The 56941-nt window shown below is 60.1% G+C and carries 51 protein-coding genes, 1 tRNA gene and 1 pseudogene (1 of these 53 running past the window's edge); 27 read left to right on the top strand and 26 right to left on the bottom strand.

Annotated elements, in window-relative coordinates; genetic code table 11:
• Positions 1–1190, bottom strand: a 1190-nt coding sequence (hemW, locus tag NW827_RS03300) for a radical SAM family heme chaperone HemW (protein WP_414403626.1), incomplete at its 3' end; no start/stop codon positions are given.
• Between the two features lie 51 nt (positions 1191–1241).
• Here hemW and hisH point away from each other — a divergent pair.
• Both hisH and NW827_RS03310 read left to right on the top strand, forming a co-directional pair.
• Entirely contained in the window at positions 1242–1892 is a 651-nt protein-coding gene (gene hisH, locus NW827_RS03305) for an imidazole glycerol phosphate synthase subunit HisH (protein ID WP_414361396.1), read from the top strand.
• A 6-nt stretch (positions 1893–1898) separates the two neighbouring features.
• Positions 1899–2360, top strand: coding sequence for an EVE domain-containing protein (locus NW827_RS03310; protein WP_414403625.1), 462 nt, complete (start codon positions 1899–1901; stop codon positions 2358–2360).
• 52 nt (positions 2361–2412) lie between these two features.
• On the opposite strand, the gene surE is transcribed toward NW827_RS03310, so the two are convergent.
• Positions 2413–3192, bottom strand: a complete 780-nt coding sequence (gene surE / locus NW827_RS03315; protein ID WP_414361392.1) for a 5'/3'-nucleotidase SurE — start codon at positions 3190–3192, stop codon at positions 2413–2415.
• Between the two features lie 307 nt (positions 3193–3499).
• Between surE and NW827_RS03320 the strand changes: the two genes are divergently transcribed.
• Both NW827_RS03320 and NW827_RS03325 read left to right on the top strand, forming a co-directional pair.
• Positions 3500–4165 carry a Crp/Fnr family transcriptional regulator gene (locus tag NW827_RS03320; RefSeq protein WP_414403623.1) on the top strand — a complete coding sequence of 222 codons (666 nt, stop codon included), beginning with the start codon at positions 3500–3502 and terminating at the stop codon, positions 4163–4165.
• A 3-nt stretch (positions 4166–4168) separates the two neighbouring features.
• Positions 4169–5038 carry an alpha/beta fold hydrolase gene (locus NW827_RS03325; protein ID WP_414403622.1) on the top strand — a complete coding sequence of 290 codons (870 nt, stop codon included), beginning with the start codon at positions 4169–4171 and terminating at the stop codon, positions 5036–5038.
• Here NW827_RS03325 and NW827_RS03330 read toward each other — a convergent pair.
• Positions 4978–5547 (bottom strand): Ycf51 family protein, encoded by a 570-nt coding sequence (locus NW827_RS03330; protein ID WP_414403621.1) that lies wholly within the window; start codon positions 5545–5547, stop codon positions 4978–4980. The two genes, NW827_RS03325 and NW827_RS03330, sit on opposite strands and share 61 nt — an antisense overlap.
• A gap of 303 nt (positions 5548–5850) precedes the next feature.
• On the opposite strand from NW827_RS03330, the gene NW827_RS03335 reads away from it, so the two are divergent.
• The 3 genes from NW827_RS03335 to NW827_RS03345 are packed head-to-tail and all read left to right on the top strand — an operon-like array spanning position 5851 to position 10140.
• Positions 5851–8346: a dynamin family protein gene (locus NW827_RS03335; RefSeq protein WP_414403620.1), complete on the top strand. Its 2496-nt coding sequence runs from the start codon at positions 5851–5853 to the stop codon at positions 8344–8346.
• The gene (locus NW827_RS03340; RefSeq protein ID WP_414403619.1) at positions 8339–8914 is read left to right on the top strand and encodes a hypothetical protein; all 576 of its coding nucleotides are present in this window, start codon (positions 8339–8341) and stop codon (positions 8912–8914) included. The genes NW827_RS03335 and NW827_RS03340 overlap by 8 nt, the downstream gene beginning before the upstream one ends.
• A gap of 23 nt (positions 8915–8937) precedes the next feature.
• A complete protein-coding gene (locus tag NW827_RS03345; protein WP_414361380.1) occupies positions 8938–10140 on the top strand; it encodes a hypothetical protein in 1203 nt (400 codons plus the stop codon).
• Between the two features lie 5 nt (positions 10141–10145).
• Here the strand turns inward: NW827_RS03345 and NW827_RS03350 are convergent, their stop codons facing one another.
• The 3 genes from NW827_RS03350 to NW827_RS03360 form a co-directional block, all read right to left on the bottom strand.
• Positions 10146–11273, bottom strand: coding sequence for an FtsW/RodA/SpoVE family cell cycle protein (locus NW827_RS03350; protein ID WP_414403618.1), 1128 nt, complete (start codon positions 11271–11273; stop codon positions 10146–10148).
• The gene (murD, locus tag NW827_RS03355) at positions 11218–12627 is read right to left on the bottom strand and encodes a UDP-N-acetylmuramoyl-L-alanine--D-glutamate ligase (RefSeq protein WP_414403617.1); all 1410 of its coding nucleotides are present in this window, start codon (positions 12625–12627) and stop codon (positions 11218–11220) included. The genes NW827_RS03350 and murD overlap by 56 nt, the downstream gene beginning before the upstream one ends.
• Before the next feature lie 73 nt (positions 12628–12700).
• Positions 12701–13396, bottom strand: a complete 696-nt coding sequence (locus NW827_RS03360) for a type 1 glutamine amidotransferase (RefSeq protein WP_414403616.1) — start codon at positions 13394–13396, stop codon at positions 12701–12703.
• Positions 13397–14013: 617 nt separating this feature from the next.
• On the opposite strand from NW827_RS03360, the gene NW827_RS03365 reads away from it, so the two are divergent.
• Entirely contained in the window at positions 14014–17976 is a 3963-nt protein-coding gene (locus tag NW827_RS03365) for a magnesium chelatase subunit H (RefSeq protein ID WP_414503332.1), read from the top strand.
• Between the two features lie 386 nt (positions 17977–18362).
• On the opposite strand, the gene gatC is transcribed toward NW827_RS03365, so the two are convergent.
• From gatC to NW827_RS03380, 3 genes are all read right to left on the bottom strand, one after another.
• Positions 18363–18656: an Asp-tRNA(Asn)/Glu-tRNA(Gln) amidotransferase subunit GatC gene (gatC, locus tag NW827_RS03370; protein ID WP_414361370.1), complete on the bottom strand. Its 294-nt coding sequence runs from the start codon at positions 18654–18656 to the stop codon at positions 18363–18365.
• Positions 18657–18719: 63 nt separating this feature from the next.
• Positions 18720–19241: a photosystem I assembly protein Ycf3 gene (locus NW827_RS03375; RefSeq protein ID WP_414403613.1), complete on the bottom strand. Its 522-nt coding sequence runs from the start codon at positions 19239–19241 to the stop codon at positions 18720–18722.
• 67 nt (positions 19242–19308) lie between these two features.
• Complete coding sequence (locus tag NW827_RS03380) at positions 19309–19608, bottom strand: chlororespiratory reduction protein 7 (RefSeq protein WP_414361366.1); 300 nt, start codon at positions 19606–19608, stop codon at positions 19309–19311.
• A gap of 102 nt (positions 19609–19710) precedes the next feature.
• Between NW827_RS03380 and trpS the strand changes: the two genes are divergently transcribed.
• Positions 19711–20706, top strand: a complete 996-nt coding sequence (gene trpS / locus NW827_RS03385) for a tryptophan--tRNA ligase (RefSeq protein ID WP_414403612.1) — start codon at positions 19711–19713, stop codon at positions 20704–20706.
• Positions 20707–20859: 153 nt separating this feature from the next.
• On the opposite strand, the gene NW827_RS03390 is transcribed toward trpS, so the two are convergent.
• A complete protein-coding gene (locus tag NW827_RS03390; protein WP_414361362.1) occupies positions 20860–21846 on the bottom strand; it encodes a DMT family transporter in 987 nt (328 codons plus the stop codon).
• 86 nt (positions 21847–21932) lie between these two features.
• Here NW827_RS03390 and truB point away from each other — a divergent pair, with 86 nt between their 5' ends.
• From truB to NW827_RS03425, 7 genes are all read left to right on the top strand, one after another.
• Positions 21933–22832 (top strand): tRNA pseudouridine(55) synthase TruB, encoded by a 900-nt coding sequence (gene truB, locus NW827_RS03395; protein WP_414403611.1) that lies wholly within the window; start codon positions 21933–21935, stop codon positions 22830–22832.
• A 139-nt stretch (positions 22833–22971) separates the two neighbouring features.
• On the top strand, positions 22972–23475 hold the full coding sequence (apcB, locus tag NW827_RS03400) for an allophycocyanin subunit beta (RefSeq protein WP_414361358.1): 504 nt from the start codon (positions 22972–22974) through the stop codon (positions 23473–23475).
• Between the two features lie 210 nt (positions 23476–23685).
• Positions 23686–24687: a zinc-dependent alcohol dehydrogenase family protein gene (locus tag NW827_RS03405; protein WP_414361356.1), complete on the top strand. Its 1002-nt coding sequence runs from the start codon at positions 23686–23688 to the stop codon at positions 24685–24687.
• Positions 24688–24720: 33 nt separating this feature from the next.
• The gene (locus NW827_RS03410; protein WP_414361355.1) at positions 24721–25290 is read left to right on the top strand and encodes a hypothetical protein; all 570 of its coding nucleotides are present in this window, start codon (positions 24721–24723) and stop codon (positions 25288–25290) included.
• A 48-nt stretch (positions 25291–25338) separates the two neighbouring features.
• Entirely contained in the window at positions 25339–26952 is a 1614-nt protein-coding gene (locus NW827_RS03415; RefSeq protein ID WP_414403609.1) for an AAA family ATPase, read from the top strand.
• Positions 26953–26965: 13 nt separating this feature from the next.
• The gene (locus tag NW827_RS03420; RefSeq protein WP_414503345.1) at positions 26966–27619 is read left to right on the top strand and encodes a Crp/Fnr family transcriptional regulator; all 654 of its coding nucleotides are present in this window, start codon (positions 26966–26968) and stop codon (positions 27617–27619) included.
• Positions 27620–27673: 54 nt separating this feature from the next.
• Positions 27674–27746: transfer RNA gene (locus tag NW827_RS03425), tRNA-Phe, on the top strand.
• Between the two features lie 92 nt (positions 27747–27838).
• On the opposite strand, the gene NW827_RS03430 is transcribed toward NW827_RS03425, so the two are convergent.
• Entirely contained in the window at positions 27839–28834 is a 996-nt protein-coding gene (locus NW827_RS03430; RefSeq protein WP_414361349.1) for an ABC transporter permease, read from the bottom strand.
• Positions 28835–28883: 49 nt separating this feature from the next.
• Complete coding sequence (locus NW827_RS03435; RefSeq protein ID WP_414403608.1) at positions 28884–29702, bottom strand: ABC transporter ATP-binding protein; 819 nt, start codon at positions 29700–29702, stop codon at positions 28884–28886.
• A gap of 222 nt (positions 29703–29924) precedes the next feature.
• Here NW827_RS03435 and argJ point away from each other — a divergent pair, with 222 nt between their 5' ends.
• Complete coding sequence (gene argJ / locus NW827_RS03440) at positions 29925–31142, top strand: bifunctional glutamate N-acetyltransferase/amino-acid acetyltransferase ArgJ (RefSeq protein WP_414361345.1); 1218 nt, start codon at positions 29925–29927, stop codon at positions 31140–31142.
• 19 nt (positions 31143–31161) lie between these two features.
• Here the strand turns inward: argJ and psbH are convergent, their stop codons facing one another.
• Entirely contained in the window at positions 31162–31365 is a 204-nt protein-coding gene (gene psbH, locus NW827_RS03445; RefSeq protein ID WP_414361343.1) for a photosystem II reaction center phosphoprotein PsbH, read from the bottom strand.
• 249 nt (positions 31366–31614) lie between these two features.
• On the opposite strand from psbH, the gene psbN reads away from it, so the two are divergent.
• Positions 31615–31746 (top strand): photosystem II reaction center protein PsbN, encoded by a 132-nt coding sequence (psbN, locus tag NW827_RS03450; RefSeq protein ID WP_414361341.1) that lies wholly within the window; start codon positions 31615–31617, stop codon positions 31744–31746.
• Positions 31747–31772: 26 nt separating this feature from the next.
• A complete protein-coding gene (gene dapF, locus NW827_RS03455) occupies positions 31773–32681 on the top strand; it encodes a diaminopimelate epimerase (RefSeq protein ID WP_414361339.1) in 909 nt (302 codons plus the stop codon).
• On the opposite strand, the gene NW827_RS03460 is transcribed toward dapF, so the two are convergent.
• Together NW827_RS03460 and NW827_RS03465 are read right to left on the bottom strand one after the other, a co-directional pair.
• A complete protein-coding gene (locus NW827_RS03460; RefSeq protein WP_414503333.1) occupies positions 32649–33293 on the bottom strand; it encodes a hypothetical protein in 645 nt (214 codons plus the stop codon). The two genes, dapF and NW827_RS03460, sit on opposite strands and share 33 nt — an antisense overlap.
• Before the next feature lie 80 nt (positions 33294–33373).
• Positions 33374–33889, bottom strand: coding sequence for a hypothetical protein (locus NW827_RS03465; protein ID WP_414361336.1), 516 nt, complete (start codon positions 33887–33889; stop codon positions 33374–33376).
• A gap of 243 nt (positions 33890–34132) precedes the next feature.
• On the opposite strand from NW827_RS03465, the gene pcrA reads away from it, so the two are divergent.
• Complete coding sequence (gene pcrA, locus NW827_RS03470) at positions 34133–36460, top strand: DNA helicase PcrA (RefSeq protein ID WP_414503334.1); 2328 nt, start codon at positions 34133–34135, stop codon at positions 36458–36460.
• A 95-nt stretch (positions 36461–36555) separates the two neighbouring features.
• Positions 36556–39795: an AAA family ATPase gene (locus tag NW827_RS03475; RefSeq protein ID WP_414503335.1), complete on the top strand. Its 3240-nt coding sequence runs from the start codon at positions 36556–36558 to the stop codon at positions 39793–39795.
• Between the two features lie 125 nt (positions 39796–39920).
• On the opposite strand, the gene NW827_RS03480 is transcribed toward NW827_RS03475, so the two are convergent.
• The 4 genes and pseudogenes from NW827_RS03480 to NW827_RS03495 all read right to left on the bottom strand — a co-directional run bounded on the left by NW827_RS03480 (position 39921) and on the right by NW827_RS03495 (position 43243).
• Positions 39921–40184 carry a DUF2973 domain-containing protein gene (locus NW827_RS03480; RefSeq protein ID WP_414503336.1) on the bottom strand — a complete coding sequence of 88 codons (264 nt, stop codon included), beginning with the start codon at positions 40182–40184 and terminating at the stop codon, positions 39921–39923.
• Positions 40184–40504 (bottom strand): DUF2605 domain-containing protein, encoded by a 321-nt coding sequence (locus NW827_RS03485; RefSeq protein ID WP_414361330.1) that lies wholly within the window; start codon positions 40502–40504, stop codon positions 40184–40186. The genes NW827_RS03480 and NW827_RS03485 overlap by 1 nt, the downstream gene beginning before the upstream one ends.
• A 48-nt stretch (positions 40505–40552) precedes the next feature.
• Positions 40553–42037 (bottom strand): annotated as a pseudogene (locus NW827_RS03490) (cobaltochelatase subunit CobN); the annotation flags it as partial.
• A 27-nt stretch (positions 42038–42064) separates the two neighbouring features.
• Positions 42065–43243, bottom strand: a complete 1179-nt coding sequence (locus NW827_RS03495) for a transaldolase (protein WP_414361328.1) — start codon at positions 43241–43243, stop codon at positions 42065–42067.
• Positions 43244–43459: 216 nt separating this feature from the next.
• On the opposite strand from NW827_RS03495, the gene clpS reads away from it, so the two are divergent.
• Both clpS and NW827_RS03505 read left to right on the top strand, forming a co-directional pair.
• Complete coding sequence (gene clpS, locus NW827_RS03500) at positions 43460–43741, top strand: ATP-dependent Clp protease adapter ClpS (RefSeq protein ID WP_414361326.1); 282 nt, start codon at positions 43460–43462, stop codon at positions 43739–43741.
• Positions 43742–43756: 15 nt separating this feature from the next.
• Positions 43757–44632, top strand: a complete 876-nt coding sequence (locus NW827_RS03505; RefSeq protein WP_414403606.1) for a lysostaphin resistance A-like protein — start codon at positions 43757–43759, stop codon at positions 44630–44632.
• On the opposite strand, the gene NW827_RS03510 is transcribed toward NW827_RS03505, so the two are convergent.
• Both NW827_RS03510 and NW827_RS03515 read right to left on the bottom strand, forming a co-directional pair.
• Positions 44535–46025: a sodium:solute symporter family protein gene (locus NW827_RS03510; RefSeq protein WP_414403605.1), complete on the bottom strand. Its 1491-nt coding sequence runs from the start codon at positions 46023–46025 to the stop codon at positions 44535–44537. The genes NW827_RS03505 and NW827_RS03510 overlap by 98 nt on opposite strands.
• Entirely contained in the window at positions 46018–46224 is a 207-nt protein-coding gene (locus NW827_RS03515; RefSeq protein WP_414503337.1) for a hypothetical protein, read from the bottom strand. The genes NW827_RS03510 and NW827_RS03515 overlap by 8 nt, the downstream gene beginning before the upstream one ends.
• Before the next feature lie 114 nt (positions 46225–46338).
• On the opposite strand from NW827_RS03515, the gene dprA reads away from it, so the two are divergent.
• Entirely contained in the window at positions 46339–47469 is a 1131-nt protein-coding gene (gene dprA, locus NW827_RS03520) for a DNA-processing protein DprA (protein WP_414503338.1), read from the top strand.
• On the opposite strand, the gene NW827_RS03525 is transcribed toward dprA, so the two are convergent.
• The 5 genes from NW827_RS03525 to NW827_RS03545 form a co-directional block, all read right to left on the bottom strand.
• Entirely contained in the window at positions 47408–47662 is a 255-nt protein-coding gene (locus NW827_RS03525; protein WP_414403603.1) for a hypothetical protein, read from the bottom strand. The genes dprA and NW827_RS03525 overlap by 62 nt on opposite strands.
• A 143-nt stretch (positions 47663–47805) precedes the next feature.
• Positions 47806–47982: an SOS response-associated peptidase family protein gene (locus tag NW827_RS03530; protein ID WP_414403602.1), complete on the bottom strand. Its 177-nt coding sequence runs from the start codon at positions 47980–47982 to the stop codon at positions 47806–47808.
• A 73-nt stretch (positions 47983–48055) separates the two neighbouring features.
• Positions 48056–51451 (bottom strand): maltose alpha-D-glucosyltransferase, encoded by a 3396-nt coding sequence (gene treS / locus NW827_RS03535; protein ID WP_414503339.1) that lies wholly within the window; start codon positions 51449–51451, stop codon positions 48056–48058.
• A 156-nt stretch (positions 51452–51607) separates the two neighbouring features.
• On the bottom strand, positions 51608–52870 hold the full coding sequence (locus tag NW827_RS03540; protein WP_414503340.1) for a DNA double-strand break repair nuclease NurA: 1263 nt from the start codon (positions 52868–52870) through the stop codon (positions 51608–51610).
• A complete protein-coding gene (locus tag NW827_RS03545) occupies positions 52854–53807 on the bottom strand; it encodes a 6-carboxytetrahydropterin synthase (protein ID WP_414403725.1) in 954 nt (317 codons plus the stop codon). The genes NW827_RS03540 and NW827_RS03545 overlap by 17 nt, the downstream gene beginning before the upstream one ends.
• Before the next feature lie 172 nt (positions 53808–53979).
• Between NW827_RS03545 and NW827_RS03550 the strand changes: the two genes are divergently transcribed.
• The 3 genes in view from NW827_RS03550 to NW827_RS03560 are tightly spaced (at most 52 nt apart) and all read left to right on the top strand, a layout consistent with a single transcriptional unit that may run on beyond the window.
• On the top strand, positions 53980–55275 hold the full coding sequence (locus NW827_RS03550) for a homoserine dehydrogenase (protein ID WP_414361312.1): 1296 nt from the start codon (positions 53980–53982) through the stop codon (positions 55273–55275).
• A gap of 52 nt (positions 55276–55327) precedes the next feature.
• Complete coding sequence (gene hemG, locus NW827_RS03555; RefSeq protein ID WP_414503341.1) at positions 55328–56785, top strand: protoporphyrinogen oxidase; 1458 nt, start codon at positions 55328–55330, stop codon at positions 56783–56785.
• A 4-nt stretch (positions 56786–56789) separates the two neighbouring features.
• Positions 56790–56941, top strand: partial view of a DUF3326 domain-containing protein gene (locus NW827_RS03560; protein ID WP_414361308.1) — the start only. 871 nt of this gene lie beyond the right edge of the window; 152 of the gene's 1023 nt are visible here — the first part of the coding sequence; its start codon is at positions 56790–56792; the stop codon falls past the right edge of the window.

Consider the following 56941-nt stretch of genomic DNA (forward strand, 5'->3'; position numbering starts at 1 on the left):
GGAAAAAGCTCTGCAATGACTTCGTTGGAAAACAGCCAGCCCTCGGGCGGGATCAGTCGCAGTCGCCCTCCTTCGCAACTGGCCCAACCTTTTTCAAAATAGGGATCTAGACGCCGCAAAGCCTGCTCCACCCTCGCAGGGCCAAAGCGCTGCCGTAAAGTTGCCAAATCCAGCCCTTCCTGCAAACGCAGCCCCAACATCACCGTATCCATCCAGATTTCTTCTGCAGAGGCTGGTGGCGGGAGAGGGTGAACTTGGGCTTTGACCTGTTCAAAATACTTATGGAGAGTTTTCGGCTGTTGAATACGCCGCCCCCCTTCGTAGCCGACCGATCCCATGCCAAAGCCAAAGTAAGGGCGATTTTCCCAGTACACCCGGTTGTGGCGACAGGCATACCCAGGGCGGGCAAAATTGGAGATCTCGTAGTGGATGTAGCCGGCTTGGGTGAGCAGCTCCCGCGCCATCAAGTACATTGCAACTGTGATTTCCTCAGGGGGCAAAGGGGCATCCCCCGGTCGGTACATCCGGCCAAAGCGGGTTCCCGGCTCAATGGTTAAATCATAGATGGAGACATGGGTAGGGTTGATCTCAAGAACAGCCTGCAGCGATTGCTGCCAGTGCGCCAACGTCTGGTAGGGCAGTCCAAAGATCAAGTCCAGGTTGAAATTCGCAAAGCCCACTGCCTGCAAGTCGGCCACAGCTTCGTAAACTTCTTCCACTCCATGCAGGCGACCGCAGGCGGCCAGCAGCTCCGCTTGAAAGGCCTGTACCCCCAGGCTAATGCGGTTAACCCCCAGATCCCGGTAGCCCGCCAACTGCTCCCGCGTCAGGGTGCCGGGGTTGGCCTCGAGCGAAATCTCGCAGTCAGGATGTAAGGGGATCCTCTCCCTGAGTTGAGCCAAGATCCGGCCCAATTGCTCCACCGTCAGCAGGGAAGGGGTGCCGCCGCCAAAGAAAATGCTGGTCAAGGGTTGGGGATCCCCAGCCAAATGGCGGTAGCGGTAGGCCCCCCCAATCTCTTGGCAGAGCACCTGCACATAGGTTTCTATTAGCTCGCGCGTGCCTAGGCCGGTGGCAAAATCGCAGTAGTGGCAGCGCTGCTGGCAGAAGGGGATGTGCAGATAGGCGGCCTCTGGCCAGCCAAGCTGAGTGGAGAGGGCAAAGTCTTCTGCAGAGGCTGCAACCACCATAGCTCCCTACCTTGCTAAAACCACTATACTGGTAGGCTTGTAAGGGATCCCATGAACGCTGTGCGCCTGGCAGTGATTGACTACGAGGCCGGCAACCTGCATTCGGCTTGCAAAGGGCTAGAGCGGGCTGGAGCCGAAGTGCAGCTGGTCACAGAGCCGGCTGGGCTGGCGGCTTTTGATGGCCTCGTTCTGCCGGGAGATGGGGCCTTTGACCCAGCCATGCAGCAGTTGCGGGCGCGGGGCTTTGTGGAGGCTATCCAAGAAGCAATCGAGCGGCAGCAGCCCTTTCTGGGCATCTGCCTTGGGCTGCAGGTTTTGTTTGAGGGGAGCGAAGAGGGGGTGGAGCCAGGGCTGGGCCTTGTACCCGGACAAGTGCGACGCTTTCAACCGGAGCCAGGCCTGCGCATCCCCCACATGGGCTGGAACCAGTTGCACCTCACCCAGCCCCTGTCTCCTCTTTGGGCAGGGATCCCTGACCAAAGCTGGGTTTACTTTGTCCACTCCTATCATGCCGTGCCCGAGGATCCCAGCTGGGTGGTCGCCACTACCCAACACGGCAGCCAAACCTGTGTGGCCGCCATTGCCCGCGGCGCCCTGTTTGCCACCCAATTTCACCCCGAAAAGTCCGGCCCTGTAGGCTTGAAGATATTGCAAAACTTTGTCGAGTTTGTTGCCCGTCGCTTGCCTACTGCCGGCGCCTAGCGTTCCATGAACTACTGGCTGATGAAATCGGAGCCCCGCGTCTACAGCATCTGGGATCTGCAGCGGGAGGGCCAAACCCTTTGGGACGGCGTGCGCAACTACCAAGCCCGCAACTACCTAAAAGCCATGCAGGTGGGGGATCGCGCCTTTTTCTACCACTCCAACGCTAGCCCCCCCGGTATTGTTGGTTTGATGGAGATCCGAGAAACCCAGGTGGTGGATCCCAGCCAGTTTGATCCCACCAGCCCCTACTACGATCCCAAGTCAACTCCTGCAGCGCCCCGCTGGCACACGGTGCGGGTGGAATTCGTCGCCGCCTTTGAGCGCTTGATCCCTTTGGCCGAGTTGCGGGCCACTTTTACCCCTGCAGAGTTGGAGGTGGTGCGGCGAGGTACGCGCCTATCGGTGATGCCCGTTTCCCAAGCTGTTGCAGAGCGGCTGCTGGCCTTGGCGACCTCTTCTCCCTAGCCCTACCAGGTTGGAGCAAGCCAGCCGGGACTCCCTATCCTTGCCAAAACCTTCAAAAGCCAAAGGCTGAGAGGCCCCAGCGCTGCAAGCTCTCGAAAGCGGCGTAGGCCGTTAAATCCGGCTGCAGGGGCGTAATCGACACATAGCCTTCGGCAACCGCCCGCACATCGGAGCAGGGATCCACCTCCTCTTCCACCACCTCTCCTGCCAGCCAGTAGTAGGCCTTGCCACGGGGATCTACTCGTTTCTCGTAGAGATCCGTGTACTTGCGCCAGGCCAGGCGGGCCAAGACCATGCCGCGTATTTCAGCCAGCTCTAGCGGGGGCACGTTGACGTTCAACAGCATCGGCTTCTCTAAAGGCTTCAGGCTCAGCTTCTCCAGCAGCATCAGCACCACCTGGGCCGCCGGCTGAAAATCCTGGTGGGTAAAGCTGGCCAGGCTCACGGCTAGGCTGGGGATCCCTTCCAACAACCCTTCCATGGCCGCTGAGACGGTGCCGGAGTAGAGTACATCGGTGCCCAAATTGGCTCCCTGATTGATGCCGGAAATCACCCAATCGGGAGGATGATCCAGTAGCCCGTCCAGACCCAGCTTGACACAGTCCGAAGGCGTGCCCGAACAGGCCCAGGCTTGCACCTCAGGGGGGAACCCCTCCCGCACCGGATCCAGCCTTAGAGGCTTGTGCAAGGTTAGGGCATGGCCAGTGGCCGAGCGCTCCCGATCCGGACAGACTACGGTCACCTGGTGCCGGCCCATCTGAGCCAGCGCTGCCACCAAACACCGCACCCCCGCCGCCTGAATGCCGTCATCGTTGCTCACGAGAATCTTCATCGGTGCCCCTCCTCACCGCCTCCAAGATCCTGCTATCTACTGCCAAGCCCCCAGCCGGCCAGGAGCCAGGAGAAGAAGAGTGCGGCTTCCGCATGTTACCATTGGACATAGGTCTATAGAGGACATCCGTAGAACCACGGTGTTGCTCTGTAAATCTTAAGTGTCATTATGAAACTAAGGTAAAGCTACTACTGAAGCTTCCTTCCTTCTGGTTTATCCTCCCGTTAGCGTTTCAACCCCTCTTTGTGGCTTGATGAAGCGGAAGAGGCGGTAAGGTTCACCCAGTCGCTCACAGGAAGTTTATCCCATGTCCCTGGTTTCCATCGCGTCAGCAGCAGAGGCTCCAGAATGGCCGGAGCTGTGTCAGTGGGCGGAGGAGCACTACCGCTGTCGCACTTTTCCCAAGGACGTGCGCATCCCCACCCGTCCGGGCTTGGTCTACATCACCCAAGAAGGCGTGGTGCGCCTGGTCAGCCAAACGCCAGAGCGGCGGGAGGTTTTTGTCGGGTTTATCACTGCCGGCATGCCCTTTGAGGTGAGCAATCCGGAGCGCTTTGAGTTGAAAGCCTGTACCCACGTCGAGCACACCACGGTGATGTGGTTTTACTGGCAGGATCTGGAGCAGTGGCCCCATTTGCACCAGAAAGTTCAAGAAAGCTTCCGCCAGCAACTACAACGCAAGTTGCTTTGGTTAGGCAACTTGGGCCAACGGCGGGCCATTGACCGCCTCAAGGGCTTCCTAACGCTGTTGATTGAAGAGTACGGGCAGCCCTGTGAACAGGGGATGTACCTTCCCTGGACGCTGACCCACGCCCAAATTGGGGATGCCATTGGGGCTACGCGCGTAACGGTCACTCGCCTGCTGGGATCCCTGCGCTCGAAAGGGTTTGTGCAGATCCTGGAGCCCAATCTAATTTGCATTCCTAACGAGGTGAAGCTGCAGCCTGTGCCGAAAAGGGCGGCCACTGCTTAAGCTATGGGTCTACAGCTCTACTACCGTGCGTGGGGAGAAGGGATCCCTTCCCTGCCCATCCTATTGCTCCACGGCCATCCGGGCAATGCTGACTGCATGGAAGTTTTTGCTGAGGCGGTGGCGGGGATGCACCCCTGTGTGGCGCCGGATCTGCGCGGCTACGGGCGTTCGCAGGTACGGGATCCCTTTGAGATGGCAGCTCACCTGGAGGACTTGCAGGAGCTGCTGGATCGCCTGGGCTGGCGGGAGTGTCTGGTGTTGGGTTGGTCTCTGGGCGGGATCCTGGCCCTGGAGTTGGCCTTGCGCCTGCCGCAGCGGGTCAAGGGCTTGGTTTTGGTAGCCAGCGCCGCCTGTCCTCGTAGCAACCATCCCCCCATCACCGTTGGGGATCAGCTCAACACCGGCATTGCTTCGCTGCTCAACTGGCTTTGGCCCGGCTGGAGTTGGAACATCAACACCTTTGGCCGCCGCTCTCTCTACCGCTACCTCATCCAGCAACACACCCCAACCGCCTATCGCTACTTGGCCCAGGCAGCTTTGCCCGCCTATCTGCACACCTCTCCCCAAGCCCGCCAAGCTTTACGCGCCGCCTTGCAACAGGGCTACAACCGCGAAGGGGAGCTGCAGCACCTGCGCCTACCCGTGTTGCTCCTAGCCGGCGAGCGGGATCGCCACATCACTGCCGCTAGCAGCCTGGCCACCGCCCGCCTTCTACCCCAGTGCACCTGCATTGTCTATCCCGGGGTCGCTCATCTTTTCCCCTGGGAGATCCCTGAACAGGTAGGACGGGATCTGCGTCGCTGGCTCAGGGCTCAAGACTGGCCAAAGGGAGGCTCTTCCGACCCACCCTCAGCGGGGGAAGCCGCAGCCTGAACCTGGGCCAGCTTTTGTAGCCGGGCAAAGGCCTCTTCCTCCAGCCGGATCTGCTGCTGCTGCTGTTGTTTCCCCAGCGGCTGTTGCAGCGTGCCCAAAAGTAAGGGCTCGGAGACGCCCGGCTCCGGATGGATGACGGTGCGGGCCTGCAGGGTAAACACCGGCGAGCCGGTGGAGAAGCGACCGGAGGACGCCAAATCGCTGGCCGCCTGCTTCAGCGTGAGGATCAGTTGCTCTGGGGTAATGTCCGGGCTGACGGCAATGACCGCTCGCTCTGCCCCTTGGTCATAGACCGTGGTGTAGGGAGCAGCGCCGGGAATGCGGGAGCGAAAGATTGGCCCCAAACTGAGGGCAAAACAGCCCGCCGTCAAAACCAGGGTGAAGGCCGTGTAGCCCACCAGCGAAAACTTCCACGGCCAGTTGCGGAGCCAGGCCAGCAGGGTAAGCAAAGCCAGCAGGCCTGCCACCCCCAATCCCACCTGCGCGGCAGAGGCAAAGAAAGATTGCAAAGACCCATCCATCATTGGCAGGAGAAGAAGTTCGGACTCAGCAGTCTCATCTTAAGCGGCTTGGCAATCCTCTCAACTGCTCGCTGGCTCTGGCCGAGAGGGTAGGGGCTTGCGGCTCCATCTGCCAAACTAGCTCTCGCTGATCCCAGAAGTGCCGGCAGCTCTGTGCCTTTTAGAACTGTTTTTTATGCTACTGAATGAGTATTGCTGGCAAGAAGAACGCTGAAAACAATGCGAAGGAAACGAACGACGGTATCAGCAAGATGGATATAATGCCAGCGAAGCGGCTTGAGAACTGCCGACATGTCATCTTCAACCCTCTTTGATGGAGCGCGTTACAGCCTTGACTCTCCGGATCCCTCGGTAGCCTTGCAAACCGCGAAAGACTCCCTATTTGCCCTGGGCAACCTCATTGCTGGGATCGTTAACGAATACCACGACGTAGTCAGCAACTCCGTGCTGCTGGAGAAGCTGGAAGCCTTTCGGGTTGTCTACGAAGAGGCCGATGCCCGCCTGCGGAAGCCCTCCTTCCGGATTGCCACCATTGGCACCACCTCTTCAGGCAAGTCCACCATTGTCAACGCTCTCATTGGTCGGAAAATCGCGCCTATCGAGGCCCAGGAGATGAGTGCCGGAATCCTACGGATTAGGCACGGCGAGCGGAGCAAGCTAGTTATCCACAATACAAAAGGAGCCACCTGGGAGTGCGGCACCTGGGAAGACCTGAGGGACGAAGAGATCTACAGCAGGCTCAAGCTGACAATGGAGGCTTACCACCAAGAGCGGCGAAAAAAGAGGAAGAAGGAGGATGAAGCCGAGGTAGTCATCCCTCAGATAGACGTTGAGTGTCCGCTCCTTCCTGTCAGGGCTTCTTCTCTGTTAAACCTGCCTGAGGGCTTACAGGTTGAGATTTATGACTTGCCTGGCCTGAACTCAATCCAAGATAGAACAAGCCTCAGGATCATCCAAGAGCATGTCAGCAAGTGCTTCAGCCTCGTTGCACTGGATTACTCTCAGACAGATTGGCAAAGACGAGAAGCCCTCTTGAGAGAGCTAAAGGATGTTGTGGAGTTTCTCCGAGGTCAAACCAGCTTGATGATTTTCTTGCTCAATAGGGTTGACATGCGAAATCAAACCGACAACCCTCTAGAGCAAAAGGTCGAGGAGCTGAGAGAGGAAATTAAGGAGATTCTGGATCTTCCAGAGCTGCCTTTTATCATTCCGCTCTCTGCTAAGGCGCTCTTCTATGCCCAATGTGCCTGGGGAGCCAACTCTTCCGAAGGATCGGATGTGGATCCCAGTACTAGACAATGGATGCTCAGCGCTCTTTTTGAAGACTGTGCTAATCTCATCAGGGCTTCTACAAGAGGTGATAGGGAGCTGAAGTCTTGGATAGCAGACCTTGAAAACAAAGTCGAGGAAGGGCAGGCAATATCTGACAATGACACTAGGCTCTTGCTTGGCTACATCCGAGAGTGGAGCGGCGGCAACTTGCTATGGAGGGCATTGCGAGAAAGGATTCAAGCAGACACTGCAAGAGTTGTTATTCTCCCGGCAGTGCTACAAGTGATCAACTCAGCTAGAGAGATTAGCAGTGCCCTAGATGTCATAATCAATACAAGACGAATTCAGACGCTAGAGGAAGTAGATAGGCAAAGAAAATATATTCAAGAGAGACAAGAGCAATGCAAGGAAGCAATCAATCAAGTTGCCCAATCGTTTATCGCTGACATTACAGACTTACTCAACCAAGTTGCCAGTGCTAGTGGCACTCCTGAGTCCCTATCAAAGATTGAGGAGGAAGCCAGAAAGAAGGGCTGGCAGGGGTTTCCCGATTTTATTGACTTTGTGGACGAGCAAGTTAAAGATTTGATTAATAAAATCATTGCTCCAGTTCGAGATGCACTCAAGCAAGAAATTGGTGTTTATCCGCTAGAAGATTCTCTGAAAGAAGTGATCCCTGCTCACATTGCCAACCTCGTTGCTAGATCTTGCGACGTGACACTCAGAACGTTGAGGGATTGTGAGTGTCAGGGAGACAGCCTGATTCTGAGAGTACCTGTTGAGGAGAAAACCAAAAAGCCTCATGAGAAGATAGAAAGAGCTGAGCGCGCTGTTTTAGCTCTCTACCAATCGGTTAGGGACGCTCTCGAACATAGGGCCGAGTTTCTGTTACAGGCGAAGGCTCAAACTTTTGAGAGATTTGCGAACTCATTGATCTCTCAGCTTATTGCAAACCTTATTGGAGCCGTTGAAGAAATCCTCACAGTCTCCGAGGAAGATAAGCTAGGGATCCAGGAATTGATTCAAACTGGCGTTAAGCTGAGAGGCGAGCCCTTGCGCCTTACGCAAGATGTCTTTCTCTTTAATAAAAGAGCAAAGATAGAGACTACAAAGAAGGACAAAACTACAATAGTCGAGGAGCCTAGTTCTTGCTTTGGAGGCAAGAAGTACAAGATAGCTAAAGTTGGGACGGAGTTCTATCAACAGCTAATTGTACCCAGCTTCGATAAGATGGCTGAGGAGTGGTCAAGCGGAGCAGATGCTGGGAAACAAAGATTGTGGAAAGTCTTACAAGAATGGATAGTAGGTTACATAGAAAAACTAAGAGAGGCTACTCAAGAATTGGTCAGAAAGGCGCTTGATCTTTCTATGGATGAGCTAGAGAGGCAAAGGAAGGTGATTGATGAGAACCTTAGCCAAGCGGTAGCGATGGCCAAAGATCTGGAGAATAGGAAGAATGCAATTGAAAGCCATATTCAGACCTTGTCTCGCATAGGGAGTGGAAGTGATGAGTGAGAACGACAAAGAGCAGAGACAGCTTCTTAGGCTAGCTGCTGTATTGATTGTAGCTATCGTCGGTGGTGCTGTTTGGGGGCCAGGGGGGGCTGTTGTTGTAGCATTACTTTTGCTTGTAGCAAGTTCGCCTTTGCTTGTAGCAAGTTCGCCCGAAAATTTGCCCGAACCCAAACCTTCCGAACGCGAAAGTTGGGTCGTGCTAGCCTTGAGGGCTAGCCAGTTTCGCGAATACTTTTCTCACCTTTCTCCCGGACAAAAAATAACAGAGAAGAATGCGTGTGAGCTTCTGTATAAAAGCTCAAAGTATATCTGGAGAGGCACACAGAAAGAGTTTGAGGCTCTGAAAGAGGAAGTCGAGAAGTTTCCGGCTGAAAATCTCAATGATGAAAGTGCTTTTTATCTAGTGGCCCTCGAGACTGACGAGGAGCTTCCTGGACTTCGCAAAGATGCGAGTCCTCTTGAGCGAAGGGATGCGTTTCTGGCTCTAGCCGGTAAAGCAAAGATTGTCTGGATCTCCCCCCCATTGCATTTAAACTCCTTTGCCAACAAGGGTTTCTACCTTGTGTAACCGGAACTTTGGGAGCGTAAGTCATGCTCATTCCAACTCTCCTTTTTGCTTCTCCTTCGATTGTCAGTGGGCTTTTGGATGGATCCCTGGTTCGCTACGGTGGCGTTGTTCGAGAAGCTGCCACGGGTCGCATCGTCAAGCATTTGGCCGAAGCTCCTGGCCTGACCAGCTTGCTGATGAATGCGCCGGTATCTCCTGAATCCGTGATTAATGCCCTTGGTCACCAAGCCACTCATCGAAAGCTTGAGGTTTTGCAGCAGACTGCCACCAAGATTTTGGGGCTTTCTCAGGTAGCTGCTGGCGCTAGCGTTTTAAACCTGGGGGTTAGCGCTATTGGCTTTACCTACATGCATTTCCGCCTGAATCAGTTGCAAGACTCTATTGCCCGCCTAGAGAAGATTGTTAGGGAAGGGATCCAAGACATTCAGCAAAAGCTAGATACACTTTCCGACCAACTGGCCTATTTGCAAGCTTTGGCCGTTCAGAGTAGAGCCGAAATCCTATTGGCTATCTCCAATTTGCAGCGTGCCCTTTTCATCCAAAGTCTTGCCAAGCTGCAGGCGGAGCTGGTTAGTTTGCACCGATTCCCAGAGGCTTCTCCTCGCGATGCCCTTAAGGCGCTGGCGGAAGCCCGCATTTTTTTCTCCGACCAAGCCCATCAGATCCCTGTTGAGCGCCAGGCCCACTGCCTACTGCTTGGCGATATTGCCCTCAAGGGTTGGGCAGTTTCCCTAGCGGCGGAATCCCAGCTTCTGCTTAAGCATGGGTACCTGCAAGATGCCGTCGATGCCCTGGACTTCGAGGTTCCTCGTTTCCGGGAACTAAGCGAAAGGTGGTGTGCCGCTCTCTTGCCGGCGGATCGACCTCAGCTCCGGACGGCCTATACGTACAAAGCTCCCGGCTTTGCCGGCCGCATCTCTAGCGAGCGCATCCAGCGCATTGCTCGTCTTTCCCCATTTGATCGAGCGCTTACACCGGAGCAGCGCTTCCTTAGGGAAAAGAATCTTTCTGTCGAGTTTCAGATGACCTACTTCCAAGAGCTGGACAAGTCTTGGTACCTTTCTCAAGCGGCTTTAGCTGAATACTTAGACACCCTCAGCGAGCTCACGGAGCGCCTTGAAAGTCTCCAGTCTTTTGCTCGCCTCTGTCGGGAGCTTAACCAGGCGGATCCGTACCGGTTGATCCCTTCTGAACCCCAAAGTCTCTATCTACTGGCTGCCGAGTAAAGTGGTCAGCCCACCTCGCGGGCAGCCCGCACCAGCAGTCCCGCCATAATTAGTCCAGAGAGAGTTGAGCTGCCGCCGTAGCTAAACAGCGGCAAGGGCACCCCTGTAGTTGGCAGCAAGCCAGTGACCACGCCGATATTCAGCAGTGCCTGCCCCACCAAAAACATCAAACAGCCACAGGCCACCAGCCGCGTGGGCAGGTCGAGACAGCGCCGCATGACCCGCAAGCTTACCCAGGTGTAGGCGCTCAATAGCCCTAGAAAGAAGAGGGATCCCACCAGGCCAAACTCTTCTGCATACACCGCAAAGATGAAATCCGTGTACTGGATGGGCAAGTAGAACAGCTTTTGCAGAGAAAGGCCATAGCCTTTGCCCCACCAGCCCCCTGAGCCAATAGCCAAAAGGCTTTGCACCAACTGGTAGCCATCCCCTTGGGCATTCCCCCAGGGATCCAAAAAGGCAAGGATGCGCCGCCGCTGGTAGTCTTTGCTGAGAATGCTCACCACAGCCGCCAGGATCCCCAGTCCTGCTGTAGCCAAGAGGGTAAAAACGGGGAGCCCGGCAGTCCAGGCCATGACCCAGAGGGTAAGGCCGCAGATGGCGGTGGTGCCCAAGTTGGGCTGGAGGAGGATCCCTAGCAGCGCCAAAGCAAAGAGCCCAACCCAGACGCCGCGAAACCAGGCGGGGTAGTAAAACCAACGGCCAAACACCCAGGCCCCCTGCAGCACCAACAGAGGCTTGAGCAATTCCGAAGGCTGGATGACCACCGGGATCACCTTCAAATCCAGCCAGCGGCTGGCATCCAGGCGGGAAACCCCCAGCCCCGGCACCTGGGTAGCCCAGACTAAGCCAATGCCCAGCAGACAGAGGATCCCGGCCCAGGGGAACCAGCGCCGCAAAGGGATGCGCACCAGAAGTGCGAAGCAGGCCAGCCCCAGCCCTGCCCAGAGCAACTGGCGCTTAAAGAAATAGAGGCCATCGCCAGTAGTCTGCTGCGCCACCGGGTAGGAGGCCGAAAACAGCATCATCAAGCCCACTGCCAGCCAAACCAGCGTCAGCCAGCGCAGCCAGCGCGCTTCAGCATTCCAGGGATCCCACAAGGGCTTGGCAACAGGCGCGGAAGTGGTGGCCACGGTGCTCGAAGCTGGGGTACTGGTCAAAGCTGGCACAAGCGGGCGACAGCAAAACGGTAATGGGCCGAGCGGGATCCGCCAGGGCTTGCGCTAGGGAGCAAGCGGCTGCAAAGGCCCTTTCCACCGCTACCTCTAGAGTTGGCAGGATCTCGACGTCAGTATAGCGGATTGCCCGGAGAGCCTGGGCCAGGGCAGGAGCAGCCTCCCCAATGAGCAACACGCGGGCCACCTTAGCCTGAATAAGCCGCAGCCAGGCCGAGGGGTCCCCCTGTTTGGCCCTTCCACCGGCAATGAGGATGATGGGCGGGGAGAGGGCGTTGAGGGCCACCCAGCCGGCCTCGTAGTTGGTGGCTTTGCTGTCGTTGACAAAGCGGATGGGGGTGGATCCCACCTGGATTTGGGCTACCCGCTCCAAGCGATGGGGCATGCCAGCAAAAGAGCGGATGGCTCCCTGAATGGCAGTGTTAGGGATCCCGGCCAGATGGGCAGCCGCTGCCGCCAAGAGCAAGTTCTGCAAGTTGTGAGGACCAGGGCAGCGCTCGGCAAAATCCTCCAGCTCCGCCACCGCTTCCCCCTGGATGTAAAGGGTGCTCCCCCGCAGGAAGACATCCGCTTGCGGATCTTGCAGGGAAACCCAGTAGGTGTTTTCCCAGTCTCGCCGCCGGCGAAAGAGGTAGGGATCCTCGCCGTTGACCACCCGCCACTGGGCCCGCTCCAGCAGCCGCGCCTTAAAGCCGGCGTAGCGCTCCAGGGTGCCGTGCCGCTCTAGGTGATCGGGGGTGAAGGTGGTCCATACCCCAATGCGGGGTGGGCTGCCGGGGGAGCTCTGCATCAGACGGCTGCTGGCCTCCAGTTGGTAGCTGCTTAGCTCTGCCACGATCCAATCCGGCCGCCGCTGCCCTTGCCAGGTCTCCAGCGCCACCTGAGACAGAGGTAAGCCAATGTTGCCGCAGGGGATCCCTTCTAGCCCTCCCGCTTTAAACATCTCCGCCACCAGGGCCGTGGTGGTGCTTTTGCCGTTGGTGCCCGTGATCCCTACCCAAGGCAGATGCTCAAGGAACTGCCAGGCCAGCTCCGCCTCTCCCACCACCTCGATCCCTTGCCGACGCGCCTCTTGCAGCAAGGGGTGATCCCAGGCAATGCCCGGGCTGACCACCACCTGCTCCACTCCCGGCAGCAGTTGAAAAGGCTGGCCCAAGTGGACAGGGATCCCTTCTTGTTCCAGCTCTGCCTGCCGTTGCCGCAAGAGCTCCGAATCCTGCTCGTCCCAAACCCACACCTCTTTTCCTTGGGCCCGCAGCAGCCGTGCAGCCGACCAACCTGCGATCCCCAGTCCCAAAACCTGATGGCCCACGTCTATCCCCTTGGAACTTTGGCTTGCAGATGCATCTTACGGCTCTGGCCGCCCTCTAGAGCGCGGCGCGGGGCTAGGGATGGGGGCGACAGAGAAAGGAGAGCACCTCGCCCATGAGACGGTTTATGGCTTGGTACTTCTCAGGGGGAGCTGAGAGAATCTCTGCTTCCGACTGCACATAGGTAGATGGCAATAACTCGTTGCGGCAGTGGGAGACAAGCCCCTGCACCAATTCTGGCGTGGTTTCCAAGTGAAACTGGAGGCCAATCACTGAACGCCCAAGCTGAAAGGCCTGGTTCTCACAGCCTTCGCTTTTGGCAAGGTGAATTGCACCAGGGGGCAGCTCGAAGGTTTCCCCGTGCCAGTGAAAAACCTCAATCGAGGGCGGAAAAGGAAAGGCCAGCTCGTTCGCTGGTTGGATCCCTTGCACGGGCCACCAGCCTATTTCCTTAACACGATTTGGAAACACTCGGCTACCCATTGCGCTGGCAATCAGTTGCGCCCCCAGACAGATGCCCAAAATGGACTTGCCGGCCTCGATGGCATTGCGGATAAACTCCTTCTCCTGCACCAGCCAAGGGAACGCGCTTTCGTCATTGGCACTCATGGGGCCACCCATGACGATGAGCATGTCAAATTCATCCAGGCTCGGCAATCTTGTCGATTCAAAGAACTTTGTGCCCGTTACAGGGTATCCCTTGGCTTTGAGCCAGGACTCTATGTAGCCGAGACCTTCAAACGCCACATGTTGTAAGTAATGGGCCCGCATGCTGATTTCAATGACTAACCCCCTAGCCTAGCACAGCTCCTGTGGCTTCCTTGCTGGCAGTGTTTCCGAGACTAGGAGACTAAGTCTTCTAGGACTAAGTCTGGGATGAAATTATACAAGTTAGCCAACCTTTGTACTCGCGCGGAAGTTTGCCCAACAGAAGGACGGGAAGTGGTTTTCCTGGCCTCTGAAAGTAGATAACTCTCTAGTGAACTTGCTGACTGCCTCAGACTGCAAGCCTCAACCGCTAGCTCATTTCAAGGTTATTGGCGTACGCAGAAACTGGGCGCTGGCCAGGAGGACTCCCTAAAGCTTTTAGAGAAGACCGCTATGATGGCCTAAAAAGGTTGCAATTTCCAACAGTAAATAGAGTGAGGAAAGCCTCGATTCTACCTCGTAGGGCGCAAGAGAGCCGCACTCGGCTCTTCCGGGGCCATATCCTTGGGCTTTTGCCAAGAGGAGAGCCCCCCTTTGCAATTATTGCGAATTGTTACGAGACTGGCGTCATGCCCCCGGCAGGGATCCAGTTCTCTGGTAGAACGGGAAACAGGTGCTAGGGAAGAATGCCCATTCCCGGCCTACTTGCTTTTTGGCGTTGCAGGACGGAGAGCGACCGCATGTTTACTCTGGTTAAGCCCATCACCCGCCACGTGGCCCCTGCTGAGCTGGGGGGACGCCGACTGATGAAGGTGGTGTACGTGGTGTTGGAGCCGCAGTATCAGAGTGCCCTGACGGCGGCAGTCCAGCGCATCAACGCCCACAACCCCAAGCTGGCGGTGGAGCTGTCTGGGTATCTGGTGGAGGAGCTGCGGGATCCCTCGGGGTATGAGGCTTTCCAGCGGGATCTGGAGACGGCCAATGTCTTTATCGGCTCCTTGATCTTCATTGAGGACATCGCCCAGAAGGTAGTGCAGGCAGTAGAACCTCTGCGGGAGCGGCTGGATGCAGTGGTGGTGTTCCCCTCCATGCCGGAGGTGATGCGCCTTAATAAGCTGGGATCCTTTTCCATGGCGCAACTGGGCCAGTCTAAGAGCGCCATTGCCCAGTTCATGCGCAAGCGCCAGCAGGGATCCAACTTCCAAGAGGGGATGCTGAAACTGCTGCAGACCCTGCCCAAGGTGCTGAAGTACCTGCCCTTTGACAAGGCCCAGGATGCCCGCAACTTCATGCTTAGCTTCCAGTACTGGCTGGGCGGATCCCGCGAGAACCTGGAGAACTTTTTGCTGATGCTGGCGGATCGCTACCTGCCGGGGATGCGGGGACAGCTCTCCTTTGCCGAGCCAGTGACCTATTTGGAGATGGGCATTTGGCATCCCCTAGCGCCGCAGATGTTTGCCAGCCTGGCGGAGTATTGGGATTGGTACAATGCCCGCGAGGATCTGCCAGAAGACGTAAAGGATCCCTTGGCTCCCTGCGTGGGGTTGGTGCTGCAGCGCACCCACCTGGTGACGGGGGATGATGCCCACTACGTGGCGATGGTGCAGGAGCTGGAGTCGCGGGGGGCACGGGTGGTGCCGGTGTTTGCCGGCGGCTTGGACTTCTCCAAGCCGGTGAACGAGTTTTTCTGGAACGAGCAGAAGACAGCCCCAATTGTGGATGTGGTGGTGTCCCTAACCGGCTTTGCCCTAGTGGGGGGCCCGGCGCGGCAGGATCACCCCAAGGCTGTGGAGACGCTGCAGCGGTTGAATCGCCCCTACATGGTGGCCCTGCCCTTGGTGTTTCAATCCACCGAGGAATGGGCTGCTAGTGACTTAGGCCTGCACCCGGTGCAGGTGGCGCTGCAAGTTGCCATTCCTGAGCTGGACGGGGCCATCGAGCCAATCATCCTCTCGGGGCGAGACGCCGTCACCGGCAAAGCCCATGCTCTGCAGGATCGGATTGAGCTGATTGCAGCGCGGGCCCTCAAGTGGGCCAACCTGCGGCGTAAGCCCAAGCTGGAGAAGAAGATCGCCATCACTGTCTTCAGCTTCCCGCCAGACAAAGGCAATGTGGGGACAGCAGCCTACCTAGATGTGTTTGCCTCCATCCACCGCGTCATGCAGGCCCTGGCCCACAACGGCTACGACCTGGGGCCAGAGCTGCCCAAAACACCGCAGGAGTTGATGGAGTCCATCCTGCACGATGCCCAGGCCCAGTACGCCAGCCCAGAGCTGAACGTGGCTGCCAAGCTGTCGGTGCGGGAATACGAGGCCCTGACCCCCTATGTCAAAGCCATTGAGAAATATTGGGGGCCACCCCCAGGGCACCTGAACACTGATGGGCAAAATCTGCTGATTTACGGCAAGCACTTTGGCAACGTGTTCATTGGGGTGCAGCCCACCTTTGGCTACGAAGGGGATCCCATGCGGCTGCTTTTTTCTAGATCGGCCAGCCCCCACCATGGTTTTGCGGCCTACTACACCTATTTGGAGAAGGTGTGGGGAGCCGATGTGGTGGTGCACTTTGGCACCCATGGCTCTTTGGAGTTCATGCCCGGTAAGCAAATTGGCATGTCGGGCGAGTGCTACCCGGATAATTTGATTGGATCCCTGCCCAACCTCTACTACTACGCCGCCAACAATCCCAGCGAGGCCACCATTGCCAAGCGGCGCGGCTACGCTTGCACCATCAGCTACCTGACACCGCCGGCAGAGAATGCCGGCCTCTACAAGGGGCTGCAGGAGCTGCGGGAGCTGATTGGCTCTTACCAAACCCTGCGGGAGGGGGCACGGGGCATTGCCATTGTCAACGCCATCTGTGACAAGGCGCGCCTGGTCAACCTGGATAAGGATGTGGAGCTGCCAGAGGGGGATGCTGCCCAGCTGAGTCTGGAAGAACGGGACACAGTGGTGGGCAAGCTCTACGCCAAGCTAATGGAGATTGAGTCGCGGCTATTGCCCTGTGGTCTGCATGTCATCGGGGCGCCCCCCACGGCAGAGGAGGCCATTGCCACGCTGGTCAGCATCGCCAGCATTGACCGCCCAGAAGAAGGGATCCTCAGCCTACCCCGCATTATTGCCCAGAGCCTGGGCCGGGATATCGACGAGATCTACCGCAACCGGGATCGGGGGCACCTGGCGGATACGGAGCTGCTGGACCGCATCAACAAGGCCTGCCACAAGGCAGTGGCGGCCCTGGTGCAGGAGCAAACCGACGCCCAGGGGCGGGTCTCCAGGGTGGCCAAGCTCAACTTTTTCAACATGGGACGGCAGGCCCCCTGGCTGGTGGCCCTGAAGGAGGCGGGCTATCCCCAGGTGGATGCGGAGCTACTCAAGCCTTTGTTCGAGTTTTTGGAAGAGTGCCTTAAGCAAATTACGGCTGACTACGAGCTGGGATCGCTGCTGCGGGCCTTGGAAGGGGAGTACATCCCACCGGGGCCCGGCGGGGATCCCATCCGCAACCCCAATGTGTTGCCGACGGGGCGCAACATCCATGCTTTGGATCCCCAGTCCATCCCCACCGCAGCGGCCATCAAGTCGGCGGAGATCGTGGTGGAGCGGCTGCTAGCCCGCGAGTTGAGCGCCAACGGCGGCAGGTACCCGGAAACCATCTCGGTGGTGCTCTGGGGCACGGACAACATCAAGACCTATGGGGAATCGCTAGCCCAGGTGCTGTGTTTGCTGGGGGTGCGTCCCAAGCCGGATGCCCTGGGGCGGGTGAACAAGGTGGAGCTCATCCCCCTGGAGGAGCTGGGGCGTCCCCGCATTGACGTGGTGGTCAACTGCTCCGGCGTGTTCCGGGATCTCTTTGTCAACCAAATGGCTCTCCTCGACCGGGCAGTGAAGCTGGCGGCCCTGGCCGATGAGCCGCTGGAGCTCAACTTTGTGCGCAAGCACGCCCTCCAGCAGGCCAAGGAGCTGGGGCTGACGCTGGAGCAGGCGGCAACGCGGGTCTTTTCCAACGCCTCCGGCTCCTACTCGGCCAACATTAGCCTGGCGGTGGAAAACAGCTCCTGGGAGGACGAGAGCGAGCTGCGGGAGATGTATCTATCCCGCAAGTCCTTTGCCTTTGGCTCGAATCTGCCCAACCAGCAGATGCGGCAGCTTTTTGAGGCCAGCCTAAAGACGGTGGACGTGACCTTCCAAAACCTGGATTCGTCGGAGATTAGCCTGACGGATGTCAGCCACTACTTCGACGCGGATCCCACCAAGTTGGTGCAGAGCTTGCGCCCAGACGGCAAGGCTCCCGCAGCCTACATTGCCGATACCACCACGCCCCATGCCCAGATCCGCACCCTGAGTGAGACAATCCGGCTGGATGCTCGCACTAAGCTCCTCAATCCCAAGTGGTACGAGGGCATGCTCAAGCACGGCTATGAAGGGGTGCGGGAGATTGCCAAGCGGCTGGTGAACACCTCCGGCTGGTCGGCCACGGCAGGTGCGGTGGACAACTGGATCTACGAGGAAGCTAATGAGACCTTCATCAAGGACGAGGCAATGCGCCAGCGGCTGATGAACCTCAACCCCCACTCCTTCCGGCGCATTGTCGGCACCCTGCTGGAGGTGCACGGGCGCGGCTACTGGCAAACTTCCCAAGCCAATATCGAGCGCCTGCAGGAGCTCTATCAGCAAGTTGAAGACCGGATTGAGGGGATTGAGTAGCTAGGCGATCCCGCTAGAGGAGAGCCGAGGCTACGGCGCAGGCTGCAGCATTCCTGCCAAGCGCTCTGCCCTGCTGCGGTGAATAAGGGGCCTCTGGGTAGGCGGCTCCGCTGGCAAGAGGGCAGCTCCCTTGCCGCAGCGGGCCGTAGGCCTTGGAGTTGGGGGTATGACGCCCTCCCCCTTAGTGCTGGGGAGAAGCTGGGGTAGTCAGCCGCAGGCAGCCAGTGCAAAGGGTTGGCTGGCCCGGCTGGCTGGGTGGGTAGCTGAGGGAGGAGCAGGCGGCTCTTCACCCACTGGCCCAAGCCTTCTTCTGCTGCTGAGTTGGCCAAAGTCGGCAGGGATCTCACCCTCTAGCCGTAGGGCAGAGGTTAGAAAGAATGCGGCTTTTAGTCTTCCTCCTCCAAAATGCGGGGCACCTTGAAGAACCTGTCAGCGCGGTCGGGGGCGTTAGCCAGGATCCCTTCGACATTGGAGTAGGGCTGCACCTCATCGGGGCGGGTGGGCAGCTCGATATCGAGGACATGGAAGGTAGGCTCTACGCCTTCGGTATCCAGTTCCTGAAGCTGTTCTACGTAGGCCAAAATATCTGCCAGTTGCTGGGTAAACTGGATTTCCTCTTCCTCGGTAAGCTCAAGCCGTGCCAGATGAGCGACGTGGCGTACCTCTTCCCGTGTCAGCATTGTTTCCTTTGCCCTATGAGCTACCGCTGAGTTTACTGCAGCCAGACCTCAAGAGGGGGCAGCTCAATACAGCTCTAGGTTGGCGCGTCCTGTGGTTTTCAGCCAATTTTGGGCCTCGATGTAGTTGTTGGGGGCAATGCGAATGGCGCGGATCCAGTAGCGGGCGGCCTCGTCAAACAGGGCCTCCGCCGTTTCTTCATCCCCAGCTTGCAGACTCTGCTCACCTTTGTGGTGTAGCAAAACGGCAATGTTGTTGAGGGCTGAACAGAGGCGTGGGTTTAGCTCTAAGGCCTGGTGGTAGTACTCCAGGGCTTTGTCCAGGTCACCGGTGCTTTGGTAAATCAAGCCCATGTTGTAGAGAATGTAGCTGCGGTCTTGGTCGTCCTGCTCCAGAGCCAAAGCTGCGCGGTAGTTTTCTAGGGCCTCGGCGTATTCCCCTTCGCTCTGGGCTGCCATGCCGTCTCGGTAGTAGGCAAAGGCTTTCTTCTCGTCCGAACTCACCCCTGGCAGCAACTTTAGGATTAGGTCGGCCATGACCGTGAAAGTTTTGTCAATGAAGTTGTCGTTCTTCATGCCGCGCGGCATGGTTGACCTCCTTTGGAGCCTGGGATAGGACCTACCCTTTTTGCGTTGTACCACGCCCGCGAAGCCTTTAGGTTGAGCCTGGCCCAGAAGAGGCTGAGCGACGCTTGCTGAGGCGCACCGGGTGCCACTGCACGGTTTCACCAGGAAAGACTTCCAGCTCGCAAGTCGTATCGATGAGCCGTTGGGCCTGGGCTTGGGGAGTGGGGTAGCGGGCCAGATCCGCATCCACTAGGTGGGGATGCTCTTGCAGGAGCTGCACGAGGAACTCCTGCAATTCCTCAGAGCTGAGAAATTGCTCTGGCAGGCCCGGGATCAGCAGCACGTAGTGATTGGCAGAGCGAAGCGGCTCGGGTTGGGGGTCTGACATGGGGTTGAGTTGGGTATCTTAACTTCCATAATGAAGGGCTGCGGCTCTCTTGATATCCTGAAAAAGGCTTTTGTCCGCCCTCTTGTTGGCTTTGAGAGTGCTATGGCCAAGCCGCGCACCTTTTCTGGCATTCAGCCCTCCGGGGAGCTGCACCTGGGCAATTACCTAGGGGCTATTAAAAACTGGGTGGCCGAGCAGGAGCAGTATGAGAACTTCTTTTGTATTGTGGACCAGCACGCTGTTACTGTGCCCCAGGATCCCAGGCTGTTGAGGGAGCGCACCCGTTCCCTGTTTGCCCTCTATTTGGCCTGTGGCCTCAAGCTGGAGCATTGCGTGCTGTTTGTGCAGTCCCATGTGCCTGCCCACACGGAGCTGGCCTGGCTGTTTGCCACCATCACTCCCATGAACTGGGCGGAGCGCATGATCCAGTACAAGGAAAAAAAAGAGAAGCAGGGCGAGGAAACGAGCGTTGGCCTGTTTAGCTACCCAATTTTGCAGGCGGCGGATATTCTCCTCTACCAGCCCAAGTATGTACCTGTGGGAGAGGATCAGCGGCAGCACATCGAGCTCTGTCGGGACATTGCCCGCCGCTTTAACGACCGCTTTGGAGAAACATTTGTAATCCCCGAGGCGCTAATTCGCCCGCAGGGGGCGCGGATTATGAGCCTAACGGATGGCACGCGCAAGATGTCCAAGTCGGATCCCTCCGAGTTCAGCCGTATCCACCTGCTGGACGATCCAGATACAATTCGCAAAAAGATTCAAAAAGCTAAGACCGACTCAATCCGCGGCATTACCTTCGACGACCCGGCCCGCCCAGAGGCCCACAATTTGCTGACAATCTACATGCTCACCTCCGGCAAGAGCAAGGAGGAGGTGGCGGCTGAATGTGCCGAGATGGGGTGGGGGCAGTTCAAACCTCTTCTTGCCGACAGTATCATTGCCACTCTCCAGCCCATTCAACAGCGCTACCGGGAGATCGGGAGTGACCCCGACTACCTCCAGCTGCTGATGCGAGAAAATGCTGCCAAGGCTCGCGCCGTGGCCGAGCCAACCCTCCAAAAGGTGCGAGAGGCAATGGGGTTTCTACCCCCTTGAGGGATCCCTCCCCCAGCAACGCAGCCCAGCAGCCCGAGAGAAGAAGTGCCGTCCTTGAGTCCCCACCTAGAAGCCACCTTGCAGGCTCATCCCTACTGCCAACCCCAATGCTGCTGGCAACTGGCCCTGGAGAGAGCTAGCATCGGGGAGCATTTACTTAGACTCGCCCTCGCCAACTTCAACAGGGCGGGGGGCAAGGATCCCCTTCCAGAGCAGAGGCAGGCGCTCCTGCCATTCCTGCCGGTGGTTGATCCCGTACACGCAGAGCAGGGTGATACCTACCCCCACCCACTGTCGGGGGGTGAGGGTTTCGCCTAGGAGGGTGTTGCCGAAGAAGAGGGCAAACACCGGGGTGAGAAAGGTCAGGGAGCTAAACTCGGTGAGGTTTTCTTGGGAGGCAAAGTAGAAAAACAGGGCATAGGCCACGGCGCTTCCCATCACCGAAGCATAGAGCAAGCCCAGCCAGTGGAGGCCGCTTAGGTGCTGCCACTGCTGGCTTTCTGTGAGCGCCGAAAGCAGGATCAAAGGCAAGCTACCCAGCACCATGTGCCAGCCAGTTGCCAATACTGGGTCTGCCACCTCTGCTACCTTGGGCATCATCACCGTGCCGATGGCCATCGACAGGGAGGCCAGCAACATCCAGCCAACGCCAGGTCCTAGCTGCAGGGATCCCTCCCCTCCCAGGCCAATCAAGCTAATGCCGACCACGCCTAGCCCCAGGCTCAGCCAGCCCAGCGCTCCCAGCCGCTCCCGGTAAAACCAGCTGGCCATCAGAGCTACTGCTAGCGGCTGCGAGTCAATCAACACGGATCCCAAGCCAGCGCCGGTCTCCTGCAGCCCTCGCGCCAAAAAGCCTTGAAAACAGGTGGCGTCCACGAGGGCAAAGGCCAAGACCCACAGCCAGCCCCGCAATCCCTGAGGATGCCAGGGCTGAGAGACGTTAGAGACCCGCCCCTGCCAAAGCCGAAAGGCCAAAACGAGGAGCCCGGCTGGCAACAGCCTCAGAATGGCAATGAAGAGAGGAGTGGTCTCGGAGAGGGCATCTCGCATCGCCACCATTGCCGAACCCCAGAGGAAAAAAGGGGCAATCATCAGCAGGCGTTGCCAGAGAGGCTGAGGTAACGTGTCAGAGTGAGCCATAAGCGCTTCAAACTTGGCCACAGAAGTCAACCCCATGTTAAGCGCTGCGGCAGCCTAGTTACAAATCTTCACTATTGATGCAGAGTATGGGATCCCTAGAGGGCTTTCTCAACCTGGATAAGCCGGCAGGGCTCACCTCCCACGACTGTGTGGCGGCAGTGCGGCGAACCTTGCGCACCCGCCAGGTGGGGCATGGGGGCACCCTGGATCCGGCGGCAACGGGAGTTTTGCCCATTGCCGTGGGGCGGGCGACGCGCTTTTTGGCCTTTCTGCCGGGGGATAAGGTTTATCGGGCAACCTTCCGCTTTGGTCAGCGCAGCAACACTGACGACACCGAGGGGGAGGTGGAGCTGGGATCCCCCTGTCCGCAGCTCAGTCGCGAGCAGGTGGAGGAGTGTTTGCAAAAATTTGTCGGCGAGATTTGGCAGGTACCGCCCCTTTACAGCGCCGTCAAGCGGCAGGGGAAAAAGCTTTATGAGCTAGCCCGGGCGGGGGCAAAGGCTGCCGAACTAGGGCTAGAGCCACGGCGGGTGGTGATTCGGCAGCTGCAGATCCTGGACTGGCGTCCCGGCGAATTCCCGGAAGTGGATCTAGAGATTGCCTGTGGCCCCGGCACCTACATCCGCGCCCTTGCCCGCGATGTGGGGGAAAAACTTGGCTGTGGCGGTTTGATGAGCCAGCTGCGGCGGCTGCAAAGTGGCCCTTTTCGCCTCGAAGAGAGCTGGCCTCTTGAGGGGTGGCAGGGATCCGCCAATCCTGCCGCTGCCCTGCTGCCCATTGAGTGGGGCTTTGTTGGCTGGGAGGTGGTCTTGCTCTCACCCCCTGAGGCCCGCCGCTGGCAGCAAGGTCAGGCCATTCCCCTAGATTCTGCCCAGGCTACTGCCAAGAGCGTACGGGTAAAGAGCGAGCAAGGAACGTTCTTAGGGTTGGGACAATGGCAAGGCAGACTGCTTAAGCCGCTACGGGTGCTGTTGCCGGATCCCTGATTTCCCTGTCGGGGAAGATCCTCCGTGTGATAGACTGCGGGAGAGCCAACCAAGGGCGGAAAACGCCTCAGGGATCGGTCCTGAGGGGAGGGAGGCTTGACCTAGCTCTTTGAGACGCCACGAAAACGGAGTTGGGGATATGCGCGATGCCGTAACCACTTTGATCAAAACCTACGATCTGACAGGCCGCTACCTCGATCGGGATGCCATGGAGGCTCTCAGGGCCTTTTACGATTCCGGGTTGCGGCGCATCAAAGCCGTGCAGGTCATCAACCTCAACTCGGTGGACATCGTCAAGACGGCTGCTGCGGCCATGTTTGCCCAAGTGCCGGAGCTGCTCCGCCCAGGAGGGAACGCCTATACCACTCGCCGCTACGCCACCTGCCTGCGGGATATGGACTACTTCCTGCGCTATGCTTCCTACGCCCTGGTGGCTGCCGACAATAGCATTTTGGACGAGCGCGTTTTGGCCGGTCTGCGGGAGACCTACAACTCCCTGGGGGTGCCGATTGCTCCAACCGTCATTGGGATCCAAAACATGAAGCAGCGTGCCCTAGAGCTGCTTGGCACCGACGAGGATTACAGCTTTGTAGCCGAGCCCTTCGATTACATGAGCGCCAAGCTGAGTGAAACCGATATCTAGGCGCTAGTCCTGCTGCGTAGGGGGGTGAGCAAGCTGCAGGCCCTAGCCAACTAGAGAGCTGCCACCCCCTGTAGCGGTGGGGATTCCAAATCGAGGGGGCTTCCTTCCCAGAGGCAGCTCTCTTCGCTTATGCTACTAGCCATTGAGAGCCTCCCTTGCTGGAACCTAAGGGGGGCACCCTGTGGATCCCAGCCAAAAGCCCCGAAAGACATGAAAGCTGTTGTCATGAACGTGCCCGGCGGGCCGGAGGTTCTGCAACTGCAGGAGGTACCTGATCCCCAGATCCGCGGCGAGCGGGAGCTGCGTGTTCGTCTCAAGGCTGCCGGCGTCAACCCCATCGACACCAAGCTGCGGCGGCGGGGCACCTTCTACCCGGAAGAGATGCCGGCCATTTTGGGATGTGACGGCGCTGGCGTTGTGGAAGCGGTGGGGGCCGGAGTGCGGCAGTTTCGGGTTGGAGACGAGGTTTACTTCTGCTATGGCGGCCTGGGCAAGCAGGGGGGGAACTATGCTGAGCTCATCGTGGTGGATGAGCGCTTTGTGGCCCCCAAGCCCAAAACCCTTAGCTTTGCCGAGGCTGCCGCTGCTCCCCTGGTGTTGATTACTGCCTGGGAGGCCCTTTACGACCGGGGGCGGCTGCAGACTGGCCAAAAGGTGCTTATCCACGCTGGCGCCGGCGGGGTAGGTCATGTGGCCATCCAACTGGCCCGCCTGCGGCGATGTGAAGTCGCCACCACCGTGAGCACCCCAGAAAAGGCCGAGTTCGTCCGTTCTCTGGGAGCTAGCCTGCCCATCTTCTACCGCCAGACTGACTTTGTGCGGGCTGTTTTGGACTGGACGGGTGGGGAAGGAGTAGATCTGGCCCTGGATACCGTGGGTGGCCCAGTGCTGGAGCAGACCTTTCCGGCTGTGCGGGTGTACGGCGATCTCGTCACGCTGTTGGCGCCGGCCCCAGAGACGGATTGGCGGGTGGCCCGCGACCGCAACCTACGGGTAGGCTTTGAGCTGATGCTTACGCCGATGCTAAAGAATCTTGTGGCTGCCCAGCAAAATCAGGCAGAGATTCTCAGGCAATGCGCCCGCCTCATCGACCAAGGCCAACTGCGTATCCACCTCAGCCACACCTTTCCGCTGGCCGAAGCTTCTGCGGCCCATCGCTTGCTGGAGCAGGGATCTGTTCTTGGCAAAATTGCCTTAATTATTTCCGATTAGGCCTGCTAAAGGAAGCCGTGGCCGGATCCGCCTATGGCTAATCCTCTCCCCCCTCACCTGTTGGAGAATGAGAGCTTCTATGAGAATGCCCTCTGCTGGCTGGGGCAACCCCAGGCGGCCTATCGGCTGCTGAGCGAAGCAGTTTTTCCGGCCATCTCCTCCTGGGTGCGGGGAGAGGTGGAGAGCTACTCCTTCACGCACTGGCAGCCGGAGGACGTGCGCACCTTTCTTTACCCCGTGGTGGCCCTGGGGGACGAGGAGACGCTTGTCCTTGCCAGTGAGGCCCTGCTTCTCTGTGGCAGCGGCACCTACTACAATCCTTGCGACCTGGCGATTGTGGTGTTTGTGCAGCAGCCCCAAGAGCTGTTTAGCCAACTGATGCAACGCATCCGCCGCACCGAAGCCATCATCACCCGAGGGCCGGAGGTGCGGATGCTCTCCGAACAGGTCAGCCTGGCCAAGCGGGGACGCGACTACATCAACACCAAGTATCTGGTCTGGCCCTACGCCCTTTCTGCTGCTGCTCAAGATACTCTGGTCAAGCAAGGGATCGGCATCATCCGTCTTTCCCCCCTAGAGGCTGCCTTGCCTTTTGGAGACTAGGCGGAGAGCAAGTTGGAGGAAAATAGGGATCCCTTACTGTGGTTTTCCATGGTCACTGCCCACCTGCCGCCCCTCATCAAGGCAATGCTGGAGCCGAGGTTTTACCCCCACCCGGTGCAGGAGCCGATCCAGCTTCTCCAAACCCACATCTCCTATGTTCTCCTGACGGGCGACTATGCCTATAAAGTAAAGAAGCCCGTAGATTTTGGTTTTTTGAACTTCACAACTCTCGAGCGGCGGCGCCACTTTTGCCAAGAAGAGCTGCGCCTGAACCAGCGGGGCGCGCCGGAGCTTTACCTAGAGGTGTTGCCCATTGTGCGTGCCAAGGGCCAGTTCCAGCTTGACGGCAGGGGCGAGCCAGTGGAGTACACCCTCAAAATGCGGCAATTTCCTCAAGAGCAACTCTTTAGCAACCTCCTCGAGCGGGGGGAGCTGACACCAGCCTTGATGGAGGAGCTAGGGCGGGCGGTGGCGGCCTTTCACGCCCAGGCGGCGACCAACGACTACATTCGCAGCTTTGGCCGACCAGAGCGGGTACGGGAGGCCTTTGACGAGAATTACGCCCAGACCCAACGCTACATCGGCGGCCCCCAGACCGCCGAGCAGTACCGAGAGACCCGAGCCTATACGGATGGCTTTTTTGCCGGGCGGCAGGAGCTGTTTTACCAGAGAATCGAGCAAGACCGCATCCGCGAAGGCCACGGGGATCTGCACCTGGGCAATATCTGCCACTGGGAAGGCAAGATCTTGCTTTTCGATTGCATCGAGTTCAACGAGGCCTTCCGCTTTGTGGATACGATGTACGACGTCTCCTATGCGGTGATGGATTTGGATGCCCGCCACCGCCCCGATCTGGGCAATGCCTATTTGAACACCTATTTGGAAGAAACGGGTGACTGGGAGGGACTGAAGATCTTGCCCATTTACCTCAATCGCCAGGCCTATGTGCGGGCCAAGGTCACCTCTTTTTTGCTGGACGATCCTGCCGCCTCGGAAGCTTCCAAAGCCAATGCCTTCCACACTGCCGCCCGCTACTACCGCCTGGCCTGGGAATACACCCTTCCCAAACAGGGGCAGTTGTTTTTGATGGCTGGCCTGTCGGGAGCAGGCAAAAGTACGGTGGCCCGCTACCTGGCCCGGCAGCGGGGAGCCATCCACATTCGCTCCGACGCCGTGCGCAAGCACTTGGCCGGGATCCCTCTGCGGCAGCGCGGGGGGCCAGAGGTGTATACGCCCGAGATGACTGAGAAAACCTACCGCCGCCTAGTGCAGTTGGGAGTGGAATTGGCCCAGGAGGGCTACACCGTCATTCTGGATGCCAAGTTTGACCGGCAAGCGCTGCGCAGCCTGGCGATGGAACAAGCGCAACGGCGCGGCCTCCCGCTGCGTATTCTCTACTGCCATGCTCCTGAGCTCGTCCTCCGGGAGCGTCTGCAGCGGCGCAGCCAGGCTTCTCTGCCCTCTGACCTCTTGGCCTCAGGCATTGGGGAGGGGCGAAGCGTGGCTGACATTGCCGATGCCACTGCCGATCTCCTTGCCCAGCAGCAGGCCCAGTGGCAGGATTTTTCCGAGGGGGAACGGTCTTACCTCACCGTGTTGGACACCAGTCAGGATTGGCAAGCGCAGCTGCAGGAGATCACCAGTGAGCGAGGTAATGGCTGAGGATTTGCGCTTGATGCCATTGTTTGAAGGCTTTCCTCCAGAGGTGCTCGAGCCGCTGGCCCGGCAGATGGCGCTGCGCTCCTACCCCGTCAGCCAGGCCATCTTGTTGCAAAATGACTGGGGCAGTGCCGTCTATTTCATTCTGGAGGGCTGGGTTAAAATTCGCACTCACGATGGAGAGGGGCGGGAGGTTACCCTCACCATTCTCGGCCCAGGCGAGATCTTTGGGGAGATGGCCGCCTTGGATGAGGCACCCCGTTCCAGCGATGTGATTGCCTTAACACCGACCAAGGTTTGCTGTCTGCCGGCCCAGGATTTTCTGGCTTTTTTGACTGCTCATGCCCAGGCTGGCATTCGCCTTGCCCAGCTCATGTCCCGCCGTTTGCGGCAGCTCAACCGGCGGCTGCAGTTGCGCGAGGCTAGCAGTGTTGCCCGCGTTGCCGATATTCTTCTCTTCTTGGCAGAATCCCGGGGCCGGGTCAGCCGCAGCGGCGTAGAGATCCCCAACTTGCCCCATCGGGAGCTGAGCAGCTTGAGCGGCTTAGCGCGGGAGACGGTTACCCGCGTTCTTGCTAAGCTGGAACAGGAGGAGCTGATCCGCCGGGATCGCAGCCGCGACATCCTCTGTATTCCGCAGATGGAGGCCCTGGAAAAGCTCGTCGGCTAAGGGGCGCTCCCTGTTGCCAAAGAGGTCCTGAGCGCTCTAAAATAGGGGGTCGAAGCCGGGATAGCTCAGTTGGTAGAGCAGAGGACTGAAAATCCTCGTGTCACCAGTTCGAATCTGGTTCCTGGCATGCTAGAGTCAAAGCTGCCCTAAGCAGCTGGAGAGGCAGAATCCCCTAGGCAGGGGCCTGGGCTATTCACCGCCTGCCGGCAGGGGTTGTTCCTAGCTGTTACGGGGCACCACGCTTTCGTGCCAACGGCCTAGGATTTTGTTGGACAGAGCGCTCAAGGCCACAAAGATCAGAACCCCCAGGCCAGTGAGCAGCACCAGAGCGGCAAACATGCGGGGCACCTGGAGGTTGAAGCTGGAGATCAAGATCTGGTAGGCAATCCCAGCCCGCTCCCCCCCGCTACCAGCCACAAACTCGGCCACCACCGCGCCAATGAGAGAAAGGCCACCGCTGATGCGCAGGCCCCCCAAGAAATAGGGCAGAGCGCTGGGTAGGCGTAGGTAAATCAGGGTTTGCCAGCGGTTGGCCTTATACAGCTGAAACAGGTTGAGCAGGTTGTGATCGACGCTGTTTAACCCTAGGGTAGTGTTGGAGAGAATGGGGAAGAAGGCAACAATCCAAGCGCAGACCACCATCGCAGCAAAGGTGTTGTGGCGCAGCCAAATGATAATTAGGGGCGCAATGGAAACGATGGGCGTTGTTTGCAAAACCACCGCATAGGGGAAAAAGCTGCGCTCAATCCATTTGCTCTGGGTAAACAAAACGGCCAGCAACAGCCCGGAGACGGCAGCGAGGAGGAAAGCCACCACTGTAACCTGCAAGGTAACTAGCAGCGAGGGAAAAAGGGATCCCCACTCCTGGACCAGGGTTTTAGCCACCAAAATTGGCCCCGGCAACAGGTAGGGGGGAACCCCTGTCAGCCGTACCCCCACCTCCCAGAGCCCCAGAAAGAGAAGGCCGACCATCCCCGGGGCAATTACCTCCGGCTTGAGCCACTTGCCCAGAGGCAGCCGCTGGGGAGAAGTCGATAGGCCAGGGCCGGGTACCTCAGCCTCCCTGCGAGGTTCAGGCCTGAGTTTTTCTTTTACGGCGCCGCTTGGAGCTCTAGCCGGCCCCCGCCAAGACAAGTGCTCCGGCAAGATACCTACACCTAGGGATCCCAGCTGGTGCTCCAGGAACTGGAGAAGCGAAGCCAAGCGGTCCAACATAGGGTAAAGGGCAAGTTGAGTTCAAGACAGAGGGCGAGCAGGCATCCTATTAGCGCAAGCGTCTAACTAAAGGCGGGTACGGCTCCTGAGTCACGTCGGCCATAGCCTCGCGCAAACGGGCCGCCACCTCCCGACAGTAGTCGTTGTAAAGAGGCGAGGTGCGAAAGTCTTCTGAACGAGGGTAGGGAGCCTCGATGGGGATATCCGCCACCACCCGCCCCGGCCGGGCTGCCATGACCACAACGCGGTTGGAGAGGTAGACGGCCTCATAAATGCTGTGGGTAACAAAGATTACCGTCCACTGCTGCTCTTGCCACAGCTGCAGGAGCTCACTGTTCAACTTGCTGCGGGTGATCTCGTCCAAAGCTCCAAAGGGTTCGTCCATAAGCAGCACCTGCGGCTTCGTGACCAGGGCACGGGCAATGGAAACGCGCATGCGCATTCCCCCTGAGAGTTCGCGGGGAAAACTGCCCTCAAACCCTTGCAAGCCCACCTGTTGCAGCGCCTGCAATACCTTGGGATCTGCTTTTTCCTTGGGCTCGCCGGCCAACTTTAAGGGCAGGCGCACATTCTCCATTACCGTGGCCCAGGGGAGGAGGGCTGGCTCCTGGAACACAAAAGCCAACTTGGATTCCGCCGAACGGCTGGGGACGTTCTGCTGGCAATTGGATCCCCACTCAATCGAGCCACTAGTTAGCTGACCCAGGCCAGCAATGAGTCGGAGCACCGTGCTCTTCCCACAGCCAGAGGGCCCCACCAAGCTAACAAACTGCCCTTCTGGAATGGCTAGGCTCATATCCTGCAAGGCCACTGTGCCATTGGCATAAACCTTGCTGACGTGGTTGAGGACAAGCAGCGGGGCAGGCATGGCTTACCTTTCCTGGGTCGGGAGTCCCAGAACAAGCAAAAGCAAGGGATCCTTAACTCATCGTAGCCCTACTGCTACCGCAACTTGGTAACGCTAACAACACCCCTACACCACCCCAGGGCAAAAGGCCAGCCTGCCCTTTCGGGAAACTCTACTCTACCGGGCAGCTGTCAGAGAGAGAAGCCGGTATGATGAGGCCAATCCACCACCCTCCTGAAACCTATGGGAGCCCAATTTAAACCCGTTGCAGGTGCCGTAACTGCCCCCCGCGGCTTCCGCGCTGCTGGTGTAGCCGCTGGCCTCAAGCCCTCCGGCGCTGCCGATCTCGCTCTAATTGTTTCCGACTGCGAGGCGGTAGGGGCTGGCGTTTTCACCACCAACCAGGTCAAGGCCGCTTGTGTTACCTACAGCCGAGGCATCCTGGCCCAAGGCCAGCCGGTGCGGGCCATCCTTTGCAACGCTGGCCAGGCCAACGCCTGTACCGGAGAAGAAGGGGAGCGCAACAACGCCCAGTTGGCCCGCTGGGTGGCAGAGCGCCTGGGGATCCCACCCCAACAGGTGCTCACCGCCTCAACTGGGGTCATAGGGCAACAACTGGAAATGGCCAAAATCAAGGCAGCCCTGCCCCGCCTTATCGACAGCCTCTCACCGCAGGGAGGAGAGAGCGCTGCCCGCGCCATCCTCACCACCGATCTAGTTACCAAGAGCACCGCCCTAGAGGCCGACATTGATGGCTACACCGTCAGAGTGGGAGGGATCGCCAAGGGATCCGGTATGATCCACCCCAACTTGGCAACGATGCTCGCTTTTCTAACCTGCGATGCGGCAGTGGACCCCCCCCTCTGGCAGCAAATCCTCCAGGAGGCTGTTGAGCTTAGCTTTAACCAAATCACGGTGGATGGGGATACCAGCACCAACGACATGGTGCTGGCCCTAGCCAACGGCCAGAGTGGGACACCTACCCTGCAGCGTGGTACGAAAGCTGCCCAAGTCCTGGCCGAGATGGTGATCCAGGTGTGCATTCACCTAGCCAAGGCCATTGCCCGCGATGGGGAGGGAGCCACCAAGTTGTTGGAAATCCGAGTGCAGGGCGCCCCCGACGACCGGTCCGCTCGGCAGGTAGCCCGTGTCATCGCTAGCTCTCCCCTAGTAAAGGCAGCAGCCTTTGGCAACGACCCCAACTGGGGACGCGTGGCTGCCGCTGCCGGACGAGCGGGGATCCCTTTTGACAGCCGCCGTTTGGAGATCCGGCTGGGAGATTTCCTGCTCCTAGAGAAGGGGATGCCCCTACCTTTTGACCGCCAGGCAGCCCGCGAGTACCTCAAGGGGGATCCGGTAACTTTCACGGTAGACCTCCACCAAGGGCCTGGCCAGGGCGTTGCCTGGGGCTGCGATCTCAGCTACGACTATGTGCGGATCAATGCCGAGTACACCACCTAGGCTGCTTGGCAAGTCCAAACTAGAAGCTGAGGCTCTCCCAGGAGACGTTAATGTCTTCCAGAAGCAGCGACTTGTTGTAGATCTCTAGAAGAATCAGCATAAAGATGCCAAACAGCACCATGAAGACTGCCATTAGAGGCGTGGTGCCCCAGCCAGGGGCTACCTTGCCATATTCCGAGTTCAGCGGACGCAGCAGATCGCCCAGTCGGGTACGAATGGCCATAGTTCTCACTGGAGGGTAAAGACACGATGGGTTTGTCAAGGCAGAAAAAAGGCCTGTAGCGACTCCCCTGGCCTCACTGCCACAAGGACAGCCATCTTAAATCACGCTACCAGAATCTGACCCCCTCCCTCTGCCTTCAGCAATGAATCTTGACATCCTTCCTCCCTACCCCCCAGGGGATTCTCCGCCGGTTACCATTTTTTGTAAACTTGTGTAAGACTTTAGAGGAACTCTCTTGGGATCCCCGCGATGGAAGCTAGCCTTTCCCTCATTGTAGCCATTGTGGCCGTCACCATTGGCATTACCGCCTTTGCCATCTACACGGCCTTTGGCCCCCCCTCCAAGCACTTGAAGGATCCCTACGAAATGCACGAGGATTGAAGCCGGTTGTTTTGCGGTTGCCCTGCATGGCCATTCGGCTGCCCTCCCGTCTTGCCTTCCACAAGTACCAAGGGTTGGGAAACGATTTCATCTTGGTGGACAACCGCCACCAGCCCCAGCCCTGCCTGACTCCAGAAGAGGCCGCTGCCCTCTGCAACCGCCGCTTTGGCGTGGGGGCAGATGGAGTCATTTTTCTCCTGCCAGGGCAGGAGGGAGCTGATTTCAGCATGCGCCTGTTCAACAGCGACGGCTCGGAGGCGGAAATGTGCGGCAACGGCATCCGCTGCCTGGCCCGCTTTTTACAGGATCTGGGGATCCCTAGCCGGGACGGCGCCTACCAGATCCACACCTTGGCAGGGCGGATTGTGCCGCGGGTGCGGCCCGATGGCTTGGTAACAGTGGACATGGGGATCCCCCGCCTGTTGGCCGGGCAGATTCCCACTACGCTTGCCAGGCCAGAGGAGAGGGTGATGCGGCAGCCGCTGCAAGTAGCCGGACGAGAGTGGCGGGTAACGGCGGTGAGCATGGGCAACCCCCATTGCGTGGTCTTCCTGGAGGAGGAGGGATCCCTGGAGGAGCTGGAGTTGGAAAAGGTGGGCCCTTTATTTGAGCATCACCCGGCTTTTCCCGAGCGCACCAACACTGAGTTTGTGCAGGTGCTCAGCCCAAGTTACCTGCGGCTGCGGGTTTGGGAGCGGGGGGCAGGGGCAACGCTGGCCTGTGGGACAGGCGCCTGTGCCGCCTTGGTGGCCGCCGTTTTGGAGGAGCAAGCAGAGCCCCAAGCCACGGTGGAGCTGCCGGGTGGCCACCTGGAGGTTCGCTGGGATCTGGAAACGCAGCACGTGTGGATGACGGGGCCAGCCCTGCCCGTTTTCAGCGGCACCACAGCTCCTGAAGAGGTCTTAGGATCCCAAGCCCAGCAAGAGAAGAGCTAGCAGCGCTAGGATCCCATGGGCTACGCCCCAGCCCTGCTGCCAGATCAGCGCCACCGCTAGGCCCAACAAGACCAGCCCTAACCCCAGGCCAAGGCGGAGAAAGCGAGGGGGTGCCAGTTGGTTGAGGGAGCGTTTGAGCCAGGGGAAGATCACCCCCAAGGTGAAGGCAAGCCCCATAGGGATCCAATCCAACCAATCCCTCTGCTCCCCGCTCCCCAAGAGGTAAAGGCCACCTAGACCAAGGCCCGAGCAAAAAAACAGTACCCGCATGCCGGGATAGTCTTGCCGGTAGCTGGAGGCGCGGCTCCAAGCCCCCTCAGGCTTGGTCAGGATCAACGGCTCCACGACAAAACTTTCGCTCCACTCGGGTGCTTCGTCCGTTTGGCCACGGCACCAGAGGTAGACGTTGACTTTGCGCAACCCCTGCAGCAGCGAAGCCTCGACGGCGCTGCGCACCACCTCCATCACCTGCAGCGTGTCCACCACGTCGCCAGGCAACCGCTCCAGCAGCACATGGAGAACAGGCCCCTTCAGTTCCGCGCGGCCAAATAGCCGCAAATCGGCCAGCTTGTAGCTGAGGATTTGGTTTAAGGTCTTGAGCTGGCGGCGCATCGGATCCCGGCCTTAAGCCGTTGGACAGGTTTAACTTCGCTAGGACCAGTTTAACGACTGGGGAGGAAGATCCCAGCCACTCAAACCTGCGTGCGAATGCACTGGCGAATGCTGAGGTTCGATTGCTCCAGATTGGCAAACCCGCTTAGGAGGGTGCCTTGGCCATCCAAAAGCAGCAAGGCAGCCTGGCGGCGAAAATCAATCCCTGGCAATGCTGCGGCAGCCACCTCCTGCAGTTTCTGGATGGCTGATCCCTCAAAGTCAACGGCAACATAGACAAACGGAGAAACCAAGCGCGGATCCGTGGGCGCCCTCTCGCGGATGGCCTGCAAAACCAAGTTTCGCACTGGCAGCAGCCCCCTGCCGTCTACGAGCACAATCTGGCGCAGGCGGGGATTTTGTCCAAACTCCAGGGTCAAGCTTTTGGAAAGCGCTTCCGCTTGGGAGCGGGTTTGGCTGTTGGTCAAGATCACCACCTGCAGGCCGTCGTACTGACTTAAGTCGAGCCGATCCCCAGCAATGCTTTCCAGCTGCAGGGTAAGAGGGGCGTTGGGGTTGCCGTTGCTGGGGCAGTTGCCGGCTTGAGCTGGAGCCAAGGGGCCTGCAGAAAGCAGAGCAAAGGTGGCAACCCCCAAAGCAAGAGGTCTTTTTGCAAAACCAAGCCGGCAGCGCTTGGGCGGGCCACAGCAGCTCATGGCGGGAAGTTCGGGGTGAGCCGGCCAAATCTTAACCGATCTTAACCAATCTTCATCTTTGGCTCTGCCGCCCCCAAATACTCCCACTGGGTTGGCGGGCAGCCTTTGCCCATAATGGAAAGCAGTTTCTCGGTGGCGGCGGAGATGACTTCTAGCTCCTTGTTGGATGGCCTCAATCCCTCTCAACGCCAAGCGGTGCAACATTTCTGTGGCCCCTTGCTGGTGGTGGCGGGGGCAGGTTCCGGCAAGACACGTACCCTTACCCACCGCATTGCCTACCTCATCCGCCACTACCGGGTGAATCCGGAGGAGATTTTGGCTGTTACCTTCACCAACAAGGCCGCCCGGGAAATGAAGGAGCGCATCGAGCAGCTCTTTGCTGAGCAGGAGGCGCAGGAGCAGTTTGGGATCCCGCTTGCGCAACTGGAGCCGGCCCAGGCAACGCGCTTGAAGTCCAGCGTTTACCGCCGCTGGATTAAGCCCCTCTGGATCGGCACGTTCCACAGCCTATTTGCCCAAGTCTTGCGCCTGGAGATTGAAAAATACCGGGATCCCAAGGGACGCAAGTGGACTCGTGACTTCTCAATTTTCGATGAGTCGGACGCCCAATCTTTGATTAAAGAAATTGTAACCAAGCAACTCAACTTGGACGAGCGCCAGTTCGAGCCCAAGTCGGTGCGCTACGCCATCAGCAAGGCCAAAAACCAGGGCTGGACTCCCGCCGATTTGGAGCGCCACCAGCCCAACTTTCGGGGTCGCATCCTCGCCCAGGTCTACGAGCTCTACGAAGATCAACTGGCGGCCAACAACGCCCTCGACTTCGACAACTTAATTTGGATCCCGGTGCAGCTGTTTCGCCAAAACGAGCAGGTCTTGGCTTACTGGCACCAGCGCTTCCGCCATATCTTGGTGGACGAATACCAAGATACCAACCGCACCCAGTACGAGCTAATCCGATTGCTGGTTACCAACGGCGAGGAGCGCCGCTCCCAATGGGACTGGACAAACCGCTCCATCTTTGTGGTGGGCGATGCCGATCAGAGCATCTATCGCTTTCGCGGAGCAGACTTCACCATTTTGCTGGAGTTTCAAGAGACCTTTGGCGATGGCCTCCCAGATGACGATACCCGCACCCTGATCAAGCTGGAGGAAAACTATCGCTCCACCGCCACGATTTTGCAGGCCGCCAACGCTCTCATTGAAAACAACACAGAGCGCATTGATAAAGTTCTCCGGCCAACTCGGCCAGCGGGCAATCCCATCGTTTGCTACCAAGCGGAGGACGAGATTGCCGAGGCTGAGTTTGTGGTCAACACCATCCGCAGGTTACACAGCCAAGATCCCAACTTTTCCTGGGGAGATTTTGCCATTCTCTACCGCACCAATGCTCAGTCTCGCCCCTTTGAAGAGGTTTTGCTGCGGTGGGGGATCCCTTACACAGTAGTGGGCGGGCTGCGATTCTACGATCGCAAAGAAATTAAGGATGTGCTGGCCTATTTGCGGGTTGTGCTCAACCCTGCTGACTCTTTTAGCCTGCTGCGTATTATCAATGTGCCGCGGCGGGGCATTGGCAAATCAACCCTGGACAAGCTCACCGAAGCGGCGGCTGCCTTAAATGTGCCCCTATGGACTCTCCTCAGCGACGAGGCTGCTGTAACCAACTTGGTGGGGCGTTCCGCTAAGCCAGTTCTCCAGTTTGTCCGGTTCATCGAACATTGGCACAAACAAGTGGCTCAGGTTTCTGCTGCCACCCTTTTGGAGGGGCTTTTGCGGGATTCTGGTTATCTAGCAGATCTCAAGGCCCAGGGCACTCCAGAAGCTGAGGAAAGACTCGCCAACGTAATGGAGCTCTACAACGCCGCCCGTCAATTTGAGGAAGAGGAGGAGGATTCCAGCCTCGAGGCTTTCTTGAGCACAGTCTCTTTGGCTTCGGACGTGGACACTCTCCAGGAAGGGGCCAAGAAAGTGTCTTTGATGACGTTGCATGCTTCCAAAGGGCTGGAGTTCCCTGTGGTCTTTTTGGTGGGGTTGGAACAGGGCCTGTTTCCCAATTTCCGCGCCCTGGAGGATCCCGCTGCTTTGGAGGAAGAACGGCGCCTTTGCTATGTAGGCATTACCCGTGCCCGCGAGCAAGTGTTTCTCTGCTACGCCAGCCAGCGGCGGCTCTACGGCAACCGCGAGTCTGCCATCCCCTCTCTATTCTTAAGTGAGCTGCCGCAAAACCTAATCCAGTGGCACAGAGGCAGCCCTCGGCAACCTAGCAAGGTAGCCAAGCCGAGAGAGGCAGCTACTGGCTGCAAGGGATCCCAAGAGTGGGCGGTGGGAGATCGCCTGCAACACCCCAAATTTGGCCAGGGGCAAATTACTCACATCTTTGGCAGTGGCGACCAGGTTACCTTGGCCGTGAAATTTCCCGCCGTTGGCCAAAAAATTTTGGATCCCCGCATCGCGCCCATCCAAAAGCTCAGCTAAGTCCCTAGGACAAAACGGCTTTTTGCTGGCAGCTGCAATGGCATTTAGCAGGGCTTGGGTTTAGCAAATAACTCCTATAACTCATAATGGATTAGATGGCTCATCGCCATGGTTTTGCCGCGACCAGAGCCGCCCCCGTGATCCCAGTTCGCCTGACCTTACACAACTTTCTCTGCTACTCTCAGGCGGTTTTGGATCTGCGCGGGATCCACACCGCCTGCATTTGCGGCCCCAACGGAGCAGGCAAATCGGCTTTGCTGGACGCCCTGACCTGGGGTCTCTGGGGACAGAGCCGGGCCAGCAACGACAGCGATCTCATCCGCAAAGGGGCCAGCGAAACTTGGGTAGAGGTGATCTACCGCTCGCGCGGGCAGACCTACCGCGTTCTGCGCAGCCGCCACCTCTCGGGGGAGGGATCCCTGGAGTGGCAAATCCAGATGGGAGAAAGAGACGGCCAAGCCCTTTGGCGCAGCCTCACCCGCCGAGGCCTGCGCGCCACCCAAGAGGCAATTGAAAGTCAGCTTGGCCTTGACTACGACACCTTCCTCCACTCCGCCTATCTGCGCCAGGGACAGGCCGATGCCTTTACCCTAAAGCGCCCCGGCGAGCGCAAACAGATCTTGGCCGACATGCTCAAGCTAGGCCAGTACGACTTGCTGGCCGAGCGCTGCCGTGAACGGGCCCGCAGCGCCAAGCTCAGGGCCGATCTGCTCCAAGAGCGTCTGCACAAGCTGGAGCAACACCCTGCTGAGCTTGACCAAATCCAAGCCGAACTGGAGCAGCTCCGGCAACGGCAAACCCATCTCCAACAGCTCCTGGTGCAGCAGCAGCAGGAGCTGCAGGCTCTAGAACGCGCCTATGAAGATCGCCGCACCCTCCAGGAGCGACAGCAGCAGCTTGCCCAACATTTGCAGAAGCTCAGCGCCAACCTGCACCACACCGAACAGCAGTGGCGGGCGCAGCGGCAGCAGCTTCTGCAGCTGGAAGAGCTGGTTGCCAAAAGCGCAGAGATCCAGGCCGGCTACGAACGCTATCAAGCCCTAATGGCCCAGGATCGCCATCTCCACCACCTCTTTCAGCAGCAGCAATACCTGGTGCAGGAACGCCAAAAGCTGCAGACCCAACAGGCCGAGCAGCAGCAGCAACACCTGCAAAGGAGGCAACGGCTGCAACAGGAATTGGCCGCCTGCCAGGCCCAGGCTGCAGCCGATGCCCAACTGCTGGCAGAACAGGAGCGTATTGAAAGCGCCCTGTACCACTACCGGCAAGCCCAAGAGCGGCTCCAGAGCTTGAACCAGGCTCAGGCCCGAGCCGCCCTCCTCCTGGAGCAACAACGGCACTGGCAGGAGGAGATCCGCCGCGAGCGAGAACGCCTGCAAGCTCGCCTCCAGTTCCTCAAGCAGCACCTGCAAAGCGAGGAAACCCTGGCCCAACACCAGCAGCAGCTGGCCCAGAAAATTGCCGCCGGGGCAGCAGCTCTGGCAGAGCTGGAGCGGCAGCGCCTCTACCAGCAGCAGGTGTTGGAAAAAATCCAGGAACGCCGCCTCTTCGTGCAGAAGCTCCAGGAGCGGCAGCGGCTTCTCCAGCAGCAGTGGCAACAGGAGGAGGAGCGCTGCCGCCTGCTAGAAGTGTTCCCCAGCAACGGTGGTGAGCCAGAGTCCCTGCAGGCGGATCGCTCGGACCCTGATCCTCCCCACCAAGAAAGGCACCCCTCCGTCCCTGCCTTGGCGGGAGTGAAGTCGATGGCAGAGGGTGAGGAGGAAGCGCATCCAGCCTCGGAAGCGCTCGCCCAAGCGCTGGCTGCCCCGGGATCCCACCTTTGGATTTGCCCTCTCTGCGCCCGCCCGCTCAGCCCGCCCCTGAGGGCGGTGGTCCTGAAGAGACACCGCCAGCGCCAAGAGGAGATTGCCGGCGAGCTCTTTGTTATCCGCGAGCAACTGGCGGTGGCTGACCGGGAGATTGGGTTGCTGCAAGAAGAAGCCCGGCGTCTGGGCCAAGAATTGGCCAGCTGGGACGAGCGACTGCACCTCCAGGGGCGGCTGCAACAGCAGTGGGAGGCCGAGCGGGAGCGGCAGCGGCAACTGGAGGCTTGGCGGGCAGAAGCAGCAGAACTGGAGCAGCTCCTCAGTCAAGAAACTTATGCCCAAAAGGCGCGGCAGCAGCTAGCCCAGATCCAGCAGGCCCTGCAGCAGTTGGGCTACGACGAACGGGAACACGCCCTGCAACGGGGAGAGCTGGAGCGCTGGCGCTGGGCCCTGGGCCGCTCCCAAGAACTGCGCAAAGCCCAGGAGCGCCGCGCCCGCCTAGGCGAGCAAATCGCCTCCCTACAAGCCCAACTGGAAGCCCTGCAGCAGACGCCCTCCTCGGCTGCCCTGGCAGAGCGACTGGCCCAGATCGAACAGGCGCTGAACCACCTCGGCTACGACGGATCCCTGCACCAGCAGGTAAAAACAGAACTGGCCCAGGCGCAACTGTGGCCGGCCCGCCTGCAGGCCCTTCAGATAGCCCGCCAGGAGTTGCCGGAAGCAAGAGCCCGCAGCCAGGTCTTGGCCCAGCGCCTGCAGGAAAGCCGCCAGCACCTTGCCCAGGCCACCCAAGAGCTGGAGGCGCTGCAGCAACAACTGGCAGAGCAGCCCGAGGTCTCGCCCGCCCAGCTGGAAGAGATCCGCCAAGCCCTGCAGCAGCACCGGCAAGAGCTAGATCAGGTGCTCTCCCAGATGGGGGCGGCCCAGCAGCGGCTGCAGCAAGCCCTTGAGCGACAAGCGGAGCAAGCGGAGCTGAAGCAGCAACTACAGCAAGCCCGCCGCCAGCAGCAGGTGTACCAGGAGCTGGCCAACGCCTATGGCCGTAACGGCATTCCCGCCCTGATCATTGAAAACGTTCTGCCGGAGCTGGAGGCCCAGGCCAACCAAATCCTGAGCCGCCTCACCCAACACCGCCTCCATCTGCGTTTTGTAACCCAGCGCTCGGGGCGACGCTCGGACAAGCTAATTGAAACCCTTGACATCCTCATCGCCGATCCCCGCGGCACCCGCCCCTACGAGACCTACTCCGGCGGCGAGGCCTTCCGCATCAACTTCGCCATCCGCCTGGCCCTCTCCCGCCTGCTTACCCAGCGCTCGGGATCCGACCTGCAAACATTGATCATTGACGAGGGGTTTGGCTCCCAGGACGCTGTCGGGCGGGCCCAGCTACTGGCGGCCATCAACGCTGTGGCCTCTGACTTTGCCTGCATCCTGGTCATCACCCACATCCCCAGCTTGCAAGATGCCTTTCCCCACCGCATCGAGGTGCAGCCCTCCCCTCAGGGATCCCGCCTCTGCATTCGCAGCTAGTTCTTGCAGCGGGAGGAAGGGAATTCACCCCAGAGGACCAAAAAACCACCGACTCTTGCCCAAACCCTGAGCTACCTGAGCCTCCACCTCAAACTCAGACCGCCTTGCCCCTATTGGCCTTGTTGCTACTCCTCGTCAGGGGAGTTGGAAAAGAGCTCCTCCAGGCGGCGGCGAGCCTCATCAACACTGCCTGCGCGGATTACCAGCAATGGCTCTTCCGTCAAGTTGCCCTCCTCGTCCAAGAGCTCTGGGTGAGGCGCCTGTCGGCGAGTGCGGCGCGGCGAGGCCTTGCGCTCTTCTTTGCTTAAGGTAACTACGTTGGCCACCAGGTTGCGTAGCGCCACAAAGGCGATGGCCACAAAGGCAATGAGGTAGAGGATCTGCAGCATCACGGTTCAGAGGAGTCGGAGGAGGGGTGGATTTGGCGAAAACGGCGGCCCAGCTCGGCGCACTCCATCAGCAGGCGATGCCATTTTGCCATTAAGGCTGGGTCAACGCCAACTTCATTATCCGACAGGTGGTAGAGGGCTTCTGCTGCCTGCAATTCTGCTTGGGCAGCCAAAACCCGCTCCAGAAGGGCCTGCTGCGCCTCTGGGCTAATAAATTCTAAGGTTTCTTCTTGCAAAAAGCGGCGCGAGCGCTCAAACCAGTAGCGGTAATCTTCCAGTAGGGGCCCCAGAATCTCTCGCAGTAACTTGGCTTTGCTCATCGTTGGGATCCCTCCGCGCCTGGTTTGCTGAGAGCATCTTAGCTGAACTTAACCTTCTCCCGCCAGGGATCCCTGGGTGGCCTCCAGCCGGGCTTCCATCTCCAGCAGCAGGGCTTCCAGCTGGGGCACCAGCTCTAGGGCCTGCTCTTGCCAGTAACCCCGCTGGTGGGCTTCCAGCAGCCGCTCGCTCATATCCCGCAGTGCCCAGGGGTTGTGATCCCGCAAAAACTGCTGCACGGGGGGATCCAACAGGTAGGCGCGGGCCACCCCGGCGTACATAAAATCGGGCACGGCGTGGGTGGTGACGTCGTAGGCAAAAAGGTAGTCCAGCGTGGCGGCCATCTCAAAGGCGCCTTTGTAGCCGTGGCGCATTACGCCGGCAATCCACTTGGGGTTGACGACGCGGGCACGATAGACGCGGTCGATCTCTTCGGATAGGGTGCGGATCTTGGGATTGTGGGGACGGGCGTGATCCCCGAAGTAGATTTGGGGGTTGCGGCCCTGGAGGGTGCGCACGGCTGCCACCATGCCCCCCTGAAACTGGTAGTAGTCATCGGAGTCGAGGAGATCGTGCTCGCGGTTGTCTTGGTTGTGCAGGACAATTTGCAAGCGGGCCAGTTGCCGCTGCAGGGCTGCAGGAGCCGGCTCTCCCTCGCCCTCAGCTCGGTAGGCGTAGCCGCTCCAGTTGAGGTAGGCGCGGGCCAGATCCGCCTCGGTTTCCCAGTTTTGCGCCTCGATTAGCCCCTGCAGTCCGGCTCCGTAGGCCCCTGGTTTGGAGCCAAAGATGCGCAGCCGCGCCCGCTCTGCCGCTTCTGAAGGCGGGATCCCTTGCTCCTGCCAGTACTGGGTATCGGCCAGCACCTGGGCCCGCAGGGGGTTGTCGGCTTCCGGCTCTTCCAGGGCGGCCACGGCCTGCACGGCCCGGTCGAAGAGGGCAATGAGGTTGGGAAAAGCATCGCGAAAGAAGCCGGAGATGCGCAGGGTTACGTCCACGCGGGGACGGCCCAAAGCCGCTACAGGCAGAATCTCGATATCCACCACCCGTCCCCCCTCCCAGCGGGGCCTAACCCCCAAGAGCGCCAGTGCCTCCGCCCAGTCCTCGCCGCCGGTTCTCAGGGTGGCAGTTCCCCAAACGGATAGGCCCAGGTGGCGGGGATATTCCCCCTGCTCTTGCACGTAGCGCTCCACCACCCGCTCGGCGGCCAGCGAGCCAACCTGCCAGGCGGTGGGGGTAGGAATGGCGCGGATATCCACCGAGTAGAAGTTGCGCCCGGTGGGCAACACCTCCACCCGGCCCCGCGTGGGGGCGCCGGAAGGGCCGCTGGGCACATAGCCCCCATTGAGCCCGCGCAGGAGATTTTCTAGCTCCTGGGGCGTTTGCTGCAGGCGGGGGAGTAAGTCCGTCTCGATCCAGCGCAGCACCTGGCTGGCCGCCGGGCCCGGGGGCGGATCGTAAGGGATCCCCTGTAGCCGCTGGGCAATCCAGCGGCGGGCCTGGGCCTCTAGGGCAGCTACCCCATCCCCGATGCAGCGAAAGTTCTCGCCCATAGAGCTGGCTGGCTAATTCCTCAAGTAGACGGCTGCCCCTAGGCCGACCAGCATTTCTTCGGGGGTAATTTTGCCGTCTTGGTTGGTGTCGAGGGCATCGAAGACGCGATCCGCCCCCATCCACTCCTCGCGGGTAATGAAGCCATCCCCATCCAGGTCGTAGATGCGGAAGACATCCTGGGCGGCGTGGGTAATCGTTTCCTTGGCGCCCTCCAGCTTCTGCAGCCGCTCGGTGAGCAGCCTTTCCAGCACCTCCAGCGCCTTGGAGAAGCCCTGGATCCCTTCTTCCAGCTTTTCTGAAGCCATGCGGTTTTCCCGGTGCATCTGCTCGAAGGTGGCTCGATCCATCACCAGGCGCGGGATGTCCATTTTCTTGGCTTTTTCCGGATCCAGTTTGCGCTCCAGGTGGCCTTCGGTGTTTTGCAGCTCCGCCAAGAGAACTGGCGAGATGGTAAGCAGATCGCAGCCGGCCAGCTCGATGATTTCCCCAATGTTGCGGAAGCTGGCGCCCATTACCTCCGTCGGGTAATCGTACTTGCGCAGGTAGTTGTAGATCTGGGTTACCGACTGCACGCCCGGATCTTCGGCGGGTGGGTAGCTCTCCCGGCCGGTGTGCTTCTTGTACCAATCCAAGATGCGGCCCACAAAGGGCGAGATGAGGGTTACCCCTGCTTCCGCACAGGCAATGGCCTGGTGCAGGCCAAACATCAGAGTTAGGTTGCAGTGGATCCCTTCTTTTTCCAGGATCTCGGCGGCGCGGATTCCTTCCCAAGTAGCAGCAATTTTAATCAACACCCGCTTGGGATCCGCCCCTGCCGCCTTGTAGAGCTCGATGAGATGGCGGGCCTTGGCAACCGTAGCTTCCGTGTTGTAAGAGAGGCGGGCATCTACCTCCGTCGAGACGCGGCCAGGAATAATGGACAGAATGCGCACGCCAAAAGCCACCGCCAGTTGGTCAATAGCGTGGGCCACCACGGCTTTGGTGTCGGCTTTGGGTCCCAGTTCTTGGCGGGCTTTAAGCAAGGTCTCATCGACAATGCCCTGGTACTGGGGCATTTGGGCGGCCGCTGTAATCAAAGAGGGATTGGTGGTGGCATCCTGCGGCTTAAAGGTCTCGATGGCGTTGATATCCCCCGTGTCGGCCACCACGACGGTCATCTCTCGCAACTGCTCCAGCAAGCTCCTACTCATACTCCCCTCCTTGAAGAAGTCGGCGACCTAGCTCCAGTGTCACCTATCTGGAGGAGGGATCCCTAGGGATGTGGGATTGTCTTAATTCTCTGCTGCTCCTCCTCACGGCCCCTGCTGAGACGGCTAAAATTCCATTAAGGTTTTTCCTGTTTTTGCCCCTTTTTCCCAGTTGTGTGTTCTTGAGCTCTTGTTGATCTTGCTGAAGGAGGGATCGTCGTGGCTACGGAGACCCTGGTGAAGCCTTCTGTAACCCCGAAGCATATGCCCATGTACCGGGTGTTGTTGCACAACGACGATGTCAACACCATGGAGTACGTGGTGCAGGTGCTGGTGAAGGTCATTCCCTCGCTAATGCCGCCGCAAGCCACCGAGATCATGCTGGAAGCCCACAACAACGGTGTTGCGGTAGTTATCGTGGTGCCGCGGGAGCATGCGGAGTTTTACTGTGAGCAGTTGCGCCGGCACGGCCTCACCAGCTCAATTGAGCCAGAATGCTAGCCAGGAGCGGTTTGGGTGGGCCTGCCAATTGTCGAGCTAATTGCCCAACTGAAGACTTTTCCGTTTCCCCTGCGGCTGTTGCTGTTTTTGGGGATCCCCCTCCTAGCTTGGCTGCCGTTGGTCGGGCTAGGGGGGGTTGTCTTTGGCCGAGAGTACCTCTGGCTGCCCCTGTATGCCCTACTGCTCCTTTGGCTGGGGCTGTGGGGATCCGGGTTTGCCGCCTATGGCCTGGACAAGAGTTGGGCCTGCCGGGCTGGGATCCTCTGGGGTCTAGGGATGGGTGTGGGCGGGCTTTTTCTGCTCTTTGGCCTGGAGGGAGCCCTGGGCTGGCTGAGCTGGCGGCCGGTGGAAGGGGGATCCCTGCTGGGCTATGGCTTGCTGGGGCTAGGGGTGGGCCTGGCGGTGGCTCTAGCAGAAGAGCTGTTGTTCCGCGGCTGGCTGCTGCAGGAGATGGCCTTGGACTACGGCTGGACAAGCGCTCTGTGGGGATCCAGCCTTCTCTTTGCTTTGGCCCACTTTTTGAAGCCGCCAGCGGAGATTCTCGCCACCTGGCCCCAGTTTCCGGGGCTGTGGCTGATGGGGCTGCTGCTGGCCCAGGCAAAGGTGTGGAACCAAAACAAGCTAGGTCTTAGCCTAGGGCTGCACACTGGCTGGGTGTGGGGTATCACCTGGATCCACAACTTGGCTTGGATCGAGTACAGTGGCAGGGCACCAGAGTGGCTTACCGGCATCGGCGGCAACCCCCTGGCTGGCTTGATGGGCCTGCTCTTCCTGGGCGGCACCTTCCTTCCCCTTAAGGGGCTGTCTCAGGCTCGCTGGCTGCTGGCTGGGGAAGGCCCCAAGGGCCGTTCTCATAGTAGGCGGCCAGCCTCTCCGGGTCGGGCTGAGTGAGCAAGCTCACCCCCACCAGCACCGCCGTACCGACAACCACCGCCGGGATCACCGGCAGCCAGCCCCCCGTCCAGGCTTGGGGCAACAGGCCCGCCAGCCAGCCCAAGGTGAGTCCGCTGGAAACCAAAGCTCCGGCTACGGCCCCGGCGCGGGTAGCCCGCTTCCAGTACAGGCCGGCAATCAAGAGGGGAAAGAGCATGGCGTTGCCCTGAAAGCTCCAGGTGGCAATCTGGGTAATGAGCCCCGGTGGCCTGACGGCAATGGCAAAGGAGACCAACCCAATCCCCAACACCACCCAGCGGCCCAACAGCTCCTCCTGGTGCGGAGAAAGCTGGCGCTTGAGCAAGGTAACCACCAGATCCCGGGTAACCAGGGAGCTGGCTGTTAGCAGTTGCGAGTCCGCCGTAGACATCAAAGCCGCCAGCGCCGCTGTAATCACCACTGCCGCCACGCCGCTGGGCAGGGTCTGCAACATCAGCGGCATGATCTGATCCGGCTGCTGCAGGTCTGGAAAAGCCAGCCGGCCCCAGACGCCAATGAGGGCTGCCGGGAAAAACACCACTAGGATCAGCAGCGGCCAGACCACCATCAGGGTCTGGAAGGGACGGGCACTTTTGGCCATGTAGAAGCGCTGAAAAAATTGGGGGAAAAGGGGCGTAGCCATCAAAAACAGCAGTTGGTTGCCAAGCAGGGTCTGCCAGCTCCAGCGCCCCTGGGGGCCGGGCAAGCTCAGCCAGGGATCCAACTGGCTACCGGCCTCTTGGCCCCAACTCAAGGCCACGGCCACAAAGGCCACTCCCATCCCCACAACCAAGATGATCCCCTGCACCACGTCCGTCCAGACCACCGCCTGGGAGCCGCCGAAGAGGACATAGCCCAGGATGACCAGCGCCACCCCCACCGCCAGGGGCCAATAGGGGATCCCTTCCCCCAAAACGGCAGCCAGGGTGCGCGCCCCGCCGATGATCTGGATGCTGATGTAGGGGGCGGTAAACGTCAGAGCGCTTAGGCAATAGAGCAGGGCCAGGAGAGGGCTGTTGAAGCGGTGGCCAAAAAACTCCGAGGGGGTGATGAACCCAAAGTGCCGGGCCGCCAGCCACACCCGGTAGCCCACCCAAAAAAACAGCCCGGAGATCAGCGCCGTGGTGACCCCCACGGCCAAAAAAATCCCCAGGCCGTGGGTGTAGGCATCCGCCGGCACCCCGAGGAAGGTAAAGGCGCTGAGCAGCGTCGCCAGCGTGGTCAAGGTCAAGGCCAGGGATCCCAGCCCCCGCCCTGCCAGGAAATAGCTGACCGGATCCTGGCCGCTGCGGCGGTAGCTCCACCAGCCAATGGCCGCCAGCAGCAGCAAGTACACCCCCACCACACCCAAACTCAAAACCGTGTCACTCATCTCCAGCCCTGGGCCAGCAAGTTCGCACAAAGTAGAAGTTCAGGGGCACCAACAGCAGCACCGCCAACCCTGCTCCCCAGTACCAAGCCGGGATCCCCCATAGCTGCGGCTGGGCCGAGCGGGATCCCACCCAGGTCAACAGCCACAGCAGCGGATAGATCCCCCACACCCAAGCCTGGCGTCCTTGTCCAAACCGCAATGGCCTTGTTGCCTGAGAACCACCAGCAGGATCCAATCCTGCCATTTGCCTATCTCCTGCTTTTTTGCTGACCATTACTTAAGGTACTACAGCCAATGTTGGGGGGAGCTGAACTTGTCTTTCTCTGATCCTGCCGGCAAAAGGGAACCTGGGGGCGAACGAGAGCGGCCCTACTGGCTGGCTTGGGCGCGGATTAGAGGGATCGGCCCCCACCGCCTCAAGCGGCTGGCGGAATTTTTTGGATCCTTGGAACGGGCCTGGCAGGCGGACGTTCCGGCCCTGTTGCAGGTAGAGGGCATTGGCCCCACCCTGGCAGAAACGATTGTCTCTGCCCGTCCTGGCCTCGACCCTGGGGAGATCCTGGAGCAAACCCAGAAGCCCGGGATCCCCTTCCTAACCCCTGCGGATCCCGGCTATCCGCCCTTGTTGTGGGAGCTGCCGGATCCACCGCCCCTTCTCTACGTCTTAGGAGAATGCCCCGACTGGCAGCAGCCGGCCATCGCCATTGTCGGCACCCGCGCCCCCACCCCCTACGGTCGGCAGTGGACCCAGAAAGTCAGCGCCGCCCTGGCGGAAGCTGGCTGCGTGGTGGTGTCGGGACTGGCCACCGGGATCGACGGCATTGCCCACCAAGCCTGCCTGGAGGCGGGCGGCAAGACGGTGGCCGTGGTGGGAACTGGGGTGGATCAGGTTTACCCCGCCCACCATCGCGCTCTCTACCGGCGCATCCTAGAACAAGGGGCCGTCCTCAGCGAATATCCCCCCGGCACGCCGCCGGCCAAGGAGCACTTTCCCCAGCGCAACCGCATCATTGCCGGCCTCTGCCGCGCCACCCTGGTGATGGAGGCCCCAGAGCGCTCAGGGGCGCTGATTACCGCTCACCTAGCCAACCAATACGGGCGGGAGGTGTATGCCCTGCCGGGGAATATCGACACGGCAGCGGCCCGCGGCTGTCTGCACCTCATCCGCAGTGGCGCAGGCATGATCCTAGGGATCGAGGAGCTGCTCCAAGAGCTGGGCTTAGTTCAGGGATCCCCTCTCCCCGATCAACCCTTGTCCGCCGGCCCCAGGGATCCGCAGCAGCAGCTTCTCTGGCAGCTCCTGGGCAACGACATCCTCAGCCTCGATGCCGTGGCTCAGGCCAGCCAGATGGACATTGCCACCCTCTCCAGCACCCTGCTGCTTATGGAACTGGAGGGCTGGCTGGTGCAACTGCCGGGGATGCGCTACCAGCGGGCTCGCTGAGGTTGGCTCCCTGCACCGCTTCCCCGATGGGAGCCTCCTCGTGGCGAGGGTTGTTGACATGGGTGCTGACAGGGTAGGCGGCCATGGCCTCTGCCGGGTAGGGGCGAAGCAAGGGCAGGAGCCGCGCCGGATCCCGCCAGAGGTCGTAGTCGTCTTCATTAGCCGATTGGCTGGCGTGTTGAGGATGGCGCAAGTTTCTCTCTCCACCCCTTGGGGGCTGCGCCAGCGCTCCCAAATGCCGGCAAAGGCACCAGTAAGTAGGACTGCCGCTTGGCCGTGGGTCGGCCCACCCGTAGAAGCCATCTGCCGGGATAGGCAGCGGTGGCGGCAGAAGGCCTAGCGGAAGGAGGGTTTCTCGGCCACGGTCTCGGCGCGGGCATTGATCAAGCCAGCCTTAGGAGTGCGGCTCCAACTGGGAATCAAGCCCCAGCGGAACTGAGTGGCCTGGCGCTGCAGCAGCGGCTGAGCAGAGGCGATGTTGTAGCGGGGCTGGAGCGCCGCCAACGTCCCCATCTCGAGTTGAAAATGCTGCTGCAGCTGTTCGGGAGCGACCGCCAGGCTAAACCGTCCACACCTCCGGGATCCCTCAGACCTTGGTGGAAATGCCCAGCAATTGCAGGAGCCCCCGCAGTGGGATCTCCACCTGCTCGGGACGGTGGTTGAGCTCGTAGCCCAGCTCAGAGATGGCCTTCTCCAGCAGATAGGCCCCTAACAGCACTTCCAGCTCCTGCCAGCTGCGGGGCAGAAAAGCCCCTTGGGAAGCCACCTGGAGATACTCGGCCAAGAAAGCAGCACAAACCCAGCGGTACCAAAACTGGGCCCAGCGCATCATGTCGGGGCAGTGGTCACCGCAAACTAAGCCGCTTTCCAGTTGCTGGCGCAAGGCCAGGTGGACGGCGTAGTGGAAGGATCGCAGCATCCCCGCCACATCCCGCAGGGGGCAACGTTTGAGGCGGCGTTCCCCCAGCGACCGGCTGGGATCTCCCTCAAAGTCGAGGATGACAAAGTCCTTGCCAGTAAACAGCACCTGGCCCAGGTGGTAGTCCCCGTGGCAGCGGGTGCGCAAAGCCGTGATCTTCCGCTCCAGGATGAGGCGGAAGCGGCTCATGATCTCCCCTTCTTGGTCGTAGACAGTCCGGGCCAGCTTGGCCTCCAGGTCTGGCAAGTTGGGGATTTGCTTGGCCAATACGGGAAACACCTGGCCCACCAAGTTGCGCATGGATTGATAGATGGAGCGCTGGTAAAGACTGGAGAAGGGCTCGGGGGCAAAGTCTTTATTTTCCGTCTCAGCAGCCAGAGCAAGGTGCAGCTCGGCGGTGCGCTTGGCCAAGATCCGCACCGACTCCAGGTAGCTGCCAATGGTGGCGTAGGCCAGCTCCGGCAGGGGAAGTTGTGCAAGTTCCAGGAAGGATCCCTGCGGAACGGGCACGGGATCCACCTCTGGGTAGTGAACCAGCACCGTCTCGAAAAACTGCTCGAGGCTGTCTAAGGTGTAGTGCCAGGCATCCCCCTCGTTGGGGATATACTCCTGCAAAATGGCCAGAGTAATGGGCTGATCACTGGGAGCAAAACCCCGCGCTCCACGGCGACGGCGATACTCTAGGGATCCCAACAGCCGCGGCACCCGCACCTGGGGATGGTGCTCCAGCAGGTAGCGGCCAACCTCCAGCTCTGGGTTTACCCCCTCGGCTAGCTTGCGGTAGAACTTGAGGATGTACTGGTTGCCGTAGACCACCGAGGTGTGGCTCTGCTCTGCCTTGAGGAGACGGGGCTCTAGGCTGGGGTCGTACTCAAGCGTAGTCAAGCTCGTGGCCCAAAGCTCTCCCCGCCCGTGGCGTAGGTGAGCCTGCTGCGCAATCATCTGCAGCAGATGCAACAAAAAGGTCTTATCGGCCAGCGCGTCAAAAAGCACGCCCGGCGGATCCCCAGCCACTTGCACGGGGACAATTACGGCTTGCGGCGTCTCCACCCGCAGCTGGAGAGCTGTCTCCTGGGTGGCGTAGCCGACAGGGAGAGAGTAAAGTTCTGCCTCCCCCTCGGTAAACTCGGTCTGCAGGAGCAAAATCTGGCCCCGGAAGGGGGGATCTGCCTCCCAGGTGCAGGGGATGGCATCCAAGATCTGGGCCGACTGGATCTGGCGGTTTTTGGAGCTAAACCAACGACAGCGGTAGAGGTAGTCGCCCAAAACAGCCTCCACCTGCTTTTGGCTTTCCCGTTGAAAGAGGCTGTCCCAACTGCCCTTTTGAATAACCAGCGTGGCTGGGCGAGCCTGCTCCTCTAGCCTGCTAGGGCTAAGGTGAAGGGGCTCCGTTTTGGTCTCAAGGGAGAACCAGTAAAAGGAGTGGGGGCCCAGCGTGAGGAAATAGGGTAGCCGCCCGATGGGGGGAAACTCTGTCCGCCCAAAGATCTCCACTGGGATCAACCCTTCCCACGGCGACAGATCCAGCCCCACCCACTGGGCGTAGCGAGAGAGATTGGCCACCACTAGGATGCGCTCGTTGCCGTAGGCCCGCATAAAGGCCAGCACCTTGCGGTTTTCTGGGTGCAGCACCTCAAAGGAGCCGCGGCCAAAGGCCTGGAAGCGCTTGCGCACCGCGATCATCCGCTTCATTGCCCACCAGAGGGAATGGGGATTATTGCGCTGCGCTTCCACATTGACCGCTTCGTAGTGGTACTCAGCGTCAATAATGACGGGCAGATAGAGCTTCTGGGGGTTGGCCCGCGAGAAGCCAGCATTGCGGTCAGCGCTCCACTGCATGGGGGTGCGCACGCTGTTGCGATCCCCCAGGTAGATGTTGTCCCCCATGCCAATTTCGTCCCCGTAGTAGATGACCGGCGTGCCGGGTAGGGAAAACAGGAGGCTGTTCATTAGCTCAATGCGGCGGCGGCTGTTGCCCAACAGGGGAGCTAGGCGGCGGCGGATGCCCAGGTTGATCCGCGCCTTGGGATCCTTGGCGTAGACCTGGTACATGTAGTCCCGCTCTTCATCCGTAACCATCTCCAGGGTGAGCTCGTCGTGGTTGCGCAGGAAAATGGCCCACTGGCAGGTTTCGGGGATGGGGGGCGTCTGCTGCAGGATATCGATGATGGGGAAGCGATCCTCCATCTGGAGGGCCATGAAGAGCCGTGGCATGAGGGGGAAGTGGAACTCCATGTGGCACTCGTCCCCATTGCCGAAGTAGGCTACGGCATCCTCCGGCCACTGGTTGGCCTCTGCCAGCAGCATGCGGTCGGGGTATCGTTGGTCGATGTGTTGGCGCAGCGCCTTGAGGAAGGCATGGGTTTCCGGCAGACTCTCGCAGGGGGTGCCCTCCCGCTCGTAGAGATAAGGCACCGCGTCCAGCCGCATGCCATCTACCCCCATGCTCAGCCAAAAGTCCACCACCTCAAACATGGCTTTTTGCACGGCGGGGTTGTCGTAGTTGAGATCTGGCTGGTGGGAGTAGAAGCGGTGCCAGTAGTAGGCTTTGGCCACCGGATCCCAGGTCCAGTTGGAGGCTTCAAAGTCCTGAAAGATGATGCGGGCCTCTTTGTACTTTTCGGGGGTGTCACTCCAGACGTAGAAATCCCGCTCAGGGGTGCCGGGGGCAGCGCGTCGGGCCCGCTGAAACCAGGGGTGCTGATCCGAGGTGTGGTTGAGGATGAGCTCAATGATGACGCGGATCCCGCGGTGGTGGGCGGCATCCAGAAAGATCTTGAAGTCCTCCAGGGTGCCTAAGTCAGGGTTAACACTGGTAAAGTCGGAAACGTCGTAGCCATCATCCTTGAGGGGGGAGGGGAAAAAGGGCAGCAGCCAGACGGCTGTAATCCCCAGGTCTTGCAAATAGTCCAGCTTTTCGGTCAAGCCCTGGAAGTCGCCCACGCCATCGCCGTCGCTGTCGAAAAAGGCCCGCACCGGCACCTCGTAGATGATGGCGTCCTTGTACCAGAGGGAAGTAGGGGCCAAGCTGGGGACAACGGAGCGCAGAGGAGTTCGGCTCATCATAGGGCGGCAACAAAACCGAGGGGTCAATCGGCTAAAGATAGCCTTGGGGCTGGGATCCGCTCAAGAGGCTATAGCCTCTTCTGCAAGGCCAAGGATCCCAGCCAAGAGTGCCTTCCCCTCTCCCCCTAAAGAGAAACTGGGCAGGGGCGCTCACTAGGCAATGCCGCTGCGCTTCTGCGCCTCTTTGCGGGAGATGGTTACATGGCGCAGGCCGGCGCGGATGAGCTCCTGCTCCACCAAGGCAAAAAAGCGCTGCCGATCCCCACTGCGCACCACGGCCAAATGGTGGGCTTCGGCCAGAGCAATGGGGTAGCCAAAGCCCTTTTGCACCTGGCTTAGCACCCCCCCTAGGGCCTGCTGCAGCAGCTCGGACTCCTGGGCTACCCAGGCAGGAAACTCCAGGCGGGCAATTTCGGGATCCCCTTTCCCACCACCATTGCCGACATTCAAGTAGCAACAGTGGATGTGGTGTTCCCCAAAAGTCTCCAGGACGCTGGCGCCACTGCGCCAGAGGGGGCTACGCTCGCCCGGCTGCAGCAGGGATCCCCAAAAAACGCGATCTGCCAGAGGGGCAAAGGGCTGGCAGGGGGGAGTTTTCTCGCCGGCGCAGTAGCGGTGGCAGTCGCAGCCCAGGTAGGGGCACAGCCCCAGGCCCAAGTAGTTGAGGGTTTCGCTGCTGCGGGAAGCGCTAATGTAGCCCACTAGAGGAATGCGAGCCAGCCGCAGCCGCTCTAGGGCAGCTAGGATGGGCTCTAGCCAGGGTTGTTGGGCCGGCTTGGGCAGCGGCTCCAGGCCCCAGGGGATTAGGGATCCATCAAGTAGCGCCAGCACCCGGCGAGTTCTGGGCAGCGCTAGGGCCAATTCCACCAGCTCCTCCAGTTCTACTTGGGAGCGGCGAAGGGCCAGTCCAGCTTCAGCCTCCAGCTCTGGACCCTGCTGAGCTGCTGGGCGGGGAAGGCGACGGGACGTCCTTCCCCGCAGCCAGGGGGAGCGCTCGGGTTCGGCAAGGAGTCCCTCCCCGTAGATCAGGAGGGGCTGGCTGTCCAGCAGCGGCCACTCTTGCGTGCCGTAGTGGAGAGCCACCCGCCCGATGTTGATGAGCGAGCAGTAGGCGATCTCGTGGTGGCTGGGCAGGATCTGGGAGCCGTCGGTAGCCACCACCGTGTGCGGTCCCTGCAAAGGCTCCACCTTGGGCAGGGATCCCCAGGTTTCCGGCGGCTCGGCAGGGCTGGCACAGGTAAAGGCCAGATGGGATCCCCACTCCGCCCAGCGGGACTGCCAGAGCTGGGGTTGTTGTTGCAGGCGGGCAAACTCCTGCCAGGCTCGGCGCAGGCGCCCTTGGTTGGCCTTCGACTCCTGCTGCAGGTGGCGGGCGAAGGCGGGAATCTGCTCGCTCAGTTTAACAAGATCCAGCATAGGCGGCTGGCCCACCCCTGCCGGCAGCTAGGGGCTCCACTTCAGAGGGATCCCTCTTGCCCTCGCTCGCGGGGTATGGGGTGGCAGCGGTAGCTGCGCCCAGCTCCTCTAGCGGAAACTCCCCGTAGACCTCGCTGCTGTTGTTGGGGCTTTCCTGCAGGCGGACACGGTGCAGTTGCACCCCCAGCTCCCGCAGGGGCAGAGTTAGCAGCCGCTGGATGTAGAGGGCAATGTTTTCGGCGGTGGGCACCACCTGGGCAAAGTAGGGGATGTCTTTGTTTAAAAAGGTGTGATCTAGGGGTTTGACCACCTGCTCCTCAATTACCCGCTGCAAAGCCGCCAAGTCCACGATCATCCCCGTGCGCGGGTCGATGGATCCCTTGACAGTGATCTCCAAGCCGTAGTTGTGGCCGTGGCCGTGGGGGCGGGCGCAGAGGCCGTAGATGGCGGTGTTCTCTTCCAGACTGAGGTGATCCAAGGCCAAGCGGTGGGCGGCGCTAAAGTGGGTGGCAACGGTCAAGTAGGCTTGCATGGCTTCTCCTCGGTATTCGGCCCAAAGGTGGGGATCCTCGTAGAGGCGCACACTACTAAGCGGCAGCGCATCGGCTAGGCGCTGCCAGATGGCGTAGGCGATAAACTCGGTGGTGGGCAGGGTTTGGGCAAACTCTGGCCAAGCTTCGTTGAGGTAGGCAAAGTTCAGCTCTTGAATGACCCGTTCCTGAAGCACTTGCTTGACCTCTGAGAGGTTGAGCACCATGCCGTACTCATCCACCTCCCCCGTCAGGCCCACCTCCAGCACGTAGTTGTGGCCGTGGCCGGGGAAGCGGGCGTGGGGGCCAAAACGGGCCAGGTTCTCGGCTTCAGAGAGCTCCGGCAGCCAGTAGCGGTGGCTGGCGGCAAAGTGGGCACGGCGGTAGATGGTACAGGTTCTGGACATGGAGGGCAGAGGGGCAAAGCGCAGGGATCCCTCCTTCAGCATAAACTGCAAACCTGTCCTGGCGCTGGGCAAAGGAAGAAGCTCCTGGGGCAGGACTTTTTGCGCCAGAAGTATGTCAACCTGGAGGATAGGCAACTCTTTGGGCTGCTGGGAGCGCAGGCTAGGAGCGGCTGTGGTCTATCGGGTTGGGCTACTGGGGCTGGGTACTGTCGGCACGGGGGTGGTAGAGATTTTGCAACGCCCACCTCACCCCCTCTTGCAGGCTGTCGAGCTTGCGGCGGTAGGGGTGCGTTCCCTGGACAAGCCACGGCGGGTGGCCATCCCGCCTGAGCGCCTGACCACTGACCTAGAGCGGATTGTGTCGGATCCAGACATTGACGTGGTGATTGAGCTCATGGGCGGGTTGGAGCCGGCTCGCAGCCTCATCCTAAAGGCCATTGACCACGGCAAGCCAGTCATTACAGCCAACAAGGCGGTCATTGCCCGCTATGGCGAGGAGATCTTCCGCGCTGCTGCCCAGGCCAGGGTGGCTGTGCTGCTGGAGGCAGCCGTGGGGGGTGGGATCCCTGTCGTCCAGGCTTTGCAGCAGTCGCTGCAGGCCAGCCGCATCCAGGCGGTCTGGGGCATCATCAACGGCACGACCAACTTCATCCTCAGCCAGATGGCCCAGGAGGGTAGCTCCTTTGCCGAAGCGCTGGCCCAAGCCCAAGCCCGCGGCTATGCGGAGGCGGATCCCAGCGCCGATGTGGAAGGATGGGATGCGGCGGACAAGATCGCCATTTTGGCTAGCCTGGCGTTTGGGGTGTCGGTGCCGCGGGAGGCCATCCCCTGCGAAGGGATCCGCAGCATCAGCCCCACCGACATCCGCTATGCCCGCGAGTGGGGCTACACTTTCAAGCTTTTGGCCATTGCCCAGAGGGCTGGCGTCCCAGGAGCCGAAACGGCCTTGGATGTCCGCGTCCACCCCACCCTATTGCCGCTGACCCACCCGCTGGCCAACATCCACGGCGTGGACAACGCCGTCTGGGTACAAGGGGATCCCCTAGGGCAGGTGGTGCTCGCCGGGCCGGGGGCGGGACAGGGGCCGACGGCCAGTGCTGTCGTTGGGGATCTGCTCACCCTACTTGCCCACCTGCAGACAGGGGCCCATCTCCCCAATCCTCTCTGGGGATTGCCTGCTTCTCCCCCTGTGGCTTCCCTGCTGCCGCTGGCGGAGGTGCAGTCGGAGTTTTACGTGCGGGTATTGGCCCAGGATCGGCCGGGGGTGATGGGGGCCATTGGCACCTGCTTTGGCCGTCATGGGGTGAGCCTGGAGAGCATTACCCAAAAGGAGTGCCACCAGGAGCTGGCGGAGATTGTTGTCCTCACCCACACCGTGCGCGAGGCCGACTGCCGGCAGGCGCTGGCCGAGATCCAACAGCTTCCCCAGGTAGCCGGGATCCCCAGCCTGTTTCGCGTGCTGCGCTAATTGGCGCCCCTCGTGTTGCCCGTGATGGAGGATAGCTAGCTTGGCAGCGACCGTGGATCTTGCAACCCCTGAACTCCTCAGAGCCGAAGTGGTAGTCATTGGGGCGGGCATCAGTGGCCTGACGCTGGCTTGGCGCCTGCAGCAGGGTCTCTCTGGTAGGGGTGGCTCCGCTCAGCCGGTGCTCTTGGCCGAGGCCAGCTCTCGGGTGGGCGGCTGCATTTCCACCCAATCCAAAGACGGCTACCGCTGGGAGGAAGGCCCCAACAGCTTTACCCCTACGCCTGCCCTGCTCAACTTGATTGCCGAGGTGGGCCTGGCCGACCAACTGGTGCTGGCCGATGCCAAGCTGCCCCGCTACATCTACTGGGAAGGAGAGCTGCTGCCAGTGCCGCTGAGCCCTACGGCGGCTCTGGGCTCACGGCTGCTCAGTGTGGGTGGTAAGCTGCGGGCTCTGCAGGGCCTGTTGGGGTTTGTCCCTCCGCCGCCGGGGCAGGAGGAGACGGTGCGACAGTTTTTCCGGCGACAACTGGGATCCGAAGTGGTGGAGCGCCTGGTGGAGCCCTTCACCTCGGGGGTCTATGCTGGGGATCCGGATCAACTCAGCGCGGTAGCAGCTTTCCCTCGGGTAGCTGGCCTAGAGGAGCGCTACGGCAGTCTCTTTGCCGGCGCCCTGCAGGCTCTGCGCCAAAGACCCCAGCCTTTTCCCGCAGCCATCCACCCCCCGCCCAAACGCGGCCAACTGGGCAATCTAAGGCAGGGGCTGCAGCAGTTGCCAGAGGCCCTAGCCCAAAAGCTGGGCGACAGCCTGCGGCTGGGTTGGCAAGCGGTGCAGCTGCAGCGGGAGGGAGAGCTCTATGGGGTGGGCTTTGCAACCCCCGAGGGATCCCGCTGGGTGGCTGCTCGCCAGGTGGTGCTGGCCCTCCCCGCCTATGAGGCTGCCTTGCTGCTGCAGGAACTCAACCCCCAGGCCAGCCAGCTCTTGGCGGGGATCCCCTATCCGCCGGTGGCAGTGGTGGCTCTGGCCTATCCCCAAGCGGTTCTGCCGCAGCCGCTGCGGGGCTTTGGCCACCTCATCCCTCGCTCCCAGGGTCTACGCACCCTAGGCACTATCTGGGCTTCCTGTCTTTTCCCGGAGCGGGCTCCCCAGGGCTACCACAGCTTCCTCAGCTTCCTGGGCGGTGCTACCGATGCCGCCTTGGCCCGCCGGCAAGGGATCCCACCCATCACTGCTCTGTCCCCTGAGGAGCGAGCGCAAATTGTCCACGCCGAGCTCAGTCAGGTGCTGCTTACCCGCCGCGCCGAGCCCATCTACTTGGGCGAACGCCTGTGGCCCCGCGCCATTCCCCAATACACCCTCGGCCACCGGCAGCGGATGGCCCAGTTGCAGGTCCACCTGGCCTCCCAGACGCCGGGGATCTGGGTGTGCGCCAACTACCTAGACGGTGTGGCCCTGGGCGACTGCGTGCGGCGGGCTGAGGCGCTGGCGCAGCAGCTTTTGTCCCAGGTCTAGTCCGATGGGTCGCCCCTACACCGTCCTGCTTTTGGTTCCCACCGGTATCGGTGCCCGGGTGGGCGGCTTTGCCGGCGATGCCCTACCCGTGGCCCGCGCCTTGGCCGCAGCCGCGGATTGCGTCATCACCCACCCCAACGTGCTCAATGGCGCCAC

The sequence above is a fragment of the Synechococcus sp. H70.1 genome (assembly GCF_047502705.1).
Lineage (GTDB): Bacteria > Cyanobacteriota > Cyanobacteriia > Thermostichales > Thermostichaceae > Thermostichus.

Bases quoted from the DNA above. Each gene is read 5' to 3' on its own strand.
- hisH (WP_414361396.1), top strand. From the start codon at position 1,242: ATGAACGCTGTGCGCCTGGCAGTGATTGACTACGAGGCCGGCAACCTG.
- NW827_RS03310 (WP_414403625.1), top strand. From the start codon at position 1,899: ATGAACTACTGGCTGATGAAATCGGAGCCCCGCGTCTACAGCATCTGG.
- surE (WP_414361392.1), bottom strand. From the start codon at position 3,192: ATGAAGATTCTCGTGAGCAACGATGACGGCATTCAGGCGGCGGGGGTG.
- NW827_RS03320 (WP_414403623.1), top strand. From the start codon at position 3,500: ATGTCCCTGGTTTCCATCGCGTCAGCAGCAGAGGCTCCAGAATGGCCG.
- NW827_RS03325 (WP_414403622.1), top strand. From the start codon at position 4,169: ATGGGTCTACAGCTCTACTACCGTGCGTGGGGAGAAGGGATCCCTTCC.
- NW827_RS03335 (WP_414403620.1), top strand. From the start codon at position 5,851: ATGTCATCTTCAACCCTCTTTGATGGAGCGCGTTACAGCCTTGACTCT.
- NW827_RS03340 (WP_414403619.1), top strand. From the start codon at position 8,339: ATGAGTGAGAACGACAAAGAGCAGAGACAGCTTCTTAGGCTAGCTGCT.
- NW827_RS03345 (WP_414361380.1), top strand. From the start codon at position 8,938: ATGCTCATTCCAACTCTCCTTTTTGCTTCTCCTTCGATTGTCAGTGGG.
- NW827_RS03360 (WP_414403616.1), bottom strand. From the start codon at position 13,396: ATGCGGGCCCATTACTTACAACATGTGGCGTTTGAAGGTCTCGGCTAC.
- NW827_RS03365 (WP_414503332.1), top strand. From the start codon at position 14,014: ATGTTTACTCTGGTTAAGCCCATCACCCGCCACGTGGCCCCTGCTGAG.
- gatC (WP_414361370.1), bottom strand. From the start codon at position 18,656: ATGCTGACACGGGAAGAGGTACGCCACGTCGCTCATCTGGCACGGCTT.
- NW827_RS03375 (WP_414403613.1), bottom strand. From the start codon at position 19,241: ATGCCGCGCGGCATGAAGAACGACAACTTCATTGACAAAACTTTCACG.
- NW827_RS03380 (WP_414361366.1), bottom strand. From the start codon at position 19,608: ATGTCAGACCCCCAACCCGAGCCGCTTCGCTCTGCCAATCACTACGTG.
- trpS (WP_414403612.1), top strand. From the start codon at position 19,711: ATGGCCAAGCCGCGCACCTTTTCTGGCATTCAGCCCTCCGGGGAGCTG.
- NW827_RS03390 (WP_414361362.1), bottom strand. From the start codon at position 21,846: ATGGCTCACTCTGACACGTTACCTCAGCCTCTCTGGCAACGCCTGCTG.
- truB (WP_414403611.1), top strand. From the start codon at position 21,933: ATGGGATCCCTAGAGGGCTTTCTCAACCTGGATAAGCCGGCAGGGCTC.
- apcB (WP_414361358.1), top strand. From the start codon at position 22,972: ATGCGCGATGCCGTAACCACTTTGATCAAAACCTACGATCTGACAGGC.
- NW827_RS03405 (WP_414361356.1), top strand. From the start codon at position 23,686: ATGAAAGCTGTTGTCATGAACGTGCCCGGCGGGCCGGAGGTTCTGCAA.
- NW827_RS03410 (WP_414361355.1), top strand. From the start codon at position 24,721: ATGGCTAATCCTCTCCCCCCTCACCTGTTGGAGAATGAGAGCTTCTAT.
- NW827_RS03415 (WP_414403609.1), top strand. From the start codon at position 25,339: ATGGTCACTGCCCACCTGCCGCCCCTCATCAAGGCAATGCTGGAGCCG.
- NW827_RS03420 (WP_414503345.1), top strand. From the start codon at position 26,966: ATGCCATTGTTTGAAGGCTTTCCTCCAGAGGTGCTCGAGCCGCTGGCC.
- NW827_RS03430 (WP_414361349.1), bottom strand. From the start codon at position 28,834: ATGTTGGACCGCTTGGCTTCGCTTCTCCAGTTCCTGGAGCACCAGCTG.
- NW827_RS03435 (WP_414403608.1), bottom strand. From the start codon at position 29,702: ATGCCTGCCCCGCTGCTTGTCCTCAACCACGTCAGCAAGGTTTATGCC.
- argJ (WP_414361345.1), top strand. From the start codon at position 29,925: ATGGGAGCCCAATTTAAACCCGTTGCAGGTGCCGTAACTGCCCCCCGC.
- psbH (WP_414361343.1), bottom strand. From the start codon at position 31,365: ATGGCCATTCGTACCCGACTGGGCGATCTGCTGCGTCCGCTGAACTCG.
- psbN (WP_414361341.1), top strand. From the start codon at position 31,615: ATGGAAGCTAGCCTTTCCCTCATTGTAGCCATTGTGGCCGTCACCATT.
- dapF (WP_414361339.1), top strand. From the start codon at position 31,773: ATGGCCATTCGGCTGCCCTCCCGTCTTGCCTTCCACAAGTACCAAGGG.
- NW827_RS03460 (WP_414503333.1), bottom strand. From the start codon at position 33,293: ATGCGCCGCCAGCTCAAGACCTTAAACCAAATCCTCAGCTACAAGCTG.
- pcrA (WP_414503334.1), top strand. From the start codon at position 34,133: ATGACTTCTAGCTCCTTGTTGGATGGCCTCAATCCCTCTCAACGCCAA.
- NW827_RS03475 (WP_414503335.1), top strand. From the start codon at position 36,556: ATGGCTCATCGCCATGGTTTTGCCGCGACCAGAGCCGCCCCCGTGATC.
- NW827_RS03480 (WP_414503336.1), bottom strand. From the start codon at position 40,184: ATGCTGCAGATCCTCTACCTCATTGCCTTTGTGGCCATCGCCTTTGTG.
- NW827_RS03485 (WP_414361330.1), bottom strand. From the start codon at position 40,504: ATGAGCAAAGCCAAGTTACTGCGAGAGATTCTGGGGCCCCTACTGGAA.
- NW827_RS03495 (WP_414361328.1), bottom strand. From the start codon at position 43,243: ATGAGTAGGAGCTTGCTGGAGCAGTTGCGAGAGATGACCGTCGTGGTG.
- NW827_RS03510 (WP_414403605.1), bottom strand. From the start codon at position 46,025: ATGAGTGACACGGTTTTGAGTTTGGGTGTGGTGGGGGTGTACTTGCTG.
- NW827_RS03530 (WP_414403602.1), bottom strand. From the start codon at position 47,982: ATGGGGACGTTGGCGGCGCTCCAGCCCCGCTACAACATCGCCTCTGCT.
- treS (WP_414503339.1), bottom strand. From the start codon at position 51,451: ATGAGCCGAACTCCTCTGCGCTCCGTTGTCCCCAGCTTGGCCCCTACT.
- NW827_RS03540 (WP_414503340.1), bottom strand. From the start codon at position 52,870: ATGCTGGATCTTGTTAAACTGAGCGAGCAGATTCCCGCCTTCGCCCGC.
- NW827_RS03545 (WP_414403725.1), bottom strand. From the start codon at position 53,807: ATGTCCAGAACCTGTACCATCTACCGCCGTGCCCACTTTGCCGCCAGC.